This is a genomic window from Vibrio sinaloensis (assembly GCF_000808535.1).
In the GTDB taxonomy this organism is placed as follows: domain Bacteria; phylum Pseudomonadota; class Gammaproteobacteria; order Enterobacterales; family Vibrionaceae; genus Vibrio; species Vibrio sinaloensis_D.
This window is the reverse complement of the sequence record NZ_JWLV01000023.1, coordinates 57,672-112,793: the sequence shown is the minus strand read 5'-3', so window position 1 is coordinate 112,793 and position 55,122 is coordinate 57,672. Positions and strand designations below refer to the sequence as shown.

Annotated in this window: 68 protein-coding genes (2 of these 68 running past the window's edge); 16 read left to right on the top strand and 52 right to left on the bottom strand. The window is 46.2% G+C overall.

Going from position 1 to position 55,122, the window contains the following annotated elements:
- Positions 1-283 carry the 3' end of a S24 family peptidase gene (locus tag RJ47_RS13980; protein ID WP_039484499.1) on the top strand. 323 nt of this gene lie to the left of the window's left edge, so only the last 283 of its 606 coding nucleotides appear in the window; its start codon lies beyond the left edge, outside the window; the stop codon is at positions 281-283.
- Between the two features lie 28 nt (positions 284-311).
- Here RJ47_RS13980 and RJ47_RS13975 read toward each other — a convergent pair whose 3' ends face one another.
- On the bottom strand, positions 312-1,160 hold the full coding sequence (locus RJ47_RS13975) for a hypothetical protein (protein ID WP_156143326.1): 849 nt from the start codon (positions 1,158-1,160) through the stop codon (positions 312-314).
- 73 nt (positions 1,161-1,233) lie between these two features.
- Positions 1,234-1,440 carry a hypothetical protein gene (locus RJ47_RS13970; protein WP_156143325.1) on the bottom strand — a complete coding sequence of 69 codons (207 nt, stop codon included), beginning with the start codon at positions 1,438-1,440 and terminating at the stop codon, positions 1,234-1,236.
- 900 nt (positions 1,441-2,340) lie between these two features.
- On the opposite strand from RJ47_RS13970, the gene zur reads away from it, so the two are divergent.
- Both zur and RJ47_RS13960 read left to right on the top strand, forming a co-directional pair.
- Entirely contained in the window at positions 2,341-2,790 is a 450-nt protein-coding gene (gene zur, locus RJ47_RS13965; RefSeq protein ID WP_005475957.1) for a zinc uptake transcriptional repressor Zur, read from the top strand.
- A gap of 26 nt (positions 2,791-2,816) precedes the next feature.
- Entirely contained in the window at positions 2,817-3,278 is a 462-nt protein-coding gene (locus RJ47_RS13960) for a chemotaxis protein CheX (RefSeq protein ID WP_005475940.1), read from the top strand.
- Positions 3,279-3,327: 49 nt separating this feature from the next.
- Here the strand turns inward: RJ47_RS13960 and cysC are convergent, their stop codons facing one another.
- The 5 genes from cysC to cobA are packed head-to-tail and all read right to left on the bottom strand — an operon-like array spanning position 3,328 to position 8,982.
- The gene (gene cysC, locus RJ47_RS13955) at positions 3,328-3,945 is read right to left on the bottom strand and encodes an adenylyl-sulfate kinase (protein WP_038192773.1); all 618 of its coding nucleotides are present in this window, start codon (positions 3,943-3,945) and stop codon (positions 3,328-3,330) included.
- Positions 3,946-3,957: 12 nt separating this feature from the next.
- The gene (locus tag RJ47_RS13950) at positions 3,958-5,682 is read right to left on the bottom strand and encodes an SLC13 family permease (protein WP_039484493.1); all 1,725 of its coding nucleotides are present in this window, start codon (positions 5,680-5,682) and stop codon (positions 3,958-3,960) included.
- Positions 5,683-5,706: 24 nt separating this feature from the next.
- Positions 5,707-7,134 carry a sulfate adenylyltransferase subunit CysN gene (cysN, locus tag RJ47_RS13945; protein ID WP_039484490.1) on the bottom strand — a complete coding sequence of 476 codons (1,428 nt, stop codon included), beginning with the start codon at positions 7,132-7,134 and terminating at the stop codon, positions 5,707-5,709.
- A gap of 22 nt (positions 7,135-7,156) precedes the next feature.
- A complete protein-coding gene (gene cysD / locus RJ47_RS13940; RefSeq protein WP_263280383.1) occupies positions 7,157-8,092 on the bottom strand; it encodes a sulfate adenylyltransferase subunit CysD in 936 nt (311 codons plus the stop codon).
- A gap of 26 nt (positions 8,093-8,118) precedes the next feature.
- Positions 8,119-8,982: a uroporphyrinogen-III C-methyltransferase gene (gene cobA, locus RJ47_RS13935; RefSeq protein WP_038139327.1), complete on the bottom strand. Its 864-nt coding sequence runs from the start codon at positions 8,980-8,982 to the stop codon at positions 8,119-8,121.
- 260 nt (positions 8,983-9,242) lie between these two features.
- Here cobA and cpdB point away from each other — a divergent pair, with 260 nt between their 5' ends.
- The 4 genes from cpdB to RJ47_RS13915 all read left to right on the top strand — a co-directional run bounded on the left by cpdB (position 9,243) and on the right by RJ47_RS13915 (position 13,265).
- Positions 9,243-11,204: a 2',3'-cyclic-nucleotide 2'-phosphodiesterase gene (gene cpdB, locus RJ47_RS13930; protein WP_039484487.1), complete on the top strand. Its 1,962-nt coding sequence runs from the start codon at positions 9,243-9,245 to the stop codon at positions 11,202-11,204.
- A gap of 111 nt (positions 11,205-11,315) precedes the next feature.
- Positions 11,316-11,879, top strand: coding sequence for a Crp/Fnr family transcriptional regulator (locus RJ47_RS13925; RefSeq protein ID WP_039484484.1), 564 nt, complete (start codon positions 11,316-11,318; stop codon positions 11,877-11,879).
- Between the two features lie 72 nt (positions 11,880-11,951).
- Entirely contained in the window at positions 11,952-12,407 is a 456-nt protein-coding gene (locus tag RJ47_RS13920) for a GNAT family N-acetyltransferase (RefSeq protein ID WP_039484481.1), read from the top strand.
- Entirely contained in the window at positions 12,408-13,265 is an 858-nt protein-coding gene (locus RJ47_RS13915; RefSeq protein WP_039484479.1) for a DMT family transporter, read from the top strand.
- A 5-nt stretch (positions 13,266-13,270) separates the two neighbouring features.
- On the opposite strand, the gene RJ47_RS13910 is transcribed toward RJ47_RS13915, so the two are convergent.
- Positions 13,271-13,834, bottom strand: a complete 564-nt coding sequence (locus tag RJ47_RS13910) for a LysM-like peptidoglycan-binding domain-containing protein (RefSeq protein WP_039484476.1) — start codon at positions 13,832-13,834, stop codon at positions 13,271-13,273.
- A 235-nt stretch (positions 13,835-14,069) separates the two neighbouring features.
- Here RJ47_RS13910 and RJ47_RS13905 point away from each other — a divergent pair, with 235 nt between their 5' ends.
- Together RJ47_RS13905 and RJ47_RS13900 are read left to right on the top strand one after the other, a co-directional pair.
- The gene (locus RJ47_RS13905; protein WP_038139313.1) at positions 14,070-14,690 is read left to right on the top strand and encodes an FKBP-type peptidyl-prolyl cis-trans isomerase; all 621 of its coding nucleotides are present in this window, start codon (positions 14,070-14,072) and stop codon (positions 14,688-14,690) included.
- Between the two features lie 114 nt (positions 14,691-14,804).
- Positions 14,805-15,299, top strand: a complete 495-nt coding sequence (locus RJ47_RS13900; protein WP_038213038.1) for a DUF2780 domain-containing protein — start codon at positions 14,805-14,807, stop codon at positions 15,297-15,299.
- Positions 15,300-15,393: 94 nt separating this feature from the next.
- On the opposite strand, the gene rplQ is transcribed toward RJ47_RS13900, so the two are convergent.
- The 37 genes from rplQ to kefG form a co-directional block, all read right to left on the bottom strand.
- Positions 15,394-15,774: a 50S ribosomal protein L17 gene (gene rplQ, locus RJ47_RS13895; RefSeq protein ID WP_005383141.1), complete on the bottom strand. Its 381-nt coding sequence runs from the start codon at positions 15,772-15,774 to the stop codon at positions 15,394-15,396.
- A gap of 26 nt (positions 15,775-15,800) precedes the next feature.
- Positions 15,801-16,793, bottom strand: a complete 993-nt coding sequence (locus RJ47_RS13890) for a DNA-directed RNA polymerase subunit alpha (RefSeq protein ID WP_004410407.1) — start codon at positions 16,791-16,793, stop codon at positions 15,801-15,803.
- A gap of 24 nt (positions 16,794-16,817) precedes the next feature.
- Positions 16,818-17,438 (bottom strand): 30S ribosomal protein S4, encoded by a 621-nt coding sequence (gene rpsD / locus RJ47_RS13885; RefSeq protein WP_005477001.1) that lies wholly within the window; start codon positions 17,436-17,438, stop codon positions 16,818-16,820.
- 27 nt (positions 17,439-17,465) lie between these two features.
- Positions 17,466-17,855: a 30S ribosomal protein S11 gene (rpsK, locus tag RJ47_RS13880; RefSeq protein WP_001118870.1), complete on the bottom strand. Its 390-nt coding sequence runs from the start codon at positions 17,853-17,855 to the stop codon at positions 17,466-17,468.
- An 18-nt stretch (positions 17,856-17,873) separates the two neighbouring features.
- Positions 17,874-18,230 carry a 30S ribosomal protein S13 gene (gene rpsM, locus RJ47_RS13875; protein WP_005435100.1) on the bottom strand — a complete coding sequence of 119 codons (357 nt, stop codon included), beginning with the start codon at positions 18,228-18,230 and terminating at the stop codon, positions 17,874-17,876.
- A 148-nt stretch (positions 18,231-18,378) separates the two neighbouring features.
- Positions 18,379-18,492 (bottom strand): 50S ribosomal protein L36, encoded by a 114-nt coding sequence (rpmJ, locus tag RJ47_RS13870; RefSeq protein WP_000868186.1) that lies wholly within the window; start codon positions 18,490-18,492, stop codon positions 18,379-18,381.
- A gap of 38 nt (positions 18,493-18,530) precedes the next feature.
- The gene (secY, locus tag RJ47_RS13865; protein ID WP_008072356.1) at positions 18,531-19,865 is read right to left on the bottom strand and encodes a preprotein translocase subunit SecY; all 1,335 of its coding nucleotides are present in this window, start codon (positions 19,863-19,865) and stop codon (positions 18,531-18,533) included.
- 20 nt (positions 19,866-19,885) lie between these two features.
- A complete protein-coding gene (gene rplO, locus RJ47_RS13860; RefSeq protein ID WP_004410426.1) occupies positions 19,886-20,320 on the bottom strand; it encodes a 50S ribosomal protein L15 in 435 nt (144 codons plus the stop codon).
- A 5-nt stretch (positions 20,321-20,325) separates the two neighbouring features.
- Complete coding sequence (gene rpmD / locus RJ47_RS13855; protein ID WP_004410429.1) at positions 20,326-20,502, bottom strand: 50S ribosomal protein L30; 177 nt, start codon at positions 20,500-20,502, stop codon at positions 20,326-20,328.
- 7 nt (positions 20,503-20,509) lie between these two features.
- The gene (gene rpsE / locus RJ47_RS13850; RefSeq protein WP_004745894.1) at positions 20,510-21,013 is read right to left on the bottom strand and encodes a 30S ribosomal protein S5; all 504 of its coding nucleotides are present in this window, start codon (positions 21,011-21,013) and stop codon (positions 20,510-20,512) included.
- Positions 21,014-21,027: 14 nt separating this feature from the next.
- Positions 21,028-21,381 carry a 50S ribosomal protein L18 gene (gene rplR, locus RJ47_RS13845; protein WP_004410436.1) on the bottom strand — a complete coding sequence of 118 codons (354 nt, stop codon included), beginning with the start codon at positions 21,379-21,381 and terminating at the stop codon, positions 21,028-21,030.
- A 9-nt stretch (positions 21,382-21,390) separates the two neighbouring features.
- Positions 21,391-21,924 (bottom strand): 50S ribosomal protein L6, encoded by a 534-nt coding sequence (gene rplF, locus RJ47_RS13840; protein WP_005476994.1) that lies wholly within the window; start codon positions 21,922-21,924, stop codon positions 21,391-21,393.
- A 12-nt stretch (positions 21,925-21,936) separates the two neighbouring features.
- Positions 21,937-22,329: a 30S ribosomal protein S8 gene (rpsH, locus tag RJ47_RS13835; RefSeq protein ID WP_005476983.1), complete on the bottom strand. Its 393-nt coding sequence runs from the start codon at positions 22,327-22,329 to the stop codon at positions 21,937-21,939.
- 29 nt (positions 22,330-22,358) lie between these two features.
- A complete protein-coding gene (gene rpsN, locus RJ47_RS13830) occupies positions 22,359-22,664 on the bottom strand; it encodes a 30S ribosomal protein S14 (RefSeq protein ID WP_004410442.1) in 306 nt (101 codons plus the stop codon).
- A gap of 17 nt (positions 22,665-22,681) precedes the next feature.
- Positions 22,682-23,221 (bottom strand): 50S ribosomal protein L5, encoded by a 540-nt coding sequence (rplE, locus tag RJ47_RS13825; RefSeq protein WP_038139307.1) that lies wholly within the window; start codon positions 23,219-23,221, stop codon positions 22,682-22,684.
- Between the two features lie 24 nt (positions 23,222-23,245).
- Positions 23,246-23,563 carry a 50S ribosomal protein L24 gene (rplX, locus tag RJ47_RS13820; protein ID WP_005476984.1) on the bottom strand — a complete coding sequence of 106 codons (318 nt, stop codon included), beginning with the start codon at positions 23,561-23,563 and terminating at the stop codon, positions 23,246-23,248.
- Between the two features lie 12 nt (positions 23,564-23,575).
- Positions 23,576-23,947 (bottom strand): 50S ribosomal protein L14, encoded by a 372-nt coding sequence (gene rplN, locus RJ47_RS13815; protein ID WP_004410450.1) that lies wholly within the window; start codon positions 23,945-23,947, stop codon positions 23,576-23,578.
- A gap of 166 nt (positions 23,948-24,113) precedes the next feature.
- Positions 24,114-24,368: a 30S ribosomal protein S17 gene (rpsQ, locus tag RJ47_RS13810; RefSeq protein ID WP_008072333.1), complete on the bottom strand. Its 255-nt coding sequence runs from the start codon at positions 24,366-24,368 to the stop codon at positions 24,114-24,116.
- A complete protein-coding gene (gene rpmC, locus RJ47_RS13805) occupies positions 24,368-24,559 on the bottom strand; it encodes a 50S ribosomal protein L29 (protein ID WP_004410456.1) in 192 nt (63 codons plus the stop codon). The genes rpsQ and rpmC overlap by 1 nt, the downstream gene beginning before the upstream one ends.
- Positions 24,559-24,969: a 50S ribosomal protein L16 gene (gene rplP, locus RJ47_RS13800; RefSeq protein WP_005379577.1), complete on the bottom strand. Its 411-nt coding sequence runs from the start codon at positions 24,967-24,969 to the stop codon at positions 24,559-24,561. The genes rpmC and rplP overlap by 1 nt, the downstream gene beginning before the upstream one ends.
- An 11-nt stretch (positions 24,970-24,980) precedes the next feature.
- Positions 24,981-25,679, bottom strand: coding sequence for a 30S ribosomal protein S3 (gene rpsC, locus RJ47_RS13795; RefSeq protein ID WP_005471060.1), 699 nt, complete (start codon positions 25,677-25,679; stop codon positions 24,981-24,983).
- 19 nt (positions 25,680-25,698) lie between these two features.
- A complete protein-coding gene (gene rplV / locus RJ47_RS13790) occupies positions 25,699-26,031 on the bottom strand; it encodes a 50S ribosomal protein L22 (RefSeq protein ID WP_004410462.1) in 333 nt (110 codons plus the stop codon).
- 10 nt (positions 26,032-26,041) lie between these two features.
- Positions 26,042-26,320 (bottom strand): 30S ribosomal protein S19, encoded by a 279-nt coding sequence (rpsS, locus tag RJ47_RS13785; protein ID WP_004745876.1) that lies wholly within the window; start codon positions 26,318-26,320, stop codon positions 26,042-26,044.
- A gap of 21 nt (positions 26,321-26,341) precedes the next feature.
- Positions 26,342-27,166 (bottom strand): 50S ribosomal protein L2, encoded by an 825-nt coding sequence (gene rplB / locus RJ47_RS13780; RefSeq protein ID WP_038139298.1) that lies wholly within the window; start codon positions 27,164-27,166, stop codon positions 26,342-26,344.
- Positions 27,167-27,182: 16 nt separating this feature from the next.
- Positions 27,183-27,485: a 50S ribosomal protein L23 gene (rplW, locus tag RJ47_RS13775; protein ID WP_004398471.1), complete on the bottom strand. Its 303-nt coding sequence runs from the start codon at positions 27,483-27,485 to the stop codon at positions 27,183-27,185.
- The gene (gene rplD, locus RJ47_RS13770) at positions 27,482-28,084 is read right to left on the bottom strand and encodes a 50S ribosomal protein L4 (protein WP_005435074.1); all 603 of its coding nucleotides are present in this window, start codon (positions 28,082-28,084) and stop codon (positions 27,482-27,484) included. The genes rplW and rplD overlap by 4 nt, the downstream gene beginning before the upstream one ends.
- A 17-nt stretch (positions 28,085-28,101) precedes the next feature.
- The gene (rplC, locus tag RJ47_RS13765) at positions 28,102-28,731 is read right to left on the bottom strand and encodes a 50S ribosomal protein L3 (protein WP_005470867.1); all 630 of its coding nucleotides are present in this window, start codon (positions 28,729-28,731) and stop codon (positions 28,102-28,104) included.
- A 14-nt stretch (positions 28,732-28,745) separates the two neighbouring features.
- Positions 28,746-29,057: a 30S ribosomal protein S10 gene (rpsJ, locus tag RJ47_RS13760; protein WP_004410492.1), complete on the bottom strand. Its 312-nt coding sequence runs from the start codon at positions 29,055-29,057 to the stop codon at positions 28,746-28,748.
- Between the two features lie 430 nt (positions 29,058-29,487).
- Positions 29,488-30,225, bottom strand: a complete 738-nt coding sequence (rlmB, locus tag RJ47_RS13755) for a 23S rRNA (guanosine(2251)-2'-O)-methyltransferase RlmB (RefSeq protein WP_039484472.1) — start codon at positions 30,223-30,225, stop codon at positions 29,488-29,490.
- Between the two features lie 24 nt (positions 30,226-30,249).
- A complete protein-coding gene (gene rnr, locus RJ47_RS13750; RefSeq protein ID WP_039484469.1) occupies positions 30,250-32,709 on the bottom strand; it encodes a ribonuclease R in 2,460 nt (819 codons plus the stop codon).
- A gap of 246 nt (positions 32,710-32,955) precedes the next feature.
- Positions 32,956-33,594 (bottom strand): flagellar protein MotX, encoded by a 639-nt coding sequence (motX, locus tag RJ47_RS13745; protein ID WP_005470916.1) that lies wholly within the window; start codon positions 33,592-33,594, stop codon positions 32,956-32,958.
- A 252-nt stretch (positions 33,595-33,846) separates the two neighbouring features.
- Positions 33,847-35,163, bottom strand: coding sequence for an adenylosuccinate synthase (locus RJ47_RS13740; RefSeq protein WP_038139284.1), 1,317 nt, complete (start codon positions 35,161-35,163; stop codon positions 33,847-33,849).
- 171 nt (positions 35,164-35,334) lie between these two features.
- Positions 35,335-36,276, bottom strand: coding sequence for an isoaspartyl peptidase/L-asparaginase family protein (locus RJ47_RS13735; RefSeq protein WP_039484466.1), 942 nt, complete (start codon positions 36,274-36,276; stop codon positions 35,335-35,337).
- 99 nt (positions 36,277-36,375) lie between these two features.
- Entirely contained in the window at positions 36,376-36,957 is a 582-nt protein-coding gene (slyD, locus tag RJ47_RS13730; RefSeq protein ID WP_039484464.1) for a peptidylprolyl isomerase, read from the bottom strand.
- Between the two features lie 93 nt (positions 36,958-37,050).
- On the bottom strand, positions 37,051-37,245 hold the full coding sequence (locus RJ47_RS13725) for a YheV family putative zinc ribbon protein (protein ID WP_038139277.1): 195 nt from the start codon (positions 37,243-37,245) through the stop codon (positions 37,051-37,053).
- 17 nt (positions 37,246-37,262) lie between these two features.
- On the bottom strand, positions 37,263-39,059 hold the full coding sequence (kefB, locus tag RJ47_RS13720) for a glutathione-regulated potassium-efflux system protein KefB (protein ID WP_038192812.1): 1,797 nt from the start codon (positions 39,057-39,059) through the stop codon (positions 37,263-37,265).
- Positions 39,049-39,633, bottom strand: coding sequence for a glutathione-regulated potassium-efflux system ancillary protein KefG (gene kefG, locus RJ47_RS13715; protein WP_038139271.1), 585 nt, complete (start codon positions 39,631-39,633; stop codon positions 39,049-39,051). Before kefG ends, kefB begins: the two co-directional genes overlap by 11 nt.
- Positions 39,634-39,790: 157 nt before the next feature.
- Between kefG and RJ47_RS13710 the strand changes: the two genes are divergently transcribed.
- From RJ47_RS13710 to crp, 6 genes are all read left to right on the top strand, one after another.
- Positions 39,791-41,713 carry an ABC transporter ATP-binding protein gene (locus tag RJ47_RS13710; protein ID WP_039484461.1) on the top strand — a complete coding sequence of 641 codons (1,923 nt, stop codon included), beginning with the start codon at positions 39,791-39,793 and terminating at the stop codon, positions 41,711-41,713.
- Entirely contained in the window at positions 41,710-42,189 is a 480-nt protein-coding gene (locus RJ47_RS13705) for a TIGR02444 family protein (protein WP_039484459.1), read from the top strand. Before RJ47_RS13710 ends, RJ47_RS13705 begins: the two co-directional genes overlap by 4 nt.
- Before the next feature lie 9 nt (positions 42,190-42,198).
- Positions 42,199-43,176: a hydrolase gene (locus tag RJ47_RS13700; protein ID WP_039484456.1), complete on the top strand. Its 978-nt coding sequence runs from the start codon at positions 42,199-42,201 to the stop codon at positions 43,174-43,176.
- 38 nt (positions 43,177-43,214) lie between these two features.
- On the top strand, positions 43,215-43,427 hold the full coding sequence (locus RJ47_RS13695) for a YheU family protein (protein ID WP_005471041.1): 213 nt from the start codon (positions 43,215-43,217) through the stop codon (positions 43,425-43,427).
- A gap of 82 nt (positions 43,428-43,509) precedes the next feature.
- Complete coding sequence (locus RJ47_RS13690; protein WP_038139261.1) at positions 43,510-44,379, top strand: phosphoribulokinase; 870 nt, start codon at positions 43,510-43,512, stop codon at positions 44,377-44,379.
- 241 nt (positions 44,380-44,620) lie between these two features.
- Positions 44,621-45,253 (top strand): cAMP-activated global transcriptional regulator CRP, encoded by a 633-nt coding sequence (gene crp, locus RJ47_RS13685; RefSeq protein ID WP_004410522.1) that lies wholly within the window; start codon positions 44,621-44,623, stop codon positions 45,251-45,253.
- Between the two features lie 88 nt (positions 45,254-45,341).
- On the opposite strand, the gene RJ47_RS13680 is transcribed toward crp, so the two are convergent.
- From RJ47_RS13680 to RJ47_RS13660, 5 genes are all read right to left on the bottom strand, one after another.
- On the bottom strand, positions 45,342-46,133 hold the full coding sequence (locus RJ47_RS13680; RefSeq protein ID WP_039484454.1) for a DUF1338 domain-containing protein: 792 nt from the start codon (positions 46,131-46,133) through the stop codon (positions 45,342-45,344).
- Between the two features lie 186 nt (positions 46,134-46,319).
- On the bottom strand, positions 46,320-47,777 hold the full coding sequence (astD, locus tag RJ47_RS13675) for a succinylglutamate-semialdehyde dehydrogenase (protein ID WP_039484451.1): 1,458 nt from the start codon (positions 47,775-47,777) through the stop codon (positions 46,320-46,322).
- A gap of 34 nt (positions 47,778-47,811) precedes the next feature.
- Positions 47,812-48,831 carry an arginine N-succinyltransferase gene (gene astA, locus RJ47_RS13670; protein WP_039484448.1) on the bottom strand — a complete coding sequence of 340 codons (1,020 nt, stop codon included), beginning with the start codon at positions 48,829-48,831 and terminating at the stop codon, positions 47,812-47,814.
- Between the two features lie 110 nt (positions 48,832-48,941).
- On the bottom strand, positions 48,942-50,156 hold the full coding sequence (locus tag RJ47_RS13665) for an aspartate aminotransferase family protein (protein ID WP_039484446.1): 1,215 nt from the start codon (positions 50,154-50,156) through the stop codon (positions 48,942-48,944).
- 369 nt (positions 50,157-50,525) lie between these two features.
- The gene (locus tag RJ47_RS13660) at positions 50,526-51,104 is read right to left on the bottom strand and encodes an aminodeoxychorismate/anthranilate synthase component II (protein ID WP_039484532.1); all 579 of its coding nucleotides are present in this window, start codon (positions 51,102-51,104) and stop codon (positions 50,526-50,528) included.
- A 222-nt stretch (positions 51,105-51,326) separates the two neighbouring features.
- Here RJ47_RS13660 and RJ47_RS13655 point away from each other — a divergent pair, with 222 nt between their 5' ends.
- A complete protein-coding gene (locus tag RJ47_RS13655) occupies positions 51,327-51,692 on the top strand; it encodes a hypothetical protein (RefSeq protein ID WP_038139246.1) in 366 nt (121 codons plus the stop codon).
- A gap of 42 nt (positions 51,693-51,734) precedes the next feature.
- On the opposite strand, the gene RJ47_RS13650 is transcribed toward RJ47_RS13655, so the two are convergent.
- Positions 51,735-54,731 (bottom strand): ExeM/NucH family extracellular endonuclease, encoded by a 2,997-nt coding sequence (locus tag RJ47_RS13650; protein ID WP_039484531.1) that lies wholly within the window; start codon positions 54,729-54,731, stop codon positions 51,735-51,737.
- Positions 54,732-55,040: 309 nt separating this feature from the next.
- Positions 55,041-55,122: the end of an FxsA family protein gene (locus RJ47_RS13645; RefSeq protein WP_039484443.1), read on the bottom strand. 443 nt of this gene lie beyond the right edge of the window; the window shows 82 of its 525 coding nt (coding positions 444-525); the start codon falls outside the window, past its right edge — the gene reads right to left on this strand; it ends in the stop codon at positions 55,041-55,043.

The following is a 55,122-nucleotide window of genomic DNA, read 5'->3' as shown; positions in this document are numbered from 1 at the left end:
CAATATTTTCCTAATGCCTGTCCGTGGTGACAGCATGAGCCCAACGCTCAAGAACCAGAGCATTGTGATGGTTAATCGTGTTGATGGATTCTCAAATGACGGTATCTACGTTTTCCGCTTTGATGGCCGCTTGATGGTGAAACGCATTCAGTTTTTGCCACAAGGAATCAAAGTTGTGAGTGATAATCCAGCTTACGAACCGTGGGAACTATCGAAGAAAGATATTCAAAGTGCAGACTTTGAAATCATTGGTGAAGTAGTCTGGTCAGGGCAAAGGATGTAAAAAGGAGCCTTAAGGCTCCTTTTACTAATTAAAACTTAAAATTACCTAGCTCATTCCACTCTTCTTTAGCTTCATGCTTATGAAACATATTCTCATGAGCAAAATCATGAAGATGAGCATGAACAATTTCACGCAGTGGTAACGCAATTATAAAGTCAGCCCAGATATTACGCTGATCAAGAAAGTCATCTACATACTCCTTTGTATCACTTTCTTTATAACCCTTTTGCCGCAGCACTCGCTTAATTTTCTTTTTCTCCTCAGCTTCCAATGAGTCAATAACAGGTTTATAAGGTGTCACTTTTTTAAGCCTAAGTTCATCTTTACACCTATAACCACTAAATAGTGGCAACACATAAATATCTGTAAAAGGCTTAGTTGGTATTTCATAAATGTAACCTATATACACTTTTCGGTCTGAAAGCGTGAAAAGAACAGGTACACCAGTAAGTGAAGAACGATAAAACAACTTTGTAAACTCAGGGCTTTCTGCATCATTGAAGAACTCTTCTCTTAGAAGAGCTTTCTTGTTAAATGGTAAATACGCAAGCCAAGGGAGTATTTGACTAAGAATTAGAGTGATAAAGCTAATCTCAAACATAGCTACTGTTTGTGTATCAAAGCTAGTCAAGAAAGCACGCTCTAGAAAGAGTTTACCTACTGAGTTTTCTACATTGCTGTTATAGCCTAATGAAACTAGCCAGTAGTAGAGTAAAGATGCAAAGAAAGCTAATAGTAAACCTGAAGCAGAAGAACTAAAAAAGGTATGGTAGCCACTACTTCTTTGCAGCATGTAATGTGTTTTGTGTATATTCCTTAGCAAGTTATAACCTGCGATACCCAGAACAAAAACTATCAATACTGTGGGTTTAATCATTTAATCCTAACCATAGAAATACAAAAAGGGGTGTCGATATCGACACCCCTTTATGGTAACAGTTTCTTATGGTTTAGGCTGTAGCCTTTTCTCTTTCAAAACTCGCTTCTGCAGCACGTAGCTGCTTTTTTACCGCTTTACTGTTACGTAGAGATTTCATATCAATGCGGTACACGTCTGAGTTAACCATTTTCGGCTCAATCTCAAACTTCTTGGCTTTCAGCTTAGGCGCTTTATCAGTTTTGAAGAAACTAAACATATACGAGATCCAATTTTTCATGACTTCCCCCTATAGCTCCATGCTTTTATCAGGGGCGGCAATTAGAGAGCCGCGATGCTATCAAAAGTTCAACAATTAAACAATTGACAACTCCATAATTGTACAAATTAGCTATGATGTCGAGAGATACAACAAAGAATTTACAAAACTTTGCTATCAATACCCCAACAACTTAGAATTAAGAGCGACTTAAGGTCGGGACTCCTATAGTCCCCCTCAATCAACCTAACTTATTGAAAGTAAATATTAATCAATCCAATCGAGCATGGGTGCAATGGAAAAGCGGTTAGCCGCGTATTTACTAGTATTGTCAGGTTTCATAAGGTGAGTCTCGCAGTAAAGTGAGCATCTTGGTGAAAAATCGATTCGCGATTATACACACAGAATCACAAACATTCAGGAAAAAGAGAAACTCGGTCAGCAATACCCAGACAGGCTCAATACAAGTGCCTTCGCATGTGCCATGCGCCATTCAGCACTTTACCACCAGTAGGCCAAAAGCTACCTGCCCCAATAGCAACATCTTAATTGTTTGATTATGTGGAGATAAAATCGATCATCATTCTAAGCTCAGAAAGCAATATCACCTTTTGGTCTACGGGTGACCCAAAGCAAGGTTTACCCCCAGGATTACTGACTCTACCAGTTTCATTTGCTCGCCACGCCCTTGTCTATCAACAATAGAATCTACCGCTAAGCACATACGATACTGTCACCAAGACAGCAAAACGGCGCTAACTCTTACTGATCTTGTTTCGTTTTCCATCAACTTAGAGTAACTTAGGCGGCATAAGCCATTAAGGTTCATTGGGGTAACTAACTGAACAAGCAATCATAAATTACCCATAGATCAACGATAAACCTCAATAAATGGTATATTATTAAAAATGTCCATGAGGAATGGTGAACAGTTTGGATCAACAGCTAGTCACACAAATTGAAGAAATATGCGCTGCTCGCGGCGTACGACTCACTTCACAGCGTAAGCGCGTATTTGAGTTAATCTGTGCGAGCCCCAAAGCATCAAGCGCTTATGAGCTGTTAGAGGATTTGAAACAGACTGAACCTCAAGCAAAGCCGCCAACGGTCTATAGAGCCTTGGAGTTTTTGTTAGAACAGGGGTTTATTCATCGAGTCGAGTCAACCAACAGCTATATCCAATGTGGCTCTTGTAACGCCCACACGCATTATTCACACATGCTGATCTGTGATAAATGCAGTAATGTTATTGAACTGCTAGATGATAGTTTGGTAGCCTTGTTAGTTAACAATGCGGAAAAGCATGGATTTACCATCACCAACCATGTGATTGAATCTCACGGTGTTTGTAAAAACTGCTCATCCGAATAAGCGAAATAAAGATATAGAAGAAAGTTATGCGCGCTGAATTTGTAAACCCGTTTTTAGCTTCTTTAATGAACGTTCTAAAGACGATGGCTTCACTGGAGCTGAAGCCACAAAAACCTCGTGTTAAGAAAGATGAAATCGCACGTGGGGATGTATCAGGTTTAATAGGGATGGTTGGTCCGCAAAGCCGCGGTTCTATGTCTATTACCTTTGATGAGAGTCTTGCATTAGAAATCATGCAAAACATGCTAGGTGAGCGCCCGAATGGTCTAAACGACGAAGTAACCGATATGGTGGGTGAAATCACCAACATGGTAACAGGTGGCGCAAAACGTATTCTAGCTGATAGCGGTTTCGACTTTGATATGGCAACACCTGTTGTCGTATCTGGCAAAGGCCATACGATTCGTCATAAATGTGAAGGCTCAATCATAATCATGCCTTTTTCATCTCAATGGGGTAATGCCTTCATTGAGATTTGCTTCGAGTAACCGCTCAGCGAGATCAAAAAAGCTTCCCAAGGGAAGCTTTTTTATTAGGTCATGCAATAATGTTGCGCGCCTTTAGAGCTTGCAAACAGTCATCCACCAGCTCATCAATTGATTTTTCTCCCGCTAATAAATCGATCTCTGGATTGATGGGAGCCTCATATTCAGAGTCGATTCCTGTAAAATTAGGGATTTCTCCCGCTCGCGCTTTTTTATACAGCCCCTTAGGGTCGCGTTGCTCACATACCTCAAGAGATGCATTGACGAAGACTTCAATAAATTCTCCTTCCGGAAGCAGGTCTCGGACAAGTTGACGCTCCGTTCGGTGAGGGGAAATAAAAGCAGAGAGAACGATTAAACCTGCGTCAGCCATGAGTTTAGATAGCTCACCGATGCGACGTATATTTTCTCGGCGATCTTGCTCAGAAAAGCCCAAATCACTACACAAACCATGTCGAACATTGTCACCATCAAGCAAGTAGGTGTGGTAGCCCAGTTCTGCTAGCTTGTTTTCTAACGCTCCAGCCACAGTGGATTTTCCTGCACCTGAAAGACCTGTAAACCAAAGCACAGCCGGTTTTTGCTGCTTTAAGTTAGCACGAAACTGCTTATCGATAGCATGCTTATGCCAAACGATATTTTCATCCTTAGTTGGCGTTTCCGTTGTCATAACTGTGTCCTTTTAATACGGGAAAAACTGGGGAATAAGCGCCAATACCAGCACTGAATATACGATTGATAACGGTATTCCCACACGAATATAGTCGGTCAATTTGTAGTTCCCTACGGTGTAAACCAATAAGTTAGTTTGATATCCGTAAGGAGAGATAAAACTCGCGCTTGCGCCAAACAACACCGCCATTACAAACGGCATTGGGTCAACCCCATAACCAATGGCCATGCTGTAACCAATTGGAAAGGCCAAGGCTGCGGCTGCATTGTTGGTTACCAGTTCGGTTAAAATCAGAGTCAATAAGTAGGTCGCAACGATAGCGCCAAACACGCCCCAGCCGTTGAATGCTTCAATAAACATTTGGCCCAATGCCATCGATAATCCAGACGAAAGCATAAGCTGAGCGATAGAAAGCGCAGAGCCAACAATCACCACAATATCGATAGGAAAGCGGCGGCGCAGCTCACTAAGTTGAACAATACCAGTAAACAAAGTTAAAGAGAGGAAGACCGAGAGCCCTTTAATTAACGGCACAACATTAAGAAGCGCAAGCCCTATGACACTGGCAAAACCGATCAAAACGATCGCAGACTTGTTGGCATCAAGACGTGCGCTCGAATCAAGATCATTCATTAGGACGAATTCTTTGCGATGCGCTTGTCGCTCTTGTTCAAATCGTTTACCTGGCACCAACACTAGGGTATCACCCGCATTGAGCGTAATGTTCCCAAGTCCACCTTGAAGACGCTCATGGCCTCGACGAATGGCAACCACCACAGCATCAAACCGATCTCGGAAATGGCTCGATTTCAGAGTCTTATTGCAAAAGCTTGCCGATGAACTCACCACCACTTCCACAAAGTTTTGTCCATTCAAGTGATGCTGACCAAACAGCGTCAAACCTTGGATTTCTTGCAATGTGGCAACACTTTCAATATCACCACAAAACAGAAGACGATCGCGAGCTTGGAGAACAAAGTCAGGGTCGACGGAAGACATAGTTTGACCATCGCGAATCACTTCCGCTAGGAACAGTTTTCTGAGTGCGCGAAGATTATTCTCACTAATGCTGCGCCCAACCAGTGGCGATCCTGGCTCTACGCGAGCTTCCAAAAAGTAAGGAAGATCATCTTGATTGTGATCATCATGGTTGGGAAGCAGGTAACTTAATGGCACCAAGATCAAGAGTCCACCAACCAGAACAGAAAGGCCGATCATAGTAGGTGTGAAAAACCCTAAACTAGGCAGCCCTGCATCTTCCACGAAGCTGTTGATGATCAAGTTCGTTGACGTTCCGATCAACGTCAAGGTGCCCCCTAAGATCGCGGCATATGAGAGAGGGATCAACAGTTTTGAAGGCGCATGCTGTTGATTACGCTTAATCGCACCAATCAGCGACACAACCACTGCTGTGTTATTCGTAAAAGAAGAAAGCAGAGCAGTCGAAACACCCAGCTTCGCCACTACAGTACCTAACGGCCCTGTTGATAGCGATCGACTCACCCAACTGATCAAGCGAGTCTTCTCTAGTGCCGCTGACGCTAAGATCAACAACACAAGAGTCACCAAAGAAGAGTTAGTAAAGTTTGTGGCAACCTCGCCTACCTCAATCATGCCAGCAAGAAACGCAATAAAGGCTGCGCCAGCAAAAATGAAGCTAGGCTTAATCCGCGTTGTTAGTAGGCATGTAACAATGCCCAATAACAATGCCAATACCAATCCTTGTTGCCACATAACACTTCCTTGTCAGCCTAGTGACTACTTCAATAACTGGCTGATGTCTTTTGCTTCCCAATGAGGGAAGTGCTTACGAACAAGCGCATTGAGTTCCACTTCAAAAGCTGAAATATCACCCGCTTTCGCTTCTACTTGAGTCAAGCTCTCACGAACAAGACCAGCACCAACAGTCACATTAGAAAGACGGTCAATGACGATGAAACCACCTGTGTCTGCACATGATTGGTAGGCATCAAGCGCCACAGACTCTGTCAACGTTAGTTCACACAGACCAATACCATTGAGCGGAAGTTCTACGGCGCTATGCGTTGACAGGTTATTAATGTCGTATTGATGGCGAATTCCTTCCACACGACCAACGGTTTTCTTACCCGCAATCTTAATGTCGTACTCGCGACCCGGCTGCAGCGGCTGCTCAGTCATCCAAACGATGTCTGCCAACAGATGGTTGCTTGACTCGACTTGTGCCTTCTCTAGCACAATCAAGTCACCACGGCTGATATCAATCTCATCTTCCAATGTCAGGGTGACGGCTAAACCCGCTTGAGCTTGCTCTAGGTCACCATCAAAGGTGACAATGCGTGCCACTTTTGATGTTTTGCCCGATGGCAGCGCTTTAATGCTGTCGCCAACGTTTACGCTACCTGAAGCAATCGTGCCGGCAAAACCTCGGAAATCGAGATTAGGGCGGTTCACGTATTGAACTGGGAAGCGAAAATCACCAGACGTCTTATCCTGGTCAACATCGACGTTTTCGAGTAGCTCAAGCAGTGACGGGCCTTCAAACCAACTCATTCGCGGGCTTGCTTCCACAACGTTATCCCCTTCTAAAGCAGATAGCGGAATGATCTGAATGTCGGTTTCGCCCTGAAGGTTCTTGGAAAACGCTAAGTACTCGTCGCGAATTTCTTCAAAACGCTCTTGAGAATAATCGACAAGATCCATTTTGTTCACGGCGACAATAAAGTGCTTCAAGCCAAGCAGGTTCGAAATGAACGAGTGGCGGCGCGTTTGATCGAGCACCCCTTTACGGGCATCAATTAAGATCACCGCAAGATCACACGTTGACGCACCTGTCGCCATGTTGCGTGTGTACTGCTCATGTCCAGGAGTGTCAGCAATAATGAACTTGCGCTTTTGAGTCGAAAAATAACGGTAAGCGACATCGATAGTGATCCCTTGCTCACGCTCTGCTTGCAAGCCATCAACCAGTAACGCTAGGTCTGGGCGCTCGCCCGTTGTGCCGACACGTTGGCTGTCGTTGTGCACTGCCGCTAGCTGATCTTCATAAATCTGCTTCGAGTCATGGAGCAAGCGACCAATTAAAGTACTTTTGCCGTCATCTACCGATCCACACGTCAGGAATCTAAGTAGTGATTTGTATTGATGCTGTGTCAGGTAACCTTCGATACCTAGCTCTTCTAATTGAGCTTCTACTGCGCTATTCATGTTTCTTTCCTTAGATCCTTAATTAGAAGTAACCTTGGCGTTTTTTCAGTTCCATCGATCCAGACTGATCATGGTCGATCGCGCGGCCTTGACGTTCACTCGAGGTCGCTACCAACATCTCTTCGATAATGCCCGTTAACGTATTGGCTTCAGATTCAATTGCGCCAGTCAACGGGTAGCAGCCAAGCGTACGGAAACGTACACTCTTCTCTTCAATTTTCTCGCCTGGCTCTAGCTTCATGCGATCATCATCAACCATGATCAGCATGCCATCACGCTCAACGACCGGACGTTTGTCAGCCAAATACAGAGGAACAATTTCAATGTTCTCTAGGTAGATGTATTGCCAGATATCTAGCTCAGTCCAGTTCGACAATGGGAAGACGCGGATGCTTTCGCCCTTGTTGATTTGACCGTTGTATGTACGCCAAAGCTCAGGACGCTGGTTTTTTGGATCCCAAGTGTGGTTCTTGTCTCGGAATGAGTAGACACGCTCTTTTGCGCGAGATTTCTCTTCGTCACGACGAGCACCACCAAATGCCGCATCAAACCCATACTTGTTCAGAGCCTGTTTCAAACCCTGAGTTTTCATAATGTCGGTATGCTTAGAAGAGCCATGTACAAATGGGCTACATCCCATCGCCAGACCTTCTGGGTTCTTATGTACCAAAAGCTCGAAGCCATACTTCTCTGCAGTGCGATCACGGAACTCAATCATCTCTTTGAATTTCCAGTCAGTATCGACATGCAGCAGCGGAAAAGGAATTTTACCTGGGTAAAATGCTTTACGAGCTAGATGCAGCATCACCGATGAGTCTTTACCGATTGAGTACATCATCACCGGGTTATCAAATTCAGCCGCCACTTCACGGATGATATGAATACTCTCCGCTTCGAGCTGCTTGAGGTGGGTTAAACGTTCTTGGTCCATGTTAGTGCTTCCTTTGCGGCTCTCTATGAGCTTCTGACTAATCAAATAATGAGTTATGCGAATTGGCGTTGCTGTACGACAGGCTGCGGATTGAACCACGCCAGTTTGTCTGACAGAGACACCACTTCACCAATGACGATGAGAGACGGTGATTGCGCGTCTTTCGCAAGTTCAGCCAGTTGAGCTAGCTGACCTTTGAATATTTTTTGGGTTGCCTGAGTGCCACGTTCAATGATGGCGATGGGTGTTTCAGGGGAGCGACCGTGTTCAATCAGCTGACTTTCGATGTAGTCAGACTTCATTAACCCCATGTAAATCACCAAGGTTTGATTACCTCGTGCAAGGGTCGACCAATCCATCTGATCGCTTTCTGCTTTTAGATGACCAGTAATAAACATCGCTGACTGAGCGTAGTCTCGATGAGTCAATGGAATACCGGCATAAGCGGTCGCACCTGCTGCGGCAGTAATACCTGGGATAACTTGGAAAGAGATGCCCGCATCAGCAAGCACTTCAAGCTCTTCTCCTCCACGACCAAAGATGAATGGATCGCCACCTTTAATACGAACTACGCGATGACCTTGCTTAGCGAAATCGACGAGCAGCTGGTTGGTTTTTTCTTGCGGAACACTGTGATGACCGGCGCGCTTACCGACACAGACCAAAATCGTATCGCTTGGCACCAATGCCATGATCTCATCCGAGACAAGGTAGTCATATAAAACGACATCAGCTTGCTGCAGGAAACGAATGGCTTTCAGAGTCAGTAACTCGACATCACCAGGCCCTGAGCCTACTAACGCCACTTCTCCTTGAGCAAGAACACTCTGGCCAATCGTATTGAGGTTTGCTTGTTCTGTTCGCGACGTCTGTCGGTTACTCCGCGGAAATTGAGAAACTGTATCCTTGCTCGCCATCGTGACATCCTTTCCTAATTGATGATGGCATTATGGCCGCCAATACATATTACCTGAAATTCTAAAATTTCATTTTTTATATCAATAACTGATAAGGAGAGATTCGACATCGGTTGTTGTTTGAGCAATTTTGAGAGATTGTCAGCAGAACGCCATAAAGCGCCCGCGTAACATCACAAATTACTAGAGTTTGAAATCATTGTTTCATTTCATTTTGTTACATTAAGCACGATCCCAACTAACGCTATCGGAGCTTAAAAATGAAAGTAGCAGTGAAACCCCTTTCAATTGCTGTTTTAGGTGGAATGCTGACCATGGCAGGTCCAGCTATGGCAGAAACAATCAAATTACGCATCGTAGAAACCACGGATATTCATACTAATGTCATGGACTACGACTACTACAAAGACAAACCATCACAAAAAATTGGTTTAACGCGTACTGCTACTTTGGTTAAACAAGCCCGTGCAGAAGTGGAAAACAGTGTTTTAGTCGACAACGGGGACCTGATCCAAGGTAGCCCAATGGGTGACTACATGGCCTCTAAAGGTATTGAAGCGGGCGAAGTCCACCCGGTATACAAAGCCATGAACCAACTCAACTATGATGTGGGCAACATTGGTAACCATGAGTTCAACTATGGTTTGGAGTTCTTAGCAGAAACCATCAATGACGCCGACTTCCCTTACGTTAGCGCCAACGTTTTTGACAAGAAAACCGGTAAACACTACTTCAAGCCATACATCATCAAATCGCACAGCTTTAAAGATGTAGAAGGTGTAGAACACGAAATTAAAGTCGGTTACATCGGCTTTGTTCCGCCACAAATCATGGTCTGGGACAAGAAGAATCTAGAAGGCAAAGTGTTTGCCAAAGACATCAAAGAGACGGCTGAAGAGCTCGTTCCTCAAATGAAAGCGGAAGGCGCTGACGTTATCGTTGCTATCCCTCACTCTGGTGTCTCTTCCGACCCACATAAAGTGGGTGCAGAAAACTCGACCTATTACTTATCTCAGGTAGAAGGCATTGATGCGATTGCATTTGGTCACTCACACGCTGTATTCCCAGGAAAAGGGTTCGACAACATCCCTGGCGTAGACAATCAAAATGGCACCATTAACGGCGTTGCGGCTGTAATGCCAGGTCGTTGGGGTAGCCACGTTGGTGTTATTGACCTTGAGCTTAAAGAAAAAGATGGCAAGTGGACGGTAGTGAAAGGGCAAACTGAAGCTCGCCCTATCTACGACAAGAAAGCGAAGAAATCTTTAGCTGAAGCGGACGCTGAGATGGTGAAAGCGCTTGAAGCAGACCACAAAGGTACGCGTGATTTCGTGAATCAACCAATTGGTAAAGCAAACGACGTTATGTACAGCTTCTTGGCGCTTGTCCAAGATGACCCAACGGTACAGATCGTCAACCTAGCGCAAAAAGATTATGTCGAGCGCTTTATCCAAGGTGACCCTGATCTTGCGGATATTCCAGTCCTTTCTGCCGCCGCACCATTTAAAGCCGGCGGCCGTAAGAACGACCCTGCCAACTTTACTGAGGTTGAATCAGGTCAGCTAACTTTCCGTAATGCCGCCGATCTTTACTTATACCCGAACACGCTAGTCGCAATGAAAGTGACGGGTAAAGAAGTCAAAGAGTGGCTGGAATGTACAGCAGGTCAGTTCAAGCAAATTGACGTTAACAGTACCGCTCCACAAAGCCTGATCGACTGGGATGGTTTCCGTACTTACAACTTTGATGTCATTGACGGTCTGAACTATCAAATTGATGTGACAACACCAGCTAAGTACGACGGCGATTGTAAGCTAGTGAATGACGGTGCCGAGCGTATTGTTAACCTAACATACCAAGGTAAGCCGATTGATATGAAGCAGGACTTCATCATCGCGACCAACAACTACCGTGCATACAGCAATAAGTTCCCAGGTACGGGTTCTGAGTTTGTTGCATTTGATTCTCCAGACGAAAACCGCTCAGTCATTGCGTCTTACATTACTCGTGTGAGCAATGAGAAAGGCCAGTTCACTCCGAGCGCAGACAACAACTGGTCATTTGCACCAATCAAATCAGACAAGCAGCTGGATATTCGTTTCGAAACATCTCCAAGTGAAAAAGCGGCGAAATTCATTGAAGAAAAAGGCCAGTACCCAATGAAGCGTGTCGCAACCGACGATGTTGGCTTTGCGGTTTACCAAATCGACCTGCAGAAGTAACTCAGTTATCACAATTCTAGCCGCGACCAAGTTCGCGGCTTTTTTGTTGCTCGGTATTTTCGTGAAATCAGTTACACTCTTTGACACTGTTAACCACCGATACCCAGCTCTATGAACGACGTTTTTAAACAGCAACTCATCTCTCATGGCTTTAACACAGACGAAACAGAGCAGCTGTGCCAGTCTGCAAAATGGATAGAACTGCCGACACGCCACATTCTGCTCCATCAGGGAGAAGTGGCTCAGGAGATTTACTTTTTGCTAGAGGGTATTTGCCACTCCGCCTATCTCACAGAGAAAGGCAAAGAGTTCAGCAAAGAGTTTTACTGGGAAAACGACTGGATCATTGGATTCGAGGGCCTAATCAAGCAGCAACCTTCACCTTACCTTCTCGAATCTCTGACACCTTGCTCCCTCGTTTCACTACCGATAGAGACATTGCGAAATTGGCGAGAGGAAAAGCACGGTATCTATCTCAAATTGCTTGAAACGCAACTCATGCATAAGGAAAACAAAGAACGATTTATGCTGCTCTACTCGCCAGAAGAGCGATATACCCTGTTCTGTGAGCACTTTCCAAACTTGCATGAGCGCCTTAACGACTATCAAGTGGCTGCATACTTAGGTATTACCTCCATTAGCCTCAGCCGCATTAAAAAACGTATGCAAAATTAACAATGATTAATGCCGCAATAGAACAAGACCGTTAGTGTCGTCAAGATTCAGCACTTAGTGAAAAGGACAACTATGATTACCTGGCAACAACTCACTTTTGAACAGCTTTCAACCACTCAGCTTTATCAACTACTCAAGCTACGCGTTGACGTGTTTGTCGTAGAACAAACATGCCCTTACCCTGAACTAGACGACAAAGATCATCAAAGAGGTGTACATCATCTATTGGGCTACCGCAATGACCAGTTAGTTGCGTGCGCTCGATTGCTCCCTCCCGGAATCAGTTACCCATCCGCGAGTATTGGTCGTGTCGCAACGAAAGAAAATGAGCGAGGAAGTGGGCTTGGCCATCAATTGTTGCAGCAAGCACTTTCCGCCTGCCAACAACTGTGGCCACAACAGTCTATTGAGATTGGCGCCCAAGAGCACTTAGCCAAGTTTTACGAGAAGCATGGATTTGTTCAAACGTCGCCCATGTATTTGGAAGACGACATTCCTCATATCGATATGAAATTGAGCAAGGAATAGATGTCCGCGCATCACCTTGCCATCTTGTTACTCGTACTGGGCAACTTTGCAGCCTCAGTGTCTGATATCGCCGTAAAACTGCTTGATGGTGACGTCCCCACCTTCCAGTATGTCTTTATTCGTCAACTATTTTCATTGCTACTGATATGGCCTTTATGGCATCGCCAACCCAAAAAAGAAAAAGCACTTATCTCTTGGAAGCTTCAGTTGCTGCGAGCCCATTTAATCCTAATGGGCAGTGGGTGTATGGTCATCGCAATAACTCATCTCCCCCTTGCAACCGCAAATGCGGTTTTCTACGCCGCGCCTCTTTTGATGCTGCCTCTTTCAGTGATGTTACTAAAGGAGACCCCATCTCTGGGAAAAGTTCTCGCAAGCTTATTCGGTTTCGTCGGTGTATTGGTCGTGTTGCGCCCCTCGGAATTTCATTGGGCTGCGCTCTTTGCTCTTGGGACCGCAATGACGCTGGCGTTGTTCAACATCACCGCGAGGCGATTACCAAAAGAGCAAACCGTCGTCACGACACTATATTGGACATCATTGCTGTCACTACCAATGTCAGCAATTCTTTGTGCGATCTACTGGCAACCCATCAGCAACACTTCCTTACTGCTAATATTGGCAAGTGCAGGGTTAATACTCTCTTACAATGGGCTGGCTGTTGCAGCCTACAAGCGAGCGCCGGCGGGCAATATTGCGATAGCAGAAAACTCAGGATTGGTATTTGTGACTTTGTTCGGTGTGGTGTGGTTTTCGGAAGTACCCGATTGGTTAACCCTAGTCGGAATATTGATGATCGTTGTGCCGCTGATCCCTTGGAGGTCTCTCAGATTCAGGCCAGCGGCAAACGGAGCATAATTGCCTTATTTACTGCGTCCAAAGCCTCCATCAGAGAGGCGGAAAAACATCACCGACTGATCTTTTTTCTCCAGTTGGAGGATGTCTAATTGCCCTTCTTCCGTCAACTTAAAGCGCACGAGCTGCCCTTGCTTGATGTAACTGAGTGGCTTATCCGAACCTTCCACTTTCACCAATGCATTGAGATCAGACATCGCTAAATTATTACTCCGAAAAACCTGAGCCAATGTGTCGCCACTTTTCACTTGGTATTCTTTCCAATCGCTAGAAGCAAGTTGCTGTTGACGAGCATTCTTCTGCTCACTCAGACCCGTTGTATTGATGTCTATCTCAACTCGTTGAGGTTCTCCCTGCGTAACTTCAGACTGAGATTCAGGGAACGGTATCAGAATTAAGAGTAATACGACTGGTAAAAGAACCATAAGCGCGCGTTGGTGCAACTTGGGTAACAGGGCCCAGCTCGCCGCTACTTTGTCTTTCATCGCCTGCCCATCTATCGATGACCATTTTTGCTTCATTAGCTCAATATAATTCACAGAGGGTTGTTTCTTTTTCTTTCTGCGATTCATCGCGTCACATCTCCAAGCGGGCTTCATTCCAAGTATAAAAACCAAGCGCACATGAGTATAGGAAATTTCACTCTTCTGAGTTATCAACAAGTCAAATTTTGCAGTGCATTGAGTGAAAGTCGATCTAAATCGCACATTCTCTCTGGGTGAAGAGTATCTCAAGGGGAACATTTCATCATACCGCTATAACTGGTATCCTAACCCCTTTAACACAAACCATACAAAGAGAGACACTATGTCTGAAGTAAAATTTGAGACTGTAGAGCAAAAAGCAAGCTACGGTATCGGTCTACAGATGGGTCAGCAACTAGCAGGTTCTGGTCTTGAAGGTCTTAACGTTGATGCAATTGCTGCAGGTATCGCTACAGCACTAGTGGGTGACATGCCAGCTATCGAAATTGACGAGATCAACGGTGCACTTCAAGAACTGCATCAACGCGCTGAAGCAGCTCGTCAAGAAGCGGCAAAAGCAGCAGCAGCTGACGGTGAAGCGTTCCTAAAAGACAACGCTCTGCGCCCAGAAGTAACGGTTCTAGAGTCAGGTCTACAGTACGAAATCCTTACTGAAGGTACTGGTGAGATTCCAACGTCTGACAAACAAGTTCGCGTACACTACCACGGTGAGCTAACAGACGGCACTGTATTCGACAGCTCTGTTTCTCGTGGTCAACCTGCTGAGTTCCCAGTAACTGGCGTAATCAAAGGCTGGGTTGAAGCTCTTCAACTAATGCCTGTTGGTTCTAAGTGGAAACTATACATCCCACAAGATCTAGCATACGGTGAGCGTGGCGCTGGTGCAGCAATCCCTCCATTCGCGGCTCTAGTATTCGAAGTTGAGCTACTAGATATCCTATAATTCGGATTTTTAGTTTATCTAATAACGGCGGCACATTGTGTCGCCGTTTTTTTTGAATAATACTGAACCACAAACCGAACCACTGCGTTCGGTTGTATTGAATAAGGAGAAGTTATGAATAAGAAAATCGCAATAGCCGCTTTGGCAAGTCTCGCTCTAATGGGCTGCCAAACGACATCAAAGACAGACCAAACGAAAAGCAACAGTGGCTACAGTGAACTTGCCAGTGCCGCATTGATGGGAGCAGTGCAAACTTGGTCCAAGCAAGGAGCAGCAGATACCGATTTAGTGTCAGCAATCCAGAGCAGCGCTAACGTATCATCGGAACAAGCTATCGGTGGTATGGGCTCTTTACTCGCACTCGCGCAAAACTCATTGGGTAGCTCAGAGAAAAGTGAGCTGGCAGGACTTGTTCCAGGTTTTGATTCACTACAATCAAGTGGTCTAACAGCCATGATTGCAAACAACGAAACAGTAAAAAGTGCATTTTCAGCTTTAGGGATGGATCCTTCACTGATCTCTACCTTTACGCCAATCATTCTAAGCGCTCTGCAAAGTCAGGGGGCAAGCTCTGGCTTACTCGACAATCTAGGGGCAATCTGGAAGTAAATCCGATTCTCGACACTTTTTACCAAGCGTTGATTATCACCCAAATGCAAAAAAGCCGAGCTGATGCTCGGCTTTTTCGTTCTTACGAACCTGATTACTCAGCAGCTTCTTCAGCAGCTGGGCGATCTACAAGCTCAATGTAAGCCATTGGAGCTTTGTCACCAGCACGGAAACCAGCTTTTAGGATACGAGTGTAACCGCCCTGACGAGCAGCAAAACGTGGACCTAGTTCGTTAAATAGTTTTGCAACTACTTCGTTGTCACGAGTACGTGCAAACGCTAGACGACGGTTAGCAACACTGTCAGTCTTAGCTAGTGTAATCAAAGGCTCAACTACGCGACGTAGCTCTTTTGCTTTTGGCAATGTAGTCTTGATAACTTCATGACGTACTAGAGAGCTAGCCATATTGCTGAACATCGCTTTACGATGTGAGCTGTTGCGGTTGAGTTGACGACCACTCTTACGATGGCGCATGACCTAATCCTTCTAACTATTATCGATTAATCTTCAGCGATAGACGCTGGTGGCCAGTTTTCTAGGCGCATACCCAGAGACAGACCACGTGATGCAAGTACGTCTTTAATCTCAGTAAGAGATTTTTTACCAAGGTTAGGCGTTTTAAGTAGCTCAACCTCAGTACGCTGTACAAGATCACCGATGTAGTGAATCGCTTCTGCTTTCAGACAGTTAGCAGAGCGAACTGTTAGTTCAAGATCGTCTACAGGACGCAGTAGGATCGGATCGAATTCTGGCTTCTCTTCCTTCTCCTCAGGTACACGTACATCACGAAGATCTACGAACGCATCCAATTGCTCAGCTAGAATAGTAGCTGCGCGACGGATAGCTTCCTCAGGGTCAAGAGTACCGTTCGTTTCCATGTCGATAACAAGCTTGTCTAAATCTGTACGCTGCTCTACACGAGCTGCTTCTACAGAGTAAGCAATCTTATCTACTGGGCTGTACGTAGCGTCAACCAGTAGGCGACCAATTGGACGCTCATCTTCTTCAGTATGGATACGAGCTGAAGCTGGAACGTAACCGCGACCACGTTCAACTTTGATACGCATAGCGATCTCAGCGTTGTCATCCGTTAGGTGACAAATAACGTGTTCTGGGTTAGCGATCTCTACATCACCATCATGGGTGATGTCACCTGCAACCACAGGGCCCGAGCCTGATTTGTTTAGCGTAATGAATACTTCATCTTTGCCTTCGGCAACGCGCACAGCCAAACCTTTAAGGTTAAGTAGGATTTCAAGAATATCTTCCTGAACGCCTTCTTTAGTGCTGTACTCATGAAGTACGCCTTCAATTTCTACTTCTGTTACAGCACAACCTGGCATAGAAGATAGAAGAATACGGCGAAGTGCATTACCAAGAGTATGGCCAAAACCACGCTCTAATGGCTCAAGAGTTACTTTTGCGTGTGTCGTGCTAACTTGTTCAATGTCAACAAGACGTGGCTTAAGAAATTCTGTTACAGAACCCTGCATTGTGTCCTCTCTTTAGTTTAAACCTTACTTAGAGTAAAGCTCGACGATCAGTTGTTCGTTGATGTCAGCAGACAGATCTGAACGCTCAGGCAGACGCTTGAACGTACCTTCCATCTTGCCACCATCTACTTCAATCCAAGTTGGTTTTTCGCGTTGTTCAGCAACTTCTAGAGCCGCTTTGATACGAGATTGCTTTTGAGCTTTCTCGCGGATAGCAACAACGTCGTTAGCCGCAACTTTGAAAGAAGGAACGTTTACAACTTTACCGTTAACTAGGATAGCTTTGTGGCTAACTAGCTGACGTGCTTCTGCGCGAGTTGCACCAAAGCCCATGCGGTAAACTACGTTATCAAGACGACCTTCAAGAAGCTGAAGTAGGTTTTCACCAGTGTTGCCTTTAAGGCGAGCTGCTTCTTTGTAGTAGTTACGGAATTGTTTTTCTAGAACGCCGTACATACGACGAACTTTTTGCTTCTCGCGAAGCTGAACGCCATACTCAGATAGACGACCGCGACGAGCGCCGTGTACACCTGGTGCGTTATCAATTTTACACTTGGTATCGATCGCGCGTACACCAGACTTAAGGAATAAGTCAGTACCTTCGCGACGGCTAAGCTTCAGCTTAGGACCCAAATATCTTGCCATGATCTTTCTCCAGTAATCTAAAAAACGTTATACGCGACGTTTCTTAGGTGGACGACAACCGTTATGAGGGATTGGTGTAGCATCAACAATGTTTGTGATGCGGAAACCAGCTGCGTTCAGTGCGCGAACAGTAGATTCACGACCTGGACCAGGACCCTTAACCATAACTTCCAAGTTCTTTAGGCCGTATTCTTTAGCCATTTCAGCACAACGCTCAGCAGCAACCTGTGCAGCGAACGGAGTAGACTTACGAGAACCGCGGAAGCCTGAACCACCTGCAGTAGCCCATGCTAGAGCGTTACCTTGACGGTCAGTAATAGTTACGATTGTGTTATTGAAAGATGCATGGATGTGCGCAACGCCATCTGCAACTTGCTTGCGTACGCGCTTACGAGCGCGAGTTGGTTGTTTAGCCATTGTACTCTACCTTCCCGATTATTTCTTGATCGGCTTACGCGGACCCTTACGGGTGCGAGCATTGGTTTTAGTACGCTGTCCACGTAGTGGTAGACTGCGACGATGACGAAGACCACGGTAACAGCCAAGGTCCATAAGACGCTTGATGTTCATAGATACTTCACGACGTAGATCACCTTCTACAGTGTACTTAGCTACACCATCACGCAGTTGATCGATCTGCTCTTCAGTTAGTTCACTGATCTTAACATCTTCAGCAATACCCACTTCAGCTAGGATAGCTTGAGAGCGAGTTTTACCGATGCCGTAGATTGACGTTAGTGCAATCACAGCATGTTTTTGATCAGGAATGTTAATGCCTGCTATACGGGCCATTATTCACTCCTAGTGTTTCTTAAAAAGAATTAGCCGCAGCAAAGCCCGTTATGGATACGCTGCGGAATACTACTTCTTTTGCACGCAAAAGGTAGGCCGAGGAATATACTCGACACTACCTTATATTTCAAGTAAAAATTTCTGCTGATTAGCCTTGGCGCTGCTTGTGCTTTGGCTCACTGCAAATCACGCGAACAACACCGTTACGCTTGATAACTTTACAGTTACGGCAGATTTTTTTAACGGAAGCACGAACTTTCATTGCTAAACTCCGTAATTGAAACTGAAGCCACCGCCGGATTAACGGCCGTAACCTTTCAGATTCGCTTTCTTCAACACAGAATCATATTGTTGGGACATCATATGAGTCTGTACCTGTGCCATAAAGTCCATGATTACAACGACTACGATTAGTAGTGATGTACCGCCGAAGTAGAAACGTACGTTCCACGCGACCATCATAAACTCTGGAATCAGACAGATAAAGGTAATGTACAGTGCACCAGCAAGGGTTAGACGTGTCATTACTTTATCAATGTACTTAGCTGTCTGCTCACCTGGGCGGATACCGGGTACGAATGCACCAGACTTCTTCAGGTTATCTGCTGTTTCACGCGGGTTGAATACCAACGCCGTGTAGAAGAAACAGAAGAAAATAATCGCTGCTGCATAAAGCATTACATACAGAGGTTGACCTGGGCTAAGAGCCAAAGACACGTCAGTTAACCAACCGAACGCGCTGCTCTCACCGTTCTGACCAAACCACTGAGCCAGTGTTCCTGGGAACAGGATAATGCTTGATGCGAAGATTGCCGGAATAACACCTGCCATATTAATTTTAAGTGGCAAGTGAGTGCTTTGCGCAGCAAATACTTTGCGACCTTGTTGACGCTTCGCGTAGTTAACAACGATACGACGTTGACCACGTTCCATGAAAACAACAAAGTAAATAACTGCGAATGCTAGTACAGCAATCAACAGCAGAAGAAGTACATGCAATTCACCTTGACGCGCTTGCTCGATTGTTTGACCGATTGCCGAAGGCAATCCAGCAACAATACCTGCAAAAATTAGCAACGAAATACCGTTACCAATTCCACGCTCTGTAATTTGTTCACCTAACCACATTAGAAACATGGTGCCGGTTACTAAACTTACGGTAGCAATTAGCGTAAACATGGTTTGGTTGATAACAACCAGATTATCGACCATGTTTGGTAAGCCTGTTGCAATACCAATAGCTTGGAATGTTGCAAGTACAAGCGTGCCGTAGCGTGTATATTGGCTGATCTTACGACGGCCTGCTTCACCCTCTTTTTTGAGTTCAGCTAACGCTGGATGAACTACAGTTAGCAGTTGGACAACAATAGATGCCGAAATATACGGCATGATGCCCAACGCTAATATAGATGCACGCTCTAGAGCACCACCGGAGAACATGTTAAACATTTCAACGATGGTACCTTTTTGCTGTTCGAACAAATCGGCAAGTACAGCAGCGTCAATACCAGGAATCGGCACAAATGAGCCGGCTCGGAATACTAAAAGTGCACCAATTACGAATAATAAGCGCGACTTTAGTTCACTTAAGCCGCTCTGAGCACTACGAAAATCTTGTCCTGGTTTCTTAGCCATCTGTACCTCGTTCCTCGAGATTATTCCTCGATTTTGCCGCCTGCAGCTTCGATTGCAGCTTTAGCGCCTTTAGTCACACGTAGACCTTTAACAGTCACTGCTTTGTTGATCTCACCAGATAGAACAACTTTTACGAATTCGATGTTCTTAGTGATAACGTTAGCAGCTTTAAGGCTGTTTAGATCTACAACGTCACCTGTTACTTTCGCTAGCTCCGCTAGACGAACTTCAGCAGACACTAGGCTCTTACGAGAAGTGAAGCCGAATTTAGGTAGACGTTGTTTCAGAGGCATCTGACCGCCTTCAAAACCTGGACGAACTGAACCGCCAGAACGTGACTTTTGACCTTTGTGGCCACGGCCACCAGTTTTACCTAGGCCAGAACCGATACCACGACCTACGCGTTTAGCAGTAGTCTTAGCACCAGCAGCTGGAGATAGAGTATTCAAACGCATTCTGATTACTCCTCAACTTTAACCATGTAGTAAACCTTGTTGATCATACCGCGTACGCACGGAGTATCTTCAAGTTCTACTGTGTGGTTGATTTTACGAAGGCCTAGACCTTTAAGACACGCTTTGTGCTTAGGTAGACGACCAATTGAGCTTTTAGTTTGAGTTACTTTAATAGTTGCCATGGTGTTCTTACTCCGAAATAGATTCAACAGTTAGACCACGTTTAGCAGCAACCATTTCTGGCGACTTCATGCTACCTAGTGCATCGATCGTTGCACGAACGATGTTGATAGGGTTCGTAGAACCATATGCTTTAGATAGTACGTTGTGTACACCAGCAACTTCTAGTACTGCACGCATCGCACCACCTGCGATAACACCCGTACCTTCTGCTGCAGGCTGCATGTAAACTTTAGAGCCCGAGTGGCGACCTTTCACTGGGTGGTGAAGAGTGCCTTCGTTTAGAGCGATCGTAGTCATGTTACGACGCGCTTTTTCCATTGCTTTTTGAATCGCTGCAGGTACTTCACGAGCTTTGCCGTAACCGAAACCTACACGACCGTTACCGTCACCAACAACTGTTAGTGCAGTGAAGCTCATGATTCGACCACCTTTAACCGTCTTAGATACACGGTTAACTGCGATTAGCTTTTCTTGCAAATCATTCGCTTGAACTTGTTGTTCTTTAGCCATCTTCCAACCCTACCTTAGAATTTCAGACCAGCTTCGCGAGCAGATTCTGCTAGCGCCGCTACTCGACCGTGGTATTGGAAACCAGAACGATCAAATGCAACTGATTCTACGCCTTTTTCAAGAGCGCGCTCAGCAACAGCTTTACCTACTGCTTTAGCTGCATCGATGTTACCAGTGTTCTTAACTTGCTCACGGATCGCTTTTTCTACAGTAGAAGCTGCTGCGATAACCTCAGAGCCGTTAGCTGCAATAACCTGAGCGTACACGTGACGAGGAGTACGGTGTACTACTAGGCGAGTTGCACCCAGTTCTGCAATCTTACGACGTGCGCGTGTAGCACGACGGATGCGAGATGCTTTCTTATCCATAGTGTTACCTTACTTCTTCTTAGCTTCTTTAGTACGCACATTTTCATCTGCGTAACGAACACCTTTACCTTTGTAAGGCTCAGGCTCACGGTAAGAACGAATGTCAGCCGCAACCTGACCAACAAGTTGTTTGTCACAACCAGTGATCACGATTTCAGTTTGGCTTGGACACTCAGCTTTAATACCCGCTGGCAACTCGTGCTCAACTGGGTGTGAGAAGCCTAGTGTTAGACCTACAGCGTTGCCTTTAATAGCAGCACGGTAACCAACACCTTTAAGAGTTAGCTTCTTAGTAAAGCCTTCAGTAACGCCAACAACCATGTTGTTAACTAGAGCGCGAGCTGTACCAGCTTGTGCCCATGCGTTTACAACACCTTCTTTAGGACCGAAAGTAAGATTGTTTTCTTCCTGAGCTACAACTACTGCGTCGTTAAGAACGCGAGATAGTTCGCCTTTAGCACCTTTTACAGTGATTTCTTGGCCGTTTAGTTTCACCTCTACGCCAGCTGGAATAGCGACAGGTGCTTTAGCAACACGAGACATTTTCTACTCCTATTACGCTACGTAAGCGATGATTTCACCACCAAGACCTGCTTTACGTGCAGCACGGTCTGACATAAGACCCTTGGAAGTTGAAACGATAGCAACACCAAGACCACCCATTACAGAAGGAAGTTCATCTTTCTTCTTGTAAACACGTAGACCTGGACGAGAAACACGTTTAAGTTGCTCGATTACTGGTTTAGCTTGGAAGTACTTAAGAGTAACTTCTAGCTCAGGTTTTGCTTCGCCTTCAACAGCGAAGTCAACGATGTAACCTTCAGCTTTTAGTAGTGCAGCGATTGCAACTTTAAGCTTTGAAGAAGGCATTTTAACAGCAACTTTGTTTGCTGCCTGACCGTTACGAACGCGGGTCAGCATATCCGAAATCGGATCTTGCATGCTCATATGATTTACTCCAAATGATTAAGTGGCAATTACCAGCTAGCCTTACGAAGTCCAGGAATCTCGCCTTTCATGCAAGCTTCGCGAACTTTGATACGGCTTAGACCGAACTTACGTAGGTAACCGTGTGGACGACCAGTTTGGTTACAACGGTTGCGCTGACGTGATGCACTTGAATCACGTGGAAGAGATTGCAGTGTAAGAACTGCGTTCCAACGATCTTCTTCAGATGCGTTTACATCGCTGATGATAGCTTTTAGCGCAGCACGCTTTTCAGCGAACTTAGCTACTAGCTTCGCACGTTTTGCTTCACGTGCTTTCATTGAATTTTTAGCCATAACAGTAACCCTTCACCTTACTTACGGAATGGGAAGTTAAAGGCAGCCAGCAGAGCACGGCCTTCCTCATCAGTACCAGCAGACGTCGTAATAGTGATGTCTAGACCGCGTACTTTATCAACTTTATCAAAGTCGATTTCCGGGAAGATGATTTGCTCGCGAACGCCCATGCTGTAGTTACCGCGTCCGTCAAAAGACTTAGCGCTAACACCACGGAAGTCACGTACTCGTGGAAGAGCGATGTTAATCAAACGCTCAAGAAAATCCCACATACGTTCGCCACGCAAGGTTACTTTACAACCGATAGGGTAGCCTTCACGGATTTTGAAACCAGCAACAGATTTGCGAGCTTTAGTGATAAGTGGCTTTTGACCAGAGATCGTTGCCATATCAGCAGCTGCGTTTTCTAGCAGTTTCTTATCGTTGATTGCTTCACCAACACCCATGTTTAGGGTGATTTTCTCGATTCTAGGGACTTGCATGACGCTTGTGTAGCTGAACTCTTTGGTCAGTTCAGCGACTACAGACGACTTGTAGTAATCATGCAGTTTCGCCATAGTAGAACTCCAAATTACTTTCTATTAGTTAGAAACAGTTTCGCCGTTAGACTTGAAGAAACGAACTTTCTTGCCATCTTCAAAACGGAAACCGATACGGTCAGCTTTACCAGTAGCTGCGTTGAAAAGCGCCACGTTAGAAACGTCAATAGCTGCTTCCTGCTCAACGATACCGCCTTGGATACCTAGAGCTGGAACAGGTTTTTGGTGTTTCTTAACTAGGTTGATACCTTCAACGATAACTTTACCAGTTGCTAGAACCTTAGTTACTTTACCTTTCTTGCCTTTATCTTTACCAGCAAGAACGATTACTTCGTCATTACGACGGATTTTAGCTGCCATCTTACGTGCTCCTTACAGAACTTCTGGAGCCAGTGAAACGATCTTCATGAACTTATCGCCACGAAGTTCGCGTGTCACAGGACCAAAGATACGTGTACCGATTGGTTGCTCAGTGTTGTCGTTCAACAATACGCAAGCATTACGGTCGAAGCGAATGACAGAACCGTCTGGACGACGTACGCCTTTACGGGTGCGAACTACCACCGCCTTCAGAACGTCACCTTTCTTAACTTTACCGCGAGGAATTGCTTCCTTAACAGTAACTTTGATGACGTCACCGATATGTGCATAACGGCGGTGAGAGCCACCCAGAACCTTAATACACATTACGCTGCGAGCGCCTGAGTTATCAGCTGCGTCCAGCATACTTTGCATTTGGATCATGTTAGTGCTCCGCTAAATATATAAAAAAACTAGACCCTCACGGGTCGGGCTGCCTCTTTAAAAGGGACGCGAATTGTACCACCCTTTTTTTCAATTGGGTAGTCAAAAAATAAACGGCCCCAAAAATATTTTTGGAGCCGTTTAGTTTCATAGAATTAGCTAAAGATTAACCTTTCGCTTTTTCTAGAACTTTTACCAAAGTCCAAGACTTAGTCTTAGACATTGGACGACACTCTGCGATTTCAACGCTGTCGCCTAGGCCACATTCGTTGTTCTCGTCATGTGCGTGTACTTTAGTCGTGCGCTTTACGTATTTACCGTAAATTGGGTGTTTAACCATGCGCTCGATAGCAACTACGATAGACTTGTCCATCTTGTCGCTAACAACACGACCTTGTTGAGTACGTTTTACTTCGCTCATTATGCGCCTGCCTTCTCAGTCAAAACAGTTTTCACACGTGCGATATCACGGCGTACAGCTTTCAGAGTATGAGTTTGCTGTAGCTGACCAGTTGCAGCTTGCATGCGCAAGTTGAACTGTTCGCGTAGCAAATTCAATAGCTCAGCGTTAAGCTCTTCAACGCTTTTCTCGCGTAGATCTTGTGCTTTCATCACATCACCTGCTTAGTTACAAATGTAGTCTTGAATGGCAGTTTACGAGCCGCTAGGCGGAACGCTTCACGTGCCAATTCTTCAGGTACACCACCCATTTCGTACATAACCTTACCAGGTTGGATTTGGGCTACCCAGTACTCAACGTTACCTTTACCCTTACCTTGACGAACTTCTAGTGGTTTTTCTGTGATAGGCTTGTCTGGGAATACACGAATCCAGATTTTACCTTGACGCTTAACGTGACGTGTCATTGCACGACGTGCCGCTTCGATTTGACGAGCAGTTAGACGACCACGGCCAACAGCTTTAAGACCGAATTCGCCGAAGCTTACATCAGTACCCTTAGCTAGACCACGGTTACGACCTGTCTGAACCTTACGGAACTTAGTACGTTTAGGTTGTAGCATCTGTCGACTCCTTACTTACGGCCTTTACGCTGCTTCTTAGGCTTGTCGCCTTTAGGCTCTACAGCGTTAGCTGCTGGCATACCGCCTAGAATCTCACCTTTGAAGATCCAAACTTTAATGCCGATCACACCGTATTGAGTGTGAGCCGAAGAAGTTGCGTAATCAATGTCAGCACGAAGAGTGTGTAGAGGCACACGGCCTTCACGGTACCACTCAGAACGTGCAATTTCAGCGCCGCCTAGACGACCGCTTACTTCTACTTTGATACCTTTAGCGCCTAGACGCATTGCGTTTTGTACCGCGCGCTTCATAGCACGACGGAACATAACACGACGCTCTAGCTGAGACGCGATGCTATCACCTACAAGCTGTGCATCTAGCTCAGGCTTACGTACTTCAGCGATGTTGATTTGCGCTGGTACACCTGCGATTTTAGCTACAGCTGCGCGAAGTTTTTCTACGTCTTCACCTTTCTTACCGATTACTACGCCAGGACGAGCAGTGTGAATAGTCACACGGATGCTCTTAGCTGGACGCTCGATAACGATGCGTGATAGTGACGCTTTTTTCAGTTCACTTGTAAGGAACTGACGTACCTTGAAGTCGCCGTCTAGGTTGTCAGCGAAATCTTTGGTGTTAGCAAACCATGTAGCATTCCAAGGCTTAACGATGCCTAGACGAATACCATTAGGATGTACTTTTTGACCCATTGCTTACTCTCCTAGTCTCTTAGCGATCTGCTACAACAACAGTGATGTGGCTTGAACGCTTCAAGATACGATCCGCACGACCTTTAGCACGAGGCATAATACGCTTCATGATCGGGCCTTCATCTACGAAGATTTTTGCGACATTTAGATCGTCAATATCTGCGCCTTCGTTGTGCTCCGCGTTAGCGATAGCTGACTCAAGAACTTTCTTGATTAGCTCAGCAGCTTTTTTGTTGCTGAACGTTAGAATTTCTAGAGCCTGGTCTACAGATTTACCACGAATTTGATCAGCAACTAAGCGAGCTTTCTGAGGCGAAATGCGAGCAAAGTTATGTTTAGCTAGTGCTTCCATCATCTACTCCTTAACGCTTCTTCGCTTTCTTATCCACGACGTGGCCGCGGTAAGTACGAGTTGGTGCAAATTCACCCAGTTTGTGACCGATCATTTCTTCAGTAACGAAAACTGGTACGTGCTGACGACCATTATGGACAGCGATGGTCAAACCGATCATCGTAGGGATGATCATTGAACGACGGGACCAAGTCTTAATAGGCTTTTTGTCTCCGCTTTCCACCGCTTTCTCTACCTTCTTCAGCAAGTGTAGGTCAATAAATGGACCTTTCTTGAGAGAACGTGGCATGGCGATTCCTCTTTATATAGATTACTTGTTACGACGACGTACGATGTACTTGTCAGTGCGTTTGTTCTTACGAGTCTTGAAGCCTTTAGTTGGCTGACCCCATGGTGAAACTGGGTGACGGCCACCAGAAGTACGACCTTCACCACCACCGTGTGGGTGGTCTACTGGGTTCATTACCACACCGCGAACGGTTGGACGAACACCGCGCCAGCGGTTAGCACCAGCTTTACCAAGTTCACGTAGCATGTGCTCAGAGTTACCAACTTCACCGATTGTTGCACGGCCTTCAGAAAGTACTTTGCGCATTTCACCAGAACGTAGACGGATAGTTACGTATGCACCGTCGCGAGCAACGATTTGAGCATAAGCACCAGCCGAACGAGCTAGCTGACCACCTTTACCAGGTTTTAGTTCAACGTTATGTACAGTTGAACCTACTGGGATGTTACGCATTGGTAGAGCGTTACCAGCTTTGATTGGTGCATCAACACCAGACTGGATAGCATCACCAGCTTGAACACCTTTAGGTGCTAGGATGTAACGACGCTCACCGTCTGCGTACAGAACTAGAGCGATGTTAGCGCTACGGTTTGGATCGTATTCTAGACGCTCAACTTTCGCTGGGATACCGTCTTTAGTACGTTTGAAGTCAATTACACGGTAGTGGTGCTTGTGACCACCGCCGATGTGACGTACTGTGATACGACCGTTGTTGTTACGACCACCGTTCTTAGAGTTTTTCTCTAGAAGAGGTGCGTATGGCTTGCCCTTGTGTAGGTCAGCGTTAACAACTTTAACAACGTGACGACGACCAGGGGAAGTCGGCTTACATTTAACAATAGCCATTGTTCAACTACTCCTGTTATTCCGCGCCGCCAACAAAGTCAAGATCTTGACCTTCTTTCAAAGTAACGTACGCTTTCTTAACGTCGCTGCGGCGACCTTGGCGTAGACCTTGACGTTTGGTCTTACCCTTAGTGATAAGAGTATTTACAGACTTAACTTCAACTTCAAAAAGCTTCTCTACAGCAGCTTTGATCTCTTTCTTAGTTGCATCTTTTGCTACTTTGAAAACGATAGTGTTCGCTTTCTCAGCTGCCATAGTTGCTTTTTCAGAGATGTGCGGTGCACGTAGAACTTTTAGGATACGCTCTTCAGTGATCATGCTAGCATCTCCTCAACTTGCTTAACTGCTTCAGCAGTCATTACAACTTTGTCGAACGCGATTAGTGAAACTGGGTCGATACCAGCAACGTCACGTGCGTCAACTTTGTATAGGTTACGAGCAGCTAGGAATAGATTCTCATCTACTTCGCTAGTCACGATTAGAGCGTCAGTTAGCTCAAGCTCTTTAAGCTTAGCAACTAGCTCTTTAGTCTTTGGCGCTTCAACTGAGAAGTTATCAACAACGATTAGACGCTCTTGACGAACTAGCTCAGAAAGAATGCTCTTCATAGCACCACGGTACATTTTTTTGTTTACTTTTTGGCTGTGATCTTGTGGTTTCGCAGCAAAAGTAACACCACCTGTACGCCAGATTGGGCTACGGATTGTACCAGCGCGTGCGCGACCAGTACCTTTTTGACGCCATGGCTTAGCGCCACCGCCAGATACTTCTGAACGTGTTTTCTGAGCACGTGTACCTTGACGAGCACCTGCTGCAAATGCAACAACTACTTGGTGTACAAGAGCTTCGTTAAACTCACGTCCGAAAGTAGTTTCGGAAACAGTTAGTGCATCAGCACCTTTAACCATTAGTTCCATTACTTACTCCTGAGACGTTATGCTTTAACAGCTGGTTTAACGATCACGTTTCCGCCAGTTGCGCCTGGGACTGCACCTTTGATAAGAAGCAGGTTGCGCTCAGCGTCAACACGTACGATCTCTAGGTTTTGAGTCGTTACACGCTCAGCACCCATGTGACCTGCCATTTTCTTGCCTTTAAATACGCGACCTGGAGTCTGACATTGACCGATAGAACCAGGAGCACGGTGAGACAATGAGTTACCGTGAGTAGCATCTTGAGTGCGGAAGTTCCAACGCTTAACAGCGCCTTGGAAACCTTTACCTTTAGAAGTACCAGTAACGTCTACTTTCTTAGTTTCGTTGAATAGTTCAACTGTTAGCTCAGCGCCAACTGCGAACTCTTCACCGTTTTCCAAACGGAATTCCCAAAGACCACGACCAGCTTCAACACCAGCTTTAGCAAAGTGACCTGCTTCTGGCTTTGATACGCGGTTAGCTTTCTTAGCACCAGTAGTAACCTGGATTGCTGCGTAGCCATCTGTCTCAAGAGTTTTCACTTGAGAAACACGGTTAGCTTCAACCTCAACAACAGTTACTGGGATAGAAACGCCTTCTTCAGTAAATACGCGGGTCATGCCCACTTTACGACCGATTAGACCAATCATTCTTCTAATCTCCCTTAACCTAGGCTAATTTGAACGTCAACGCCCGCAGCAAGGTCTAGACGCATTAGAGCATCAACAGTTTTGTCTGTTGGCTCAACGATGTCGATTAGACGCTTGTGAGTACGGATTTCGTACTGGTCACGTGCTTTCTTGTTAACGTGTGGAGAGATAAGAACTGTGAAACGCTCTTTACGAGTAGGTAGTGGGATTGGACCACGAACCTGTGCGCCAGTGCGCTTAGCTGTTTCAACGATTTCCGCTGTAGAAGCGTCGATTAGTTTGTAATCGAAAGCTTTTAGGCGGATACGGATACGTTGGTTCTGCATGAGACAGAGCTCCAATATTAAAAATTACACAAACAATATCGCCACTCAGACTCGTCAAGACGAGAGAATGCCGATTGATTTATGTGAAACCGTAGCATCCAAGATTAGGACGCATTGTCAGTTAATTTTCGATTAACTATCCCTACATACCAGAGTCACCTCTGGGGATAGTTTTTCCGAAGAAAAGATAGCTAATTGTATTAACCGCGAACATAAGCTGAGTCTACATTACCCGATAAATCGGCTCCTCGGCGCTCATTGGTTCACAACTGGCTTAACCAGTGCGACGCATTATACAGATCACAGTTTCACATGCAAGCCCTGTTTGAAAAATAAACGAGAAAGATGCCAAGGAGGTTTTAGCAGCGCATTGTTCAAAAAAAAGAGCAGACTGAATCAACAATCTGCTCTTTAGAATGTTGCCAATAGCTTAAGCTAAACGCTGACGCACTGCCTCAAATAAACATACCCCAGATGCTACTGAAACATTAAGGCTAGATACGCTACCTGCCATCGGGATCTTGATTAAGTCATCACAGGTTTCACGGGTTAGACGACGCATACCATCTCCTTCAGCGCCCATTACAATAGCCAAAGAGCCTGTCAGTTTAGCTTGGTATATATCCTGAGTCGCTTCACCAGCAGTACCGACAAACCAAATGCCCTGTTCTTGAAGTACTCGCATGGTGCGCGATAGATTAGTCACGCGAACTAGTGGTACCGTTTCAGCCGCACCACATGCCACTTTACTTACCGTGGCATTGATATTCGCTGACTTATCTTTTGGTACGATTACCGCAGCAACACCAGCAGCATCCGCATTACGCAAACAAGCACCCAGGTTATGTGGATCTGTTACGCCATCAAGAACCAACAATAGTGGTGATTCATGTTTAGCAAGTATATCGTCTAAGTCGTTTTCATTAAGCTGCTTGGCCGGTTTCACTCGCGCCATAATGCCTTGGTGGTTCGCACCACGTGCTTTGTCATCGAGCGTCTTGCGCGTCATTTGCTGAATCGACACTCCACACACTTGGAGTTCATTCAAAATCGGCATCAGGCGGTCATCTTGACGACCTTTCAGCACAAACGCTTCAATAAAGCGCTCAGGTTCACGCTCTAGTACCGCTTTGACGGCGTGAATTCCGTAAATAAATTCGTTACTCATTTAAAAACCTGTTGGGTTAATTTCTTACTGTGCCGCTTTCTTCGTGCGCTTAGTTTTCTTCGGCTTAGCACCTGGCTTTTTCTTACGAGCCTTGGTGACCTTCGGCTTCTTGCCTGATTTAGATTCCGCACGCTCTGGTCGTTTCGTCGGCTCTACATCAGGGCTCGCTTTCCGCCCTGTGCCACTTTTGGTAGCTGCACGTTTTTTCTCTTTGGCTTTTCGTTTTGCCTCGGCCGCGCGCTTCTTAGCCGTCTTTCCTTCGCCGCGTAGCTTACGACTTGTTTCGACCAATTCAAAGTCAATTTGACGATCATCTAAATTGACTGAAAGCACTTTGACTTTAACCGCATCACCTAAACGGTAAATCGCGCCAAAACTTTCACCGATAAGCCTTTGACCAATCGGATCAAATTGATAATAGTCGTTAGCAAGTGCGGAGATGTGAACCAATCCATCGATATGAAGGTCACTTAGGCGAACAAAAAAGCCAAATCCTGTGACGTTTGCGATCACGCCATCTAGCTCTTCACCAACATGATCTTGCATGTATTCACACTTGAGCCAATCCGAGACTTCACGAGTCGCATCGTCTGCGCGGCGTTCGGTCATCGAACATTGCTCACCGTAGAAATCCATATCATCAAACGAGTAATGGTATCCACCTGTTGGCGTCCAGCGGTCTTTCAGGGTGCCGTTTTCCTTGGCAATCAGATATTTGATTGCTCGATGTAACAGCAAGTCTGGATAACGGCGAATTGGCGAAGTAAAGTGCGCATATCGCTTTAACGCCAAACCAAAGTGTCCACAGTTATCTGCGTTATAGACCGCTTGCTTCATTGAGCGTAGCAACATGGTTTGAATCAGTTCTTTATCTTGGCGCTCAGCAATCTGTCTTACCAGATCGGCGTAGTCTGTCGGTGTCGGTTCTAAACCACCATTTAGATGCAGACCTAACTCACCTAAGAAATCACGGAAGCCCTGCAAACGTAATTCACCCGGAGATTCGTGAATACGGTAGAGTGCTGGCTCCTTCGCTTTCTCAACCAATGAAGCCGAGGCGATATTGGCCAGAATCATACACTCTTCGATGATCTTGTGTGCATCGTTACGAATCACAGGCTCGATGCTGTCAATCTTGCGTTCCGCATTAAAAATAAACTTAGTCTCGACCGTTTCAAACTCGATCGCACCGCGATTGTCACGTGCATGCTTGAGTACCTTGTACATGCTATGCAGTTCTTCAAGATGCGGTACCAGCTTGTGATAACGCATTCTAAGTTCTTCATCCCCTTCCAAGATGTCGTGCACCTTATTGTAGGTCAAACGCGCGTGCGAGTTCATCACCGCTTCGTAGTGCTTGTAGCCTGAGAGTTTACCAGTGTCAGAGATGGTCATCTCACAGACCATACATAACCTATCAACTTGCGGGTTGAGTGAACATAGTCCGTTGGAAAGCACCTCTGGTAACATTGGTACAACTTGAGATGGGAAGTAAACCGAGTTGCCGCGATTGATCGCTTCTTTATCGAGTGCGCTGTCTGGGCGAACATAATAGCTGACATCAGCTATAGCTACCCACAAACGCCACCCACCACTTTTCTTCTTCTCACAGAAAACAGCATCATCGAAATCACGAGCATCTTCACCATCGATAGTGACTAACGGTAAGTCGCGAAGATCGACACGCCCTACTTTCGCCTCTTCCGGAACCTCTTCTCCCAAGCCTTCAATTTGCTTGTTAACAGCTTCTGGCCACTCATGAGGAATCTGGTGAGTACGGATTGCGATCTGCGTTTCCATCCCAGGCGCCATGTTCTCACCCAACACTTCCACTACTTTGCCCATCATGCCGCGAGAACGGGAGCCGCGATCGGTAATCTCAATCACCACGACATTACCCATACGAGCACCCGCTCTGAGATCATTTGGAATTAGGATATCTTGGCTGATACGTGAATCATCAGGGACAACGTATGAGTAGCCATACTCAAGAAAGAAACGCCCCACAATCTGGGTTGCTCGTTCTTCGAGAACACGAACAAGTCGCCCTTCCTTTCGTCCTCGCTTAGAGTTGTCCGTCGGTTGCACCAGTACGTAGTCACCATGGATAATGTTTTTCATCTGGTGATGAGGAAGCACAATGTCGTTATCTTTGCCAACACTGCCTTCTGGACGGACCCAACCGTGTCCATCTTTGTGACCAATCACATAGCCTTTTACCATTTCCAACTTCTCAGGCAGGGCATAGCATTGACGACGCGTGAACACGAGCTGACCGTCGCGCTCCATTGCGCGAAGACGACGACGCAAACCTTCATAGTGATCTTCACCAGACAATTTCAACGCCTCAAACAGGTCGTTGCGATTCATCGGAACACCGGCTTGGCTTAAGAACTCAAGAATGTACTCACGGCTAGGGATCGGATTTTCATAATTCTCCGATTCACGAGCTGCAAAAGGGTCATTATGGGTATTGTCTGACATAGGAAGGCCTGCTATCAATTGGAGGACTCTTTAAGTATATCTAAATCTTACGGTTACCTACAGCACAAGAACTGGCTGCATCCCAATTAATGACTAAATCTGGGCAGATAGCCAACCTCTACTAAGCCTATGGATCAACGCGAAGATTGTATAGCCTATCAAAGAGACAAAAACGCCCCGACATTGCGGGGCGTTTTGTTCAAATTCATTGGTGAGTGCAGCTACCAAATGTTCAAGGGTTCAGAGTTACCAGAAGGTGTCGCGCTTTTTCGCTCTCACAATAATGTTTTCTGGCATGCGACGTTCTAAACCTTGACGCAGAATTGAAATGCGTTTGTGCGTACGCTGATCTGCAGTGACGGAATTATACAGCCAACGATAGGCATCTTCGTAGTCCAACGGACTGCCATAATCACGCAGCAATAATTCAGCAAGGTGAATTCGAGCATTTAAGTTGCCCATGGCTGCCGCTTCACGCAGATAGGGGATCGCACGTTCTTTGTCTTGTTGCACTAAAGTGCCTCTAGAATAGTAACGACCTAACTGCTCAAGCGCGGCAGGTAAACCTTGATGAGCCGCATTTTCCATATAATAAAGGCCAAGCTCAACATCCTGATCGACACACACGCCCCATGCCAACATGTCTCCATACAGGAACTCATAGGAAGGTAAGCTAATGCGTGTAGCACGCGCAACGATATCTTCCACCAACTGGCAATTATCCGCTTTGACACGCTCTAGATGTTGATTGTTGTTTATCAGTTTAATCAGTTCTGCTTCGGTATATATAGGTACCGGCTCACCAATTTCAGGCAATTCATTCGCCTGAACTGCCGAGATACTTAAAGCCAATACCATCGAAGCCGCTAATTTTCTTAGCTTCATTGTCTGCACTCTTCACTTCGATCGTGTGTGCTACGGTTTCACTTCGACGAGAAGCTAAAACGATAACACCCGTTTTGCCATAGATGCGGCAAGCTTGATAGTTATATCGGCAATGAGTGCTAACTCTTTAATCAAAATTGCCGCTATCAGGCAAATTGTTGCCATTCACAACCGATAGATCAAGAGAAAAATGGTCATAAAAAAACCAGCACCGGAGTGCTGGTTTTGTAATTCACTGATAGCAATCAGAAATTAAGCTTGGTATGGGTGAACCTTAATGATGGTTTCATTACGATCAGGGCCAGTAGAAATAATATCAACTGGGATACCCGTTAGCTCTTCGATACGCTTGATGTAATCTAGAGCCGCTTGAGGCAGTGCGTCTAGAGTCTTCGCACCGAATGTGGTTTCAGACCAACCTGGCATTGTTTCGTAGATTGGCGTTGCTTCTTCAAAAGACTCAGCAGCCATTGGCGAAACTTCTAGGATAGAGCCATCTTTCATCTTGTAACCAGTACAGATCTTGATCTCTTTTAGACCATCAAGAACGTCTAGTTTCGTTAGACACATACCCGTTAGAGAGTTGATTTGGATTGCGCGGCGCATTGCTACTGCATCAAACCAACCTGTACGACGTAGACGACCTGTTGTTGCACCAAACTCGTGACCAACAGTACCTAGGTGTTTACCGATTGGGTCTTGCTTGTCTTGACCATCGTAAAGCTCAGTTGGGAATGGACCTGAACCAACGCGAGTACAGTACGCCTTAGTAATACCAAGAATGTAACCGATGTGACGAGGACCAAAACCAGAACCTGCAGCAACACCACCAGCAGTCGTGTTAGAAGAAGTTACGTATGGGTAAGTACCGTGGTCGATATCTAGTAGCGTACCTTGAGCACCTTCGAACATGATCTTGTCGCCGCGCTTACGTGCTGCGTCTAGTTCGTCAGTTACGTCCATAACCATTGAGGTTAGTAGGTCTGCGTAACCCATGCACTGCTCAAGAACTTCATCGTAGCTTACTGTTTCAGCTTTGTAGAAGTGCTCTAGTTGGAAGTTATGGAATTCCATGACTTCTTTTAGTTTCTCAGCGAACATCTCTTTATCGAAAAGATCACCAACGCGTAGACCGCGACGAGCCACTTTATCTTCGTAAGCAGGACCGATACCACGACCGGTTGTACCAATCGCTTTTTTACCGCGAGCAAGTTCACGCGCGTTATCGATAGCGATGTGGTAAGGAAGAATTAGAGGACAAGCTTCAGAAACGAAAAGACGCTCGCGTACTGGGATGCCGCGCTCTTCTAGAGGCTTCATTTCTTTAAGAAGTGCTTCAGGCGAGAGTACAACGCCGTTACCGATAACACATTTTACGTTATCGCGTAGGATGCCTGATGGAATTAAGTGAAGAACGGTTTTTTCACCGTCAATTACAAGAGTGTGACCAGCATTGTGACCGCCTTGGTAGCGAACCACATACTTTGCATCTTCAGTTAAAAGGTCAACGATTTTACCTTTACCTTCGTCACCCCATTGGGTGCCCAGAACGACTACGTTATTTCCCATCTTTCCAGTATCTGTTGCTAGTTAAAAATGGATTCTAGCACTGAATCACATTTCTTGCAGTCATTTTTTAATCATCCATGCGTAATACTGATTAAACAAAGCCATGTTTAAAACAACTGCGATTTATATCAATCAGTTAGTGCTCTCCTGACGAAACACCACCGCCAGAGGTTACTCATCAGCGTAGATTTTTACGCTCAGTTTCCCGTTTCTATCGATACCCGCGCGATACATCCCAGAACTGTTCATTGAAAAATGCAGATTACCTTGCGCATCCACCGCTATCAGGCCACCTTCTCCGCCCATCTGTTTCAGTTCCCCTTGGATAATGGTTTCACAGGCGGTGTGTACATCTTCTTTGAGATAACGCATTCGAGCAGCGACGTCCCCAGCAACCATTTTACGCATGAAGAATTCACCCATGCCAGTGGTTGAAACGGCCACATTGCGATTCTCTGCAAAGGTACCAGCACCAATAATCGAAGAGTCGCCGACGCGACCATATTTCTTATTAGTCACGCCCCCTGTGCTGGTTGCTGCCGCTAAGTTCCCTTTTTGATCCAAAGCCACGGCGCCGACCGTGCCGTACTTTTTATCATCGGGGTATTTAGATTCTGAGAGCGCAAATAGACCTTTCTCTTTCATCGAAAGTAATTGCTCATAACGGCGATCAGTAAAGAAGTAATCCTGCTCGGTAAATGAGTAGCCCTGCTCAAACGCGAACTCTTCAGCTCCGTCACCAATCAATAGTACGTGGTTGCTTTTCTGCATCACATCACGAGCAAGCTCAATCGGGTTTTTAATATGGCGCACCCCAGCCACTGCACCAGCTTCGGCCTTAGCTCCGTGCATGACGGAGGCATCCATCTCAACCATTTCTTTATGAGTTAGGACCGAACCTTTGCCAGCATTAAAGTTAGGAGAATCTTCCAGCACCTTAACCGCAGCGACCACCGCATCAAGTGCATCACCAGATTGAAGAAGAATCTCATGCCCTGCGCGAACGGACCGCTCGAGGTCTGCGAGGATCGCAGCCTTGAGTTCATCGCTCATTTGCTCACGTAGAATGGTTCCGGCTCCGCCATGAACGGCGATTGAGAAAGGCTTTGTCATCGGTTGGGCTCCTTCAATCTAACGACACCTTACTGGGACAAAAAAGGCGCTCCCCGTTTTACAGGAAACGCCTCTTGTTACTCGCTAATCATCTATGGATTAGTGAGAACCGCAGCTACCGCCACCGCAGCAACCGTCTTTTTTCTCGTCACCGTGGTCATGACCTTCGCCACCACAACAACCACCTTCGTGATCGTGGTCGTGACCACAACCACCAGCTTGATGAACATGGCCGTGTTCGATCTCTTCTGCTGTTGCTTCGCGTAGAGCGACAACTTCAACATCAAACGTCAGTGTTTGACCTGCTAGCATGTGGTTACCATCAACCACAACTTCATCACCGTCAACTTCTGTAACTTCAACAGGGATTGGACCTTGGTCAGTATCCGCTAGGAAACGCATACCCACTTCGATTTGCTCAACGCCTTGGAAAACATCGGCTGGAACGCGTTGTACTAGTGCGTCATTGTGCTCACCGTACGCTTCTTCTGGAGAAACAGTAACAGAGAACTTCGCGCCCGCTTCCTTACCTTCTAGTGCAGTTTCAAGACCAGTGATTAGGTTGTTGTTGCCGTGTAGGTAATCTAGAGGCGCGTCAGTTGTAGACTGATCAACAACAACACCGTCTTCTAGCTTTACTTGGTAAGCAAGACTTACTACTACGTTCTTTTCGATTTTCATATTGGCTCCAAGGAGGATAAAGGACCACAGCTAACCCTATGGTCAGCAAACTTTCTACTGGGGTTATTATGGGGATGATTCAGAGAAACTCAATCAATCCGGCTTAAAAATCCCGATCATTTCTTCGCCGCTGTGCTTGGTCGTTTCCATGGACTCGGGTTTTCTTTGATCTTGGTGACCACACTCGACACACTCAACCAGTTCAATATTATTTTCTATCCACCAACGTAATGTGTCTTGTTCTGAACACTTCGGGCAGTTGGCGCCTGCGATAAATCTTTTTTTCATGTTACAACTCTATTGGATTAATCCCAGAAGTTCTTCGCTTGTTGATCGCTTTCCATTTCACGACCAAAAATCTCTTCCAGTTCTTTACGGGCTTCTTTGGCTCTTAAGGCCAATTGCTTATCATCTTGATGCTGAGGGAGGAGCTCTTTGAGCATCGCATTATCAAGTTTCCTAAAATGGGCTTCCGCTCGTTTGGCTTGATACGGATGCATTCCCAACTCAACCAGCGCCTGACGGCCTAGATCGAGTGCACCGAGGAAGGTTTCACGAGAATAGCTTTCAACGCCATGACTCAGCAACTGATAAGCTTCTACGCGACTGCGTGCTCGAGCGAGCAAACGTAGCTTAGGAAAATGCGTCTGACAGAGTTCTACGATCTTCATGATCTCATCCGGTGAGTCGGTACAAATGACCATGGCTTCGGCTTTGTCTGCACCAGCGGCTCGCAATAAATCGAGCTGAGTGGCGTCACCGTAGTAAACTTTGTAGCCATACTTTCTCAGCAACTGAATTTGGCTAGCATCACTTTCCAGCACCGTCACTTTGATCTTGTTGGCGTACATTAGACGGCCAATGATTTGACCAAAACGACCAAAGCCCGCAATGATGACTCGCGGCTGCTTATTGATGACATCGCTAGCCAATGTTGCTTCTGTTTCTGCGTTCAGTCCTCTCGCATACCATTTGTTCTGCGCCATCAGTAATAGAGGGGTGGTGACCATAGATAAGCTGACCACAACAAGCAAGAAAGCCGTCTGCTCTTGGTTAAGTAACCCTTCGGCACTCGCAGCGGTAAAGATAACGAAGGCGAACTCACCACCTTGACTTAAAATCGCCGCCATTTTACTGCGTGATTTTGCACGGCTACCATAAAGACGCGCTAAGAAATAAAGAATCGCCCCTTTCACCGCAACCAAGCTGAATACCGCCACAAGGACAGCAAATGGTTCTAACGCAAGCAACCCCAAGTTGACCGCCATACCCACGGCAATAAAGAAGAGTCCAAGCAGCAAACCTTTAAACGGTTCTATCGCTATTTCTAACTCGTGACGATACTCGCTTTCCGCAAGTAACACACCAGCAAGAAAGGTTCCTAGCGCCATAGATAAACCAAGCTGCTTCATGATTAGAGCAATGCCTATCACCAGCAAGAGTGCCGCGACAGTAAACAATTCACGCACGCCACTAATCACGACATAACGGAACAATGGTCGCAGCAAGAAGTGACCACCAACCAACAGCCCGCCTACGCCAGCAAACATCCACAGCGCATCCCACGCATTGCCTGCCGTATTTCCGGCAAGTAAGGGCAAAATCGCCAACATGGGAATCACGGCGATATCTTGGAATAGCAATACTGCAAAACCCGATTGACCCGCTTCTTTGCCTGCCAACCCTTGCTCTTCAATCACTTTCAAAGCAATGGCTGTCGAGGAAAGCGCCAGTCCCATTCCAATTACTAAACTGGTTTGCCAACTGGTTCCCGCTAAATAAGCAACGCTGGATATCACACAAGTTGTAATGACCACTTGCGCGCCGCCTAAACCGAGAATCGGTCCTTTCATTTGTAACAGCTTTTTCGGGTTCAGCTCCAAACCGATCAGAAAGAGCAGCAAGACGACACCAAACTCAGCGAAGTGTAGAATCGCTTCAACGTCGCTGATCAAGCCTAGCCCCCAAGGGCCGATCGCCACACCTGCGAGAAGGTAACCCAATACCGAGCCAAGCCCCATACGTTGAGCAAGAGGCACCGCCACCACCGCTGCGGTCAAGAAGATCACACTGCTTTGGAGGAAATCACTTTCAAGCGCCATGCTCGCCTCCTAATTCTTCTGGGTAAACATACAATGGGTCATTCAACCATTGTCGATACGCTTCAGCGTGTTGGTAGCGCTCCATTTCGGAGACATTTCTTGCCCAGTAAAGTACTAAAGGTTCAATCCAGTGCATTTGACACAATGCTGCAGTGAGCTCAAAAGGTTGAAGTATCTCTGATAAAGGATAGCGGTTGTAGCCACCTTTACTAAATGCTTCCTCTTGGCCTCCCGTCGTAATCACACTGCGCCAATATTTTCCCTTCAACGCCTCACCGCTACCAAACGCAAATCCTTTCCCGAGGACTCGGTCTAGCCATTCTTTCAGCAATGCCGGGCAAGAGTACATATAAAGAGGGTGATGAAACACGATCACATCATGTTCGATAAGTCGTTGGTGCTCCGCAGCGACATCAATAAAAAAATCGGGATAGTGCGCGTAAAGATCATGCACGGTGACATGCTCAAGTGATTGAATTTTCTTGAGCATCATTTGGTTGGCCACTGACGACTGTGACTCAGGGTGGGCATACAGCACCAAAACTTTGGGCTTTTGCGTGGCTAAACTCTGCATTCCTTGGACAGCAATCCTTGTGTTTCGAATGTATTCTATTGTTTTTATAGGTTATCAGTTTGTTATACGTGGTTAGCGCAAATAACGCAATAATCGACTTTTAATCTTATTCCCCCTACTATTCGACGCAATACGAGCAAAGATAAAGCAAACAACTATGATCACCTTCTCTGGCATACAGCTACTACGTGGCGGAAAACCCCTTCTTGAGCAAGCTTCAGCAACCATTCATCCCGGCGATAAAGTGGGCCTGGTCGGAAAAAATGGCTGCGGTAAGTCGACGCTTTTTGCATTAATTAAAGACGAGCTCTCTATTGATGCGGGCAACTTCAGCAAACCTGCTCATTGGGAACTAGCATGGGTCGCTCAAGAAACTCCTGCTCTCGAGCGTAGCGCCATTGAGTACGTCATCGATGGTGATCGTGAATATCGAAAGCTAGAAGCCGATCTTGCACAGGCGGAGCAACAAGACAAAGGGACGCTCGTTGCTGAAATTCACGGCCAAATTGAAACCATCGGTGGTTACAGTATCCGCGCTCGTGCGGCGGAATTATTGGATGGTTTAGGCTTTAGCCAAGAGCAAATGAGTTGGAGCTTAACTCAGTTCTCGGGGGGGTGGCGTATGCGCTTGAACCTAGCTCAAGCTCTGCTTTGCCGCTCAGACTTGTTGCTTCTTGATGAACCAACCAACCACTTGGACTTAGATGCCGTGATGTGGCTAGAACGCTGGCTACAAAACTACCCCGGTACACTCGTGCTTATCTCACACGACCGAGACTTTCTCGATCCTATTGTCGGTCGTGTCATTCACGTTGAGAACCAGTTGCTGAACGAGTACACCGGAAACTACTCATCATTTGAAGAACAGCGTGCTCAGAAGCTTATCTTGCAACAAGCGCAATTTGAGAAGCAACAAAAGCAGATGTCGCACATGCAAAGCTACATCGACCGCTTCCGCTACAAAGCCTCTAAAGCTCGCCAAGCACAGAGCCGAATCAAAGCCTTAGAGAAAATGGAGAAGGTTCTGCCTGCGCAGCTCGATAACCCATTCAGCTTCCAATTTCGCGATCCAGATGCGCTGCCAAACCCTATCATCATGATGGATGAGGTATCAGCAGGCTATGGCGATAATCTTATCTTAGAAAAAATCCGCCTCAACCTCGTACCTGGCAGTCGCATTGGTCTACTTGGTCGCAATGGCGCAGGTAAATCAACGCTGATTAAGTTGCTTTCTCGAGAACTCAATCCTCAAGGGGGTGACTTAACCTATTCACAAGGCGTGAAGATTGGCTACTTTGCTCAGCATCAACTAGAAACGCTTCACCCAGAAGAAACACCGTTGCAGCACATGATGCAGATCGCGCCTGACAAGAATGAGCTCGAGCTGCGTAATTATCTCGGCAGTTTTGGCTTCCAAGGCGATAAAGCGCTAGAAAAAGTAGCGCCGTTTTCCGGTGGCGAAAAAGCACGTCTGGTGCTGGCGTTAATCGTGTGGCAAAAGCCGAACTTGCTGCTGCTCGATGAACCAACCAACCACCTAGATTTGGATATGCGTCAAGCGCTAACCATGGCTCTGCAAACCTTTGAGGGGGCGATGGTGATTGTCTCGCACGACCGCTACCTACTGCGCGCGACCACCGATGATCTTTACCTGGTTCATGATCGCCAAGTCGCCCCATTTGATGGCGATTTGAACGACTACTACAAATGGCTAACAGAGCAACAAAAAGCGGATCGACGTGAAGCCCAAGCTCAGCAACCAGAGAAAACGAGTGCGAACAGCGCGGCGGCAAAAAAAGACCAAAAACGCCGTGAAGCTGAATTTCGCAAGCAAACCGCGCCAATTCGCAAAAACCTGACAAAGTTAGAAGAAAAAATGGATAAGTTGGGTGAATCGTTAGCGGAAGCGGAAACGCAATTATCCGATAACTCACTTTATGAAGCCGAAAATAAAGCTAAACTTAATCAAGTACTCGCCATTCAAGCCAACAGCAAAGCCGAGCTTGAAGATGTTGAAATGGAATGGATGGCTCTCCAAGAAGAGCTAGAACAGATGGAGCAGGAGTTCAGTAGCCAATGAGTTCAGAGCACGCACAAATTTCTTTAACACTTGAGCGCTTGTGGCAGTTTAGCTTGCAGTACTACAGTGTGCGAGAAGTAAAAGAGGCGTGCTTAGCTCTGCAAAATCAGTTTAAAGGTAACGTCAATTTATTACTGCTGCTCAAATGGCTCGACGAACAACAGGTCTGTTTTGGTGAGCAAGATTGGCATCGTGTTGAGGAGTGTCTCGGACGCTCCGAAGCCCTGCTCCTCAATTTCCGTGAGTTAAGGCGAAAGCTAAAAAGCCAAGTGCCAGACACTGTCTATCGAGAATCGCTCCAATTCGAACTGCAACTCGAAAAACAGCAGCAATCTGATCTGGTTGATTGCATTAACAGTGTTCAATTGGAAAAGAATCTCGGCGAGCCACTTACGCTTCGGTATTGCCGCCAACTTGGTGGCGAGCGCCTCTATTCAGCCTTCGCTGAGCCCATTGATAACATCGCCAACCTATAGAGACTGTTTATGACTCAGTTTGTCGCCGCCAAAGGGCTTTCCAATCCCCACCTTCAAACCCTAGCTCCGCGCTTAATTCGAAAAAAAGCGCTGTTTGAGCCTATCTGGCAAACACTTGATACCCCCGATGGTGACTTTCTTGATATCGCTTGGGGTGAAGATAGCCAAACTACAGCGGCCAAAAGCAAACCGATTTTTGTTCTGTTCCACGGACTGGAAGGATGCTTTTATAGCCCTTACGCCAATGGCTTGATGGATGCGTTTAACAAACAAGGTTGGCTTTCCGTCATGATGCACTTTCGCGGGTGCAGCGGTAAGCCCAACAAGTTGGCGCGCGCTTATCACTCTGGTGAAGTCGAAGATGCCCGTTTCTTTTTGCAATACCTAGATAGCCTATTTCCTTCTCAAAAGAAGGTTGCCGTTGGGATTTCTCTTGGCGGAAATATGCTGGCGAACTACTTGGCTAAGTATAATCAAGACCCACTACTCGATGCCGCGACAATTGTCTCCGCGCCATTGGATCTCTCGGCCTGCTCGGAGCGCATTGAACAAGGCTTTTCTAAGCTCTACAAAAACTACTTACTCTCCTCATTGAAAAAGAGCGCCTTGCAAAAGCACCACTTACTCAAGGGCGAGTTGGGGCTAACTTATCAATGCATCAAACGGGTGACGCGATTGTACGAGTTTGACGACTTAATCACCGCGCCGCTGCATGGATTTAAAGATGCCGAAGATTACTACCAGCGCTGTTCGGGCATCCACCGCCTGAAAGAGATCAAAGTCCCGACGCAAATCATTCATGCCAAAGACGACCCGTTTATGACTGATGCGGTGATCCCCAAGTATGTGCTGCCCGATAACATCGATTACCGGCTGTTTGATCAAGGCGGTCATGTCGGCTTTGTTACCGGCAGTGCCATCAAACCGCGGTTTTGGCTGGAAGAAGCCCTGCCCGCCTACTATGAAAGTCTCACCGATCCGGCATAATAGCGCCTCATCTGCGAACATAAAATCTAGAGGTATTTATGATTGTTCCTTGGCAAGACATTGCACCAGAGACGTTAGAAAACTTGATTCGTGAGTTTGTCCTTAGGGAAGGAACCGACTACGGAGCGGTAGAGGTGTCACTGCAAAGCAAGATTGACCAAATTAAGAAACAGCTCGAATCAGGTGATGCGGTCGTGGTTTTCTCCGAGTTACATGAAACCGTCGACATTCAACTCAAAAACAAATTTTAGAGAACTGCATACAATGACGGTTTACTAAAGCGTGCTATAGTGAACTCCGATTACAGGAACGTATTCAACGACAAGGTTTGTCATGTCAGCAAAACATCCAATTATTGCCGTTACCGGTTCTTCTGGCGCCGGTACTACCACCACTTCAGAAGCTTTCCGTAAGATGTTCAATATGATGAACGTCAAACCCGCATGGGTTGAAGGCGACAGCTTCCATCGCTTCACACGACCAGAAATGGATGTGGAGATCCGTAAGGCGCGCGAGCAAGGCCGTCATATTAGTTACTTTGGCCCACAAGCTAACGACTTTCCTGCGCTAGCTGAGTTCTTTCGTAAATATGGCCATGAGGGTACAGGGCAAGTTCGCCGCTACCTGCACACCTTTGACGAGGCAGTGCCATACAATCAAATGCCTGGCACCTTCACCCCTTGGCAAGACTTGCCAGAGAACTCCGACGTTCTTTTCTACGAAGGGTTGCATGGCGGCGTCGTCGATGGCGATGTTAACGTTGCCCAGCATGTGGACTTCTTGATTGGCATGGTTCCAATCGTGAACTTAGAGTGGATTCAAAAGTTTGTTCGAGACACACGCGATCGAGGTCACTCTCGAGAAGCGGTGATGGATTCGATTGTTCGTTCGATGGATGACTACCTCAACTACATCACCCCACAGTTTTCGCGCACCCACATTAACTTTCAACGAGTGCCGACCGTCGATACATCCAATCCTTTAAATGCAAAAGGCATCCCGAGCTTGGATGAGAGTTTCGTGGTCATTCGCTTACGCGGAATTAAGAATGTCGATTTCCCATACTTACTGGCAATGATTGATGGTTCATTTATGTCGCGACATAACACCCTAGTCGTGCCTGGCGGCAAGATGAGTTTTGCGATGGAATTGATCGTTCGTCCTATCCTTCAGCAACTCATCGAAACAGGAAAAATTGGCTAGAACTCACGGCTAGAACACGATTACTTTTCATACCGTGATCATGTGCACAGTTTTGCGTAGCAAAACCCAAGTAGGACCCGATTAAAATCAAGAAATCGTTTTCGAAAAAGGATACTATTTGTAACCGAAACACAAGTTGGCTTGCAGCATTTGTAAAGTGCTCTTATCCTAGTAAGCCTATTTAAGGCTTAGCTAAAACATGGAAAGCGGCAAGCGTACCCTGCAGAGGAAGTGAGATATTATGGTTCTAGGTAAACCTCAAACCGACCCAACATTAGAGTGGTTCCTTTCACACTGTCATATTCATAAGTACCCATCAAAAAGCACGCTAATTCACGCGGGCGAGAAAGCTGAGACGTTGTACTACATCGTTAAAGGTTCAGTTGCGGTTCTTATTAAAGACGAAGAAGGTAAGGAAATGATCCTTTCTTACCTAAACCAAGGTGACTTTATCGGTGAACTTGGTCTATTCGAAGAAGACCAAGAACGTACCGCATGGGTTCGTGCTAAATCTCCTTGTGAAGTAGCAGAAATTTCATTCAAGAAGTTCCGTCAGCTAATTCAAGTAAACCCAGATATCCTAATGCGCCTTTCAGCGCAAATGGCAAGCCGCCTTCAAGTGACTAGCCAAAAAGTGGGCGACCTTGCGTTCTTAGACGTTACTGGCCGTATCGCGCAAACGCTACTAAACCTAGCGAAGCAACCAGATGCGATGACTCACCCAGACGGCATGCAAATCAAGATCACTCGTCAAGAAATCGGTCAAATCGTTGGCTGTTCTCGTGAGACAGTAGGTCGTATCTTGAAGATGCTAGAAGAGCAGAACCTAATCTCTGCTCACGGAAAGACAATCGTTGTTTACGGTACTCGTTAATCTCGATTAACCGCTGAATTTTAAAAGCCACCCATTGGGTGGCTTTTTTGTTTATGAGCAATATAAACTAGGTAATCCCTGTTCGAACTTACCCATTGGTGCTTTCAAAAATCTTATCAGCAGACGCCGCAACAAACCCTGGATAAAGCTCGCCGTTGCTCATTGGGTAACGCTTGGCAAACTCATAGAAACCACCCGGGATAATCTCTGTGCCTTCAGTAAATTGCACGGGGACTTTGTCTGCCATAGTGGATGACTGTTCGAGCAACACATCTGGAGATCCTTTCACCTCACCACCAAACTCATTGATGGTAAAGCCTGCATCACGCAGATGGTTGTTCACATCAACCACTTCGTCAAACGCATTTAACTGATTCACGCTCACAGTAAAGTGGTTTGCACCATAACCATGGGCAGCTAACCAAGAAGCGTATTCACTCTCTTTTGCCAACGTCTGGAAATCAGCGTAGCTAAGATCCCACAAACGTCCGCCATACAAAAACTCTGGGCTTTGCAATTGAGAGGCGTCTACCTGCTCAACCAGTTTAGCCACGATGGCCTGCAACTCGGCTGAACACTCATCGACTTTGAGTTCACTGATGAATACTTTCGGTTGCGTTGGGTCTGGATGTTCAAAATGCTTGGCGACTAACTTTTTGCTCTCAAACACATAGTCACCACAAGGGGTGTAACCAGCATCAAGGAATGGTTGAGCCAGCGTCGCAATGCCTAACGGCTCAACATTGAAGGTGCGCAAAGCAATATGGTCGTTGATCAATGCTTCGTCTTCTTGCAGAAGTTGATGCACTTTTTCAGCAGAGGGACATAAGCGTTGAATATAGTCATTCCATAACGGTTGGAACAAAACATCTGGCGTCATAACGCCTCCTTGTATCGGGGTTGTTTACGTTAAAGAGAGCTTTATTAGTATTGTTTTTCGATATAAAAGAGGCCACCTAACCAAAATGTGTCCAGAAAATCTGATTAGGTAGCCTTCAACCTGTGACGTTTAAAGTGCCTTTCGGCTGAGAAAGGCAATAAGGGAAACCTTAGTGGGTTATTGTGGTTATAGATCTAACCCTGGGCTTAACGTAGCAGGCAGCAATGTTTCGCTGCCTTCCATCGAAGCCATTGGGTAAGCACAATAGTCTGCGGCATAGTAAGCGCTTGGACGTAAATTACCCGATGCGCCTGGACCGCCAAAGGGTGCATCACCACTCGCGCCAGTGAGCTGACGGTTGCGGTTTACGATACCCGCACGGATATGGTCAACAAAGTATTCCCACTCGCTGTCATCGGTAGACACTAGGCCAGCCGATAAACCAAAACGTGTGTCGTTAGCTAGCTCCACCGCTTTTTCCAAACCTTGGTAGCGAACGACTTGCAGCAACGGGCCGAAGTACTCTTCATCTGGCAGTTCTGCAATCGCAGTGACATCAATGATACCCGGAGTAACAAATGCCGCCTCACCCGCTTTCGCTTCGATTAGACTCTCACCGCCAAGCTTTTGCAGATTCTCTTGCGCAGCAAGGATAAAGTCAGCGGCAGCTTTTGAAATTTGAGGCCCCATAAACGGAGCAGGCTCTGCAAATGGCTGGTCGACACGGATCTTGTTGGTTGCTTCCACCAGTTTGCTCACTAGCAGGTCACCTTTCTCACCTACAGGCACATACAAGCGGCGCGCACAAGTACAACGCTGCCCTGCACTGATGAATGCCGATTGGATGATGGTGTAAACCGTGGCATCAAGGTCGCCGTAGTTGTCAGAAATCACCATCGGGTTGTTGCCGCCCATCTCTAGCGCCAGCATCTTGCCAGGTTGTCCTGCAAACTGCTTGTGCAGAATATGCCCGGTGTTTGCACTACCCGTGAATAGCACGCCATCAAGACCTTTCGAATCAGCGAGCGCTATTCCCGTCTCTTTGGCACCTTGAACTAGGTTAATCACGCCCTTTGGTAGACCAACTTGATCCCACAGTTTCATCGCAAACTCACCGGTTAGTGGCGTTTGCTCAGATGGTTTGAATACCACTGTGTTACCGGCCAAAAGGGCTGGCACGATGTGACCATTTGGCAAATGACCAGGGAAGTTATACGGACCAAATACCGCCATCACACCCAGTGGGCGATGACGTAGCACAATCTGGTTGCCTGCTGCTTCGCGCTGCGCTTCACCGGTGCGATCATGGTATGCACGAATCGAAATAGCAATTTTACCGGCCATTGCTGCCGCTTCTGTACGCGTTTCCCAGATTGGCTTGCCCGTTTCTTTGGCAATGATTTCCGCAATCTGCTCGCTGTTCTCTTTCACTTTTTCGGCAAAGGCCAAAACAATCGCCTCGCGCTCTGCAAAGCTCATTTTCTTCCAACCGACAAACGCACTGCGTGCCGCCGATACCGCTTGTTCAACTTGTTCAGGCGTCGCACTGTCGCCTTGCCAAATCACTTCGTTGTTGTACGGGCTTTGCGAACTCATCGGCTCGCCTTGTCCCGCAACCCATTCACCTGCAATCCAATGTGTCATAACTTCTTCCTTCAGATTCTTTATACATTCAGGCTTACTGAGCCAACATTCGAACGAATTCGCCTTCGCTTACTTTGAGTGCATCCGCTACCTCATGAGAGAGAATCACAGATTCGGTATCTCGGTCATAGGCCGCTTTTGCCGCTGTCGCGCGGAAATTTTCAAAAGACGTATTAGAAATTAAGTAATCGTTCGCGCTCGAATGCTCCGCGATGGTCACTTTGGCTCGGAATGAATGACGTACCGATTCAATATTGCGCACATCACATTCAACCGTTGGACCACCATCGAAAATATCGACGTAGTTACGGCAAGTGAAACCTTCCTTTTCAAGTAAGCGCAGCGCTGGGCGTGTATTCTCGTGCACTTCACCAATTACCGCTTGTGCTTCTTTGCTTAGCAGGTTGATGTAGATGGGCAGCTTAGGCATAAGGTCGGCAATAAAGCCTTTCTTACCGATACCTGTTAGGTAATCAGCCATGGTGAAATCAATCGAGAAGAAATGCTCTTGCAGCCACTGCCAGAAAGGCGAATTACCTTCTGCATCAGACACACCACGCATCTCAGCGAACACCGTTTTAGAGAAGCGATGTGGGTGCTCAGCCATCATTAAGAAGCGACACTTCGACATAAGACGACCATTCAAACCACCACGGAATGTTGGTCTTAGGAACAGCGTACAAATCTCACTACATCCGGTGTAGTTGTTACCAAATGTCAGCAATTTAACGACATTGTTAACGCCCAGCTTTGCTGATGAGTGAACAATCGTACTGATATGGTAAGAGTAAAATGGCACATCCCAGCCAATTGAAGCTTCAATTCCGGTACAACCCGCTACTTCGCCAGTTTCGCTATCAAAACCGACCATTAGGTAACCTTCATCACCGGGCTCTGTAACATCTGGCTTGGTAAAACTGTACTCTGAATGAGTAATTCGGTTGGTTAACAATTCTTCGTTAACTGGTAGAGATGTAAATCCGTGACCCGATTCGACGGCGCAAGTGTGTAGTGCGTCGTAATCCGACATTGCGATAGGGCGAACAACTAGCATCGATACTCCCTCCTGATGCTCATACCAACACCACCAGCTATTTTGAAGAACAACTGGTGGTCTCGGTAGTCGAGCTAAGCATGATGACTTAGCTCAGTTAGATGTTTTAATTATTGTGTTAGCGACGCTAATGCTTTATCCAGGCGTGCTAATCCTTCTTCGATTTCTTCTTTACTAATGACAAGTGACGGCGTGAAACGCACTACGTTTGCACCCGCAACTAGTACCATTAATCCTTCTTTACCTGCTGCGACCAAAACATCGCGAGCACGGCCCTGCCACTCATCATTAAGTGCAGCACCGAGTAATAACCCTTTACCACGAACCTCGGCAAAAACTTGGTATTTATCATTTAACTTAGCCAAGCCATCACGGAACAGCGCTTCACGCTCAGCAACGCCAGCAAGCGTTTCTGGTGCGCTCACTACATCAACAACCGCTTCTGCCACAGCACACGCCAATGGGTTACCACCATAAGTTGAACCGTGAGTCCCCACTTTTAGGTGCTTAGACAGCTCTGTAGTCGTTAGCATCGCGCCAATTGGGAAACCGCCGCCTAAAGATTTCGCGGTACTTAGGATATCCGGCGTAACACCTAAACCTTGGTAAGCATAGAAATGACCAGTACGACCATTACCGGTTTGAACTTCATCAAAAATCAGTAGTGCATTGTGTTTGTCACACAGTTCACGAACAGTTTGAACAAATTCGTCTGTTGGAGAGATGATGCCGCCTTCACCTTGAAGCGGTTCCATCATGATGGCACACGTGCGATCTGAGATATGTTCACGCAGCGCTTCAACATCGTTGTAAGGTAGGTGCGTCACGTCACCTGGCTTAGGACCAAAGCCATCAGAGTAGGCCGCTTGACCGCCAACAGTGACCGTAAAGAAGGTACGACCGTGGAAACCTTGTTTAAATGCGATGATTTCAGATTTCTCTGGACCAAACTTATCAGCAGCGTAACGACGCGCCAACTTAAGAGCAGCTTCGTTCGCTTCAGCGCCCGAGTTAGCAAAGAATACTTTTTCTGCAAAGCTCACTTCGGTCAGCTTTTTCGCTAGACGCAGCGCTGGCTCGTTAGTCATCACGTTGCTGAGGTGCCACAGCTTTTGGCCTTGCTCTGTTAATGCATTCACCATTGCTGGGTGACAATGACCTAGACAGCTCACGGCGATACCACCAGCAAAGTCGATGTACTCTTTACCTTGCTGATCCCAAACGCGAGCACCCTCGCCTTTTACTGGAATCATTTCCATTGGGTTATAACAAGGTACCATTACCTCATCAAACAAACCGCGTTCTACATTATTTTCTACAGTCATTGCACATTCCCTCTCGATACCGCATGCATAGCGAATATGGTGTCCTTACTTCTATTCAATGAAATAAGATATTGTTTTGCTTTTAAGCAATTACGGCATTGTATTTACAAACAATTAACCTTTTCAATAGTGATTTATGCTTTTTATCCACACTGAAAAAGCCGAATTCCCATCATGTGTGAGTATTTATGCACGATGCCACTCGTTTTATGAAGCAATATATTCTTATAACAAAGATAAGCTCTGATTAAGCATAGGCATAGCAAGGGCTGAAAGGTAGCAATGACATAGGCTGCGAATAGTTTTTCACAGAATATTCGCCGCTTGAATTATGAAAGAAATGTTAAGAAAGGTGATCCCAGTCAGGGTTTATCGCTTCAGAAAGTTGGCGAGCAGCTCATGCCCCTGCTCCGTTTTGATCGATTCTGGATGAAACTGGACCGCATCTATCGGTAAGGTCTTATGTTGATAGCCCATAATTTCATCCATAGCACCATCTTCAAACTCAGTCCAAGCAGTTAACTCAAAACAGTCGGGAAGAGTGCCATTTTTCACCACCAACGAGTGGTATCGGGTCACGGTGAGTGGATTGTTCAAACCAGTAAATACACTTCGTCCATTGTGTCTAACAGGCGAGGTTTTACCGTGCATCACTTGCCGAGCGCGCACCACTTCGCCACCAAAAACTTGCGCGATGGCTTGATGCCCTAAGCAAACTCCCAGAATGGGTAATTGCCCCGCGAAATGTTCTATCGCTTGCAACGAGATACCCGCCTCATTAGGGGTACACGGCCCAGGCGAGATAACCAAGTGCGAAGGCGCTAACGCTTCAATACCGGCAATATCGATTTCATCATTACGTACCACTTGCACATCAGCCCCCAACTCACAGAAGTACTGATAGAGGTTGTAAGTAAACGAGTCGTAGTTATCGATAATTAACAGCATGGCAGAAACAAGCACTAAGTATTTCGAAGTTAGGAGCGGTATTGTGCAATAAGAAGATAGAAAGGCAAGTAATAATCGCTCGGGCAATATGTTCTTAAACTTGCTACAGATAACGATAATTAAAACAAATACAAATAAGCATTAGATGCACACCGCAAATCTATCATATGATTGAGCCGCTAATAAAAGCAGATACACAACAAATAGTTACAGAGAAATATAATGAAATTTAATGCAATCGTCGCAAGCCTAGTGGCTTCGCTCGCACTGGTTGGTTGTCAATCAACGTCAGATGTTCCAACACCAACAGCAGATAAACAAACCATTGAAGAAGCTCGCACTGCGCTGGCAGGTATTGATGATTTGACTGTCGATGAGTCTGGCGTTATCTCTTTAGTGCAAACACTGCCGCCGAGACACCACTGGAAAACGACCATTATCAAGAAGATTGGTCGTGAGGTCTCCTGCGATAACCTGCGCTACTTCGTAGATAAAGGCATGGTGGTGAACATTCACTTTAAGGGACCTAAAGGTCGCTATGATCACTTTGACCAGCAACGATGCCTAGAAGAAGACCAATACCTATAAAAAAAGAGCCAACGTTTGTTGGCTCTTTCTCATTTGCACATGTTACTTGCGGCGACGCCAAGCTAGCAGACCCGATAGAGCAACCAGCAAGCCGAAACCTGTAGAACCACCATCTGAATCTTCGTTGTCGTCAGCTGTTGAAGCTTTCGCCACTTCAACAGTACGAGTCGCCTCATACTTCACATTGGTTCCCGTTGAGTCAGTGACTTTCTCAACCAGTTCATATGAACCTTCCTCAGGAACATCATCAAACTCAACCTTGACACTACGAGCATCAATATGTGCTTGCTCTAACGTAACGCTTGCTGTGTAGCTACCGCCGTTAGCAGTGCGAGCAGACTCCTGTTGAGCTGGCGCTCCTAACGTAACCGTAACGATATCCCCAACAACTGCATTAACAGGAAGACGAACTTCAACCGTTAGGTTTTCACCTTCTTCAGGTAAGTCGATGTCAGTATCTGGGAAATCAATCGCAATCAGCACTGGATCGTGATCTGAAGCAGAATACACGTCTTTGTACTTCGGCATATCACCTGTGTACTTACTGCTATATTCAAACAAGTTACTTTCTAGCGCGTTGATATGCCAATCTTCAATAGCAACGACTTTCTGTGCCAAGCTGCTGTTTGCTAGGGCATGATCTAAATTACCAAGCTCACCAGAATACGTGTACGAGAACGTGTCTGCTCCATGCAATAACGTGTTGAGGTTAATGTAGCCATACCCCTCTTCAATCTTAGTCGCTTTTGGAGTGACCTCGCCTCCACCGATACTCGTGTAGGCCGCCGTGTAGATCTCTCGACCATAGTTATTCGTGGTCGCCGAGTAATCTGTTAGGGTCAATAGTGGATCTTCCATGCCGTAAGCATTCAGGTCACCCATGACAAGCACGTCACCCTTAACATCTTTAATAGCTTCGCCTACCGCACGAGCAGCTGATACACGGAAGTTGTTACAGTTACCTTGCAGATCCGCAGGTTCACTGTCTTCGACGCCAGCAATCCACTCTTCGATACACTCCGAACCTTTTGATTTGAAGTGGTTAACAACAATGGATAGATCGTCACCAGACTCTTTTACTTTAAATGTTTGTAGCAAGCTATGACGCTGATACTTGTCATAGGCAGGGTTACCTTCCGCGCCATCTTTACGAGTGATAGTGTCCTTAGCAATATGTTGCTCTGGTGTAACGATCACTTTTGCGTCACCATTCGGCGTCACTTCGTTCGCGCGGTAAAGAATCGCAACCATAATTGCATCGGTGCCAAAGAACTCACCTTGCACCTTATCTTTGTCGTCTAACTCCACGAAGCTGTAGTGATCGCTAGTATCGTCCATTTCTGCATTCAGAGCATCCACAAGGTCTTGAATCGCACTGCCATCACCAAAACCGTTGTTTTCGACTTCCATCAAGCCAATGATGTCCGCGTCCATCTTAACCATGGCATTGACAATCTTAGCTTTTTGAATCAAGAACTCGTCGAGCTCTTTCGCACCTCGGTTACAACCGCGAGATGCATCCGCATCAGCCTGGTCAGAACATGATACGTTTAGAGGACCGCCAATTGAACTGTGGCTCGTGAAGTAGTTTAGTACGTTGAAGCTCGCGACGCGTAAGTCAGATTCTTTGATGCTTGGCATCGCTTTACGCGCAACATCAAACCCTTCACCTGTCGTAACGAAATTCGTGTTGGTGACATCGTTAGTCGCGATGATACGGTATTCGTTGTAGCTATAGTTGATCACACCGTGCAGACCTTCAACACGAGAACCTAGACGGATATGGTGCTCAGAGGAGCCGTCTTGATCGACGTCCTTAGCAAAATCCGGGTAGTATGGAATTTGACCGCTTGCTGCTTTACCGTCAGACTCTAGGAAAATCCGGTTCTGTGCATTCTTGGCTGCGAGCGCTTTCGCTTCGTCACTATCTGCCGCATGTACTTGAGTTGGCTTGAACAACGGCCCTTCATGAGAAAGTAGCATATTGTTACGGCGTGAATCGTAGTCGTAAGAGAAGTTGCGGGTAACAAACAAATCACTCGCTGCAGTCAACTCAACCTGCATACCTTCATAACGCTCTAGTGCGTCACGTAGAGATTCACCTTCTTCTAACACCAATGGCGTCACTAAAGAAGCCGTTGATGTTCCGGTCTTAGTATAGCTTTGTGCATCAGACGCAAGTTGAGTATTGCTGTAATACTCTTGTACTTTGCCTTTCACACAAACCACATCACCCGCTTTAAGCTCGGTATCAGCAAAATCAGTATGAATAAACAAGCCTTCTGATGTCTTAGGGTTGTCGTCGTTGTCTAGCGCTTGTAGATAGAAGCCTTTGGTTAAACCGGTCGTCACTGCGCTCACCACGCCCGTTACATAGTAGTCTTCCTCAGTCTTAAACGGATAGCCATTAATAAATGGGGATGTATCACCTTCACCCTGAATATCTTGAATCGAAGTAAAGGTTGGGTCAGCGCCATCGACTTTACATTCGAAAGGCGCCGGTGGCTCAACGGAATTTAGCTGGCCTAACCCATCAATGTTATCTTTCGGGAAAGAGGTCCATTGACCCGCTTGATACGTAGCGGAAGGGGTCAAAGCGTCACTATTTCGCACCAGCGTAGTATCTTTGCCAAAATCTACATCGCCCATTACCCCGATAACATCATGCACAGCACCATCTTTAAGTAGTGCAATAGGATCGTCACCGTTAAAGTTAGAGACGCCAGTGTTTAAATTTCCAGCAACTGCTTTAATCGCATCACTCGCGTCTGAGTGAGCAACCACGTAAACCTGGTTAGCTTCAATCGTTACCTCGCTCAGGTCTAGATTACTACCCCAAGTGCCGCCGCCGTTAGAAGACTTAACCAACTCATAGCCTGTTAGTGTGACCGCTTCAGTGCCGGTATTGGCGATTTCTACAGCTTTATTAAAGCTACCGCCTTCGACATATTGAGAAAGAACAATCTCTGCGCTCGCCGTTCCAGAGAGTGCAGAGGCGATACAGAGGGTAAGAAGTTTTGGAGAAAGTGTGTTGTTCATTTGTTCCACCACCATTCGTTATATTTTTGTCTACGTCCATTTGTTGACGAATTGTGGCAAATATCATGTTTCATTGTATGAAAGTAAAATTACATTCACTCTTAGTGAGACAAAGATCTCACCCATAATTGACATAAATAGAAGGTGATTGACGTTTCAACAGATTTGTCGGCTATTGATAAAATCAACGCTTCAAATTTAGAGTAATAAATCTAAGATCACAGAAAATGTAAACACAATGTGGTTAATGATGTTAATACCAAACAAAAAAAGGCGCTAAGCAGCGCCTCGATTCGATACTTAAACCTTTTATTTCAATCGATTTTGCTCATCGTCATCTTTACGTTCATATTCTCCTTCAAAGGTATCTCCTTTTTGGGATTGGAACGGG

Bases quoted from the DNA above. Each gene is read 5' to 3' on its own strand.
- RJ47_RS13950 (WP_039484493.1), bottom strand. From the start codon at position 5,682: ATGTGGCAACAAGGATTGGTATTGGCATTGTTATTGGGCATTGTTACA.
- RJ47_RS13915 (WP_039484479.1), top strand. From the start codon at position 12,408: ATGTCCGCGCATCACCTTGCCATCTTGTTACTCGTACTGGGCAACTTT.
- motX (WP_005470916.1), bottom strand. From the start codon at position 33,594: ATGAAGCTAAGAAAATTAGCGGCTTCGATGGTATTGGCTTTAAGTATC.
- rlmB (WP_039484472.1), bottom strand. From the start codon at position 30,225: ATGAGTAACGAATTTATTTACGGAATTCACGCCGTCAAAGCGGTACTA.
- rplP (WP_005379577.1), bottom strand. From the start codon at position 24,969: ATGCTACAACCTAAACGTACTAAGTTCCGTAAGGTTCAGACAGGTCGT.
- RJ47_RS13705 (WP_039484459.1), top strand. From the start codon at position 41,710: ATGAGTTCAGAGCACGCACAAATTTCTTTAACACTTGAGCGCTTGTGG.
- rpsQ (WP_008072333.1), bottom strand. From the start codon at position 24,368: ATGAGCGAAGTAAAACGTACTCAACAAGGTCGTGTTGTTAGCGACAAG.
- rpsK (WP_001118870.1), bottom strand. From the start codon at position 17,855: ATGGCTAAACAACCAACTCGCGCTCGTAAGCGCGTACGCAAGCAAGTT.
- rpsS (WP_004745876.1), bottom strand. From the start codon at position 26,320: ATGCCACGTTCTCTCAAGAAAGGTCCATTTATTGACCTACACTTGCTG.
- RJ47_RS13740 (WP_038139284.1), bottom strand. From the start codon at position 35,163: ATGGGAAATAACGTAGTCGTTCTGGGCACCCAATGGGGTGACGAAGGT.
- RJ47_RS13975 (WP_156143326.1), bottom strand. From the start codon at position 1,160: ATGATTAAACCCACAGTATTGATAGTTTTTGTTCTGGGTATCGCAGGT.
- RJ47_RS13655 (WP_038139246.1), top strand. From the start codon at position 51,327: ATGAAATTTAATGCAATCGTCGCAAGCCTAGTGGCTTCGCTCGCACTG.
- rpsN (WP_004410442.1), bottom strand. From the start codon at position 22,664: ATGGCTAAAAATTCAATGAAAGCACGTGAAGCAAAACGTGCGAAGCTA.
- rplF (WP_005476994.1), bottom strand. From the start codon at position 21,924: ATGTCTCGTGTTGCTAAAGCACCTGTCGCTATTCCAGCTGGCGTAGAG.
- kefB (WP_038192812.1), bottom strand. From the start codon at position 39,059: ATGGCGCTTGAAAGTGATTTCCTCCAAAGCAGTGTGATCTTCTTGACC.
- RJ47_RS13710 (WP_039484461.1), top strand. From the start codon at position 39,791: ATGATCACCTTCTCTGGCATACAGCTACTACGTGGCGGAAAACCCCTT.
- RJ47_RS13695 (WP_005471041.1), top strand. From the start codon at position 43,215: ATGATTGTTCCTTGGCAAGACATTGCACCAGAGACGTTAGAAAACTTG.
- rpsD (WP_005477001.1), bottom strand. From the start codon at position 17,438: ATGGCAAGATATTTGGGTCCTAAGCTGAAGCTTAGCCGTCGCGAAGGT.
- rpsJ (WP_004410492.1), bottom strand. From the start codon at position 29,057: ATGCAGAACCAACGTATCCGTATCCGCCTAAAAGCTTTCGATTACAAA.
- rplV (WP_004410462.1), bottom strand. From the start codon at position 26,031: ATGGAAGCACTAGCTAAACATAACTTTGCTCGCATTTCGCCTCAGAAA.
- RJ47_RS13665 (WP_039484446.1), bottom strand. From the start codon at position 50,156: ATGACTGTAGAAAATAATGTAGAACGCGGTTTGTTTGATGAGGTAATG.
- rplX (WP_005476984.1), bottom strand. From the start codon at position 23,563: ATGGCAGCTAAAATCCGTCGTAATGACGAAGTAATCGTTCTTGCTGGT.
- rnr (WP_039484469.1), bottom strand. From the start codon at position 32,709: ATGTCAGACAATACCCATAATGACCCTTTTGCAGCTCGTGAATCGGAG.
- crp (WP_004410522.1), top strand. From the start codon at position 44,621: ATGGTTCTAGGTAAACCTCAAACCGACCCAACATTAGAGTGGTTCCTT.
- RJ47_RS13925 (WP_039484484.1), top strand. From the start codon at position 11,316: ATGAACGACGTTTTTAAACAGCAACTCATCTCTCATGGCTTTAACACA.
- RJ47_RS13970 (WP_156143325.1), bottom strand. From the start codon at position 1,440: ATGAAAAATTGGATCTCGTATATGTTTAGTTTCTTCAAAACTGATAAA.
- cobA (WP_038139327.1), bottom strand. From the start codon at position 8,982: ATGGCGAGCAAGGATACAGTTTCTCAATTTCCGCGGAGTAACCGACAG.
- rplW (WP_004398471.1), bottom strand. From the start codon at position 27,485: ATGATCACTGAAGAGCGTATCCTAAAAGTTCTACGTGCACCGCACATC.
- rplC (WP_005470867.1), bottom strand. From the start codon at position 28,731: ATGATTGGTCTAATCGGTCGTAAAGTGGGCATGACCCGCGTATTTACT.
- RJ47_RS13660 (WP_039484532.1), bottom strand. From the start codon at position 51,104: ATGCTGTTAATTATCGATAACTACGACTCGTTTACTTACAACCTCTAT.
- RJ47_RS13690 (WP_038139261.1), top strand. From the start codon at position 43,510: ATGTCAGCAAAACATCCAATTATTGCCGTTACCGGTTCTTCTGGCGCC.
- rpmD (WP_004410429.1), bottom strand. From the start codon at position 20,502: ATGGCAACTATTAAAGTAACTCAAACTAAAAGCTCAATTGGTCGTCTA.
- zur (WP_005475957.1), top strand. From the start codon at position 2,341: ATGGTGAACAGTTTGGATCAACAGCTAGTCACACAAATTGAAGAAATA.
- RJ47_RS13680 (WP_039484454.1), bottom strand. From the start codon at position 46,133: ATGACGCCAGATGTTTTGTTCCAACCGTTATGGAATGACTATATTCAA.
- rpsM (WP_005435100.1), bottom strand. From the start codon at position 18,230: ATGGCCCGTATAGCAGGCATTAACATTCCTGATCAAAAACATGCTGTG.
- rplE (WP_038139307.1), bottom strand. From the start codon at position 23,221: ATGGCGAAACTGCATGATTACTACAAGTCGTCTGTAGTCGCTGAACTG.
- rpmJ (WP_000868186.1), bottom strand. From the start codon at position 18,492: ATGAAAGTTCGTGCTTCCGTTAAAAAAATCTGCCGTAACTGTAAAGTT.
- RJ47_RS13905 (WP_038139313.1), top strand. From the start codon at position 14,070: ATGTCTGAAGTAAAATTTGAGACTGTAGAGCAAAAAGCAAGCTACGGT.
- RJ47_RS13725 (WP_038139277.1), bottom strand. From the start codon at position 37,245: ATGAAAAAAAGATTTATCGCAGGCGCCAACTGCCCGAAGTGTTCAGAA.
- RJ47_RS13910 (WP_039484476.1), bottom strand. From the start codon at position 13,834: ATGAATCGCAGAAAGAAAAAGAAACAACCCTCTGTGAATTATATTGAG.
- rpmC (WP_004410456.1), bottom strand. From the start codon at position 24,559: ATGAAAGCACAAGATCTACGCGAGAAAAGCGTTGAAGAGCTTAACGCT.
- RJ47_RS13920 (WP_039484481.1), top strand. From the start codon at position 11,952: ATGATTACCTGGCAACAACTCACTTTTGAACAGCTTTCAACCACTCAG.
- rplN (WP_004410450.1), bottom strand. From the start codon at position 23,947: ATGATCCAAATGCAAAGTATGCTGGACGCAGCTGATAACTCAGGCGCT.
- RJ47_RS13960 (WP_005475940.1), top strand. From the start codon at position 2,817: ATGCGCGCTGAATTTGTAAACCCGTTTTTAGCTTCTTTAATGAACGTT.
- kefG (WP_038139271.1), bottom strand. From the start codon at position 39,633: ATGCAGAGTTTAGCCACGCAAAAGCCCAAAGTTTTGGTGCTGTATGCC.
- secY (WP_008072356.1), bottom strand. From the start codon at position 19,865: ATGGCTAAGAAACCAGGACAAGATTTTCGTAGTGCTCAGAGCGGCTTA.
- RJ47_RS13650 (WP_039484531.1), bottom strand. From the start codon at position 54,731: ATGAACAACACACTTTCTCCAAAACTTCTTACCCTCTGTATCGCCTCT.
- slyD (WP_039484464.1), bottom strand. From the start codon at position 36,957: ATGAAAATCGAAAAGAACGTAGTAGTAAGTCTTGCTTACCAAGTAAAG.
- cpdB (WP_039484487.1), top strand. From the start codon at position 9,243: ATGAAAGTAGCAGTGAAACCCCTTTCAATTGCTGTTTTAGGTGGAATG.
- RJ47_RS13900 (WP_038213038.1), top strand. From the start codon at position 14,805: ATGAATAAGAAAATCGCAATAGCCGCTTTGGCAAGTCTCGCTCTAATG.
- cysC (WP_038192773.1), bottom strand. From the start codon at position 3,945: ATGACAACGGAAACGCCAACTAAGGATGAAAATATCGTTTGGCATAAG.
- rplB (WP_038139298.1), bottom strand. From the start codon at position 27,166: ATGGCTATTGTTAAATGTAAGCCGACTTCCCCTGGTCGTCGTCACGTT.
- astD (WP_039484451.1), bottom strand. From the start codon at position 47,777: ATGACACATTGGATTGCAGGTGAATGGGTTGCGGGACAAGGCGAGCCG.
- rpsC (WP_005471060.1), bottom strand. From the start codon at position 25,679: ATGGGTCAAAAAGTACATCCTAATGGTATTCGTCTAGGCATCGTTAAG.
- rplQ (WP_005383141.1), bottom strand. From the start codon at position 15,774: ATGCGCCATCGTAAGAGTGGTCGTCAACTCAACCGCAACAGCTCACAT.
- RJ47_RS13735 (WP_039484466.1), bottom strand. From the start codon at position 36,276: ATGACAAAGCCTTTCTCAATCGCCGTTCATGGCGGAGCCGGAACCATT.
- rpsH (WP_005476983.1), bottom strand. From the start codon at position 22,329: ATGAGCATGCAAGATCCGATTTCGGATATGCTGACCCGCGTTCGTAAC.
- RJ47_RS13890 (WP_004410407.1), bottom strand. From the start codon at position 16,793: ATGCAGGGTTCTGTAACAGAATTTCTTAAGCCACGTCTTGTTGACATT.
- rplO (WP_004410426.1), bottom strand. From the start codon at position 20,320: ATGCGTTTGAATACTCTATCTCCAGCTGCTGGTGCTAAGACTACTGCT.
- astA (WP_039484448.1), bottom strand. From the start codon at position 48,831: ATGCTAGTTGTTCGCCCTATCGCAATGTCGGATTACGACGCACTACAC.
- RJ47_RS13700 (WP_039484456.1), top strand. From the start codon at position 42,199: ATGACTCAGTTTGTCGCCGCCAAAGGGCTTTCCAATCCCCACCTTCAA.
- rpsE (WP_004745894.1), bottom strand. From the start codon at position 21,013: ATGGCTAAAGAACAACAAGTTCAAGCGAATGATTTGCAAGAAAAGCTA.
- rplD (WP_005435074.1), bottom strand. From the start codon at position 28,084: ATGGAACTAATGGTTAAAGGTGCTGATGCACTAACTGTTTCCGAAACT.
- rplR (WP_004410436.1), bottom strand. From the start codon at position 21,381: ATGGATAAGAAAGCATCTCGCATCCGTCGTGCTACACGCGCACGTCGT.
- cysN (WP_039484490.1), bottom strand. From the start codon at position 7,134: ATGAATAGCGCAGTAGAAGCTCAATTAGAAGAGCTAGGTATCGAAGGT.